Source organism: Calothrix sp. CCY 0018 (assembly GCF_963920925.1).
GTDB lineage: Bacteria > Cyanobacteriota > Cyanobacteriia > Cyanobacteriales > Nostocaceae > Rivularia.
In genome coordinates this window covers 57,672-115,342 of record NZ_CAWUDI010000025.1, presented here as the reverse complement: position 1 = coordinate 115,342, position 57,671 = coordinate 57,672, and the positions used below count along the sequence as shown (strand labels likewise).

51 protein-coding genes and 1 pseudogene (2 of these 52 cut by a window edge) are annotated in these 57,671 nt (G+C 37.5%); 28 read left to right on the top strand and 24 right to left on the bottom strand.

What is annotated here, in order from left to right; genetic code table 11:
- On the top strand, nucleotides 1-2,168 hold the 3' portion of the coding sequence (locus tag ACM03V_RS18995; RefSeq protein WP_414622354.1) for an AAA-like domain-containing protein. 856 nt of this gene lie to the left of the window's left edge; 2,168 of the gene's 3,024 nt are visible here — the last part of the coding sequence; the start codon falls outside the window, past its left edge; its stop codon occupies nucleotides 2,166-2,168.
- Between the two features lie 150 nt (nucleotides 2,169-2,318).
- On the opposite strand, the gene ACM03V_RS18990 is transcribed toward ACM03V_RS18995, so the two are convergent.
- On the bottom strand, nucleotides 2,319-2,693 hold the full coding sequence (locus ACM03V_RS18990; RefSeq protein ID WP_414622353.1) for a hypothetical protein: 375 nt from the start codon (nucleotides 2,691-2,693) through the stop codon (nucleotides 2,319-2,321).
- Between the two features lie 303 nt (nucleotides 2,694-2,996).
- Here ACM03V_RS18990 and ACM03V_RS18985 point away from each other — a divergent pair, with 303 nt between their 5' ends.
- Entirely contained in the window at nucleotides 2,997-3,143 is a 147-nt protein-coding gene (locus tag ACM03V_RS18985; RefSeq protein ID WP_414622352.1) for a hypothetical protein, read from the top strand.
- 261 nt (nucleotides 3,144-3,404) lie between these two features.
- Here the strand turns inward: ACM03V_RS18985 and ACM03V_RS18980 are convergent, their stop codons facing one another.
- Together ACM03V_RS18980 and ACM03V_RS18975 are read right to left on the bottom strand one after the other, a co-directional pair.
- Complete coding sequence (locus ACM03V_RS18980; RefSeq protein ID WP_414622365.1) at nucleotides 3,405-5,015, bottom strand: phospholipase D-like domain-containing protein; 1,611 nt, start codon at nucleotides 5,013-5,015, stop codon at nucleotides 3,405-3,407.
- A gap of 415 nt (nucleotides 5,016-5,430) precedes the next feature.
- Nucleotides 5,431-5,640: a hypothetical protein gene (locus ACM03V_RS18975; RefSeq protein WP_414622351.1), complete on the bottom strand. Its 210-nt coding sequence runs from the start codon at nucleotides 5,638-5,640 to the stop codon at nucleotides 5,431-5,433.
- Between the two features lie 1,168 nt (nucleotides 5,641-6,808).
- On the opposite strand from ACM03V_RS18975, the gene ACM03V_RS18970 reads away from it, so the two are divergent.
- Both ACM03V_RS18970 and ACM03V_RS18965 read left to right on the top strand, forming a co-directional pair.
- Entirely contained in the window at nucleotides 6,809-7,060 is a 252-nt protein-coding gene (locus ACM03V_RS18970; RefSeq protein ID WP_414622350.1) for a HetP family heterocyst commitment protein, read from the top strand.
- 403 nt (nucleotides 7,061-7,463) lie between these two features.
- Entirely contained in the window at nucleotides 7,464-8,060 is a 597-nt protein-coding gene (locus ACM03V_RS18965; protein WP_414622349.1) for a cytochrome b/b6 domain-containing protein, read from the top strand.
- Nucleotides 8,061-8,692: 632 nt separating this feature from the next.
- On the opposite strand, the gene ACM03V_RS18960 is transcribed toward ACM03V_RS18965, so the two are convergent.
- The 3 genes from ACM03V_RS18960 to ACM03V_RS18950 all read right to left on the bottom strand — a co-directional run bounded on the left by ACM03V_RS18960 (nucleotide 8,693) and on the right by ACM03V_RS18950 (nucleotide 12,668).
- Nucleotides 8,693-8,863 carry a hypothetical protein gene (locus ACM03V_RS18960; RefSeq protein ID WP_414622348.1) on the bottom strand — a complete coding sequence of 57 codons (171 nt, stop codon included), beginning with the start codon at nucleotides 8,861-8,863 and terminating at the stop codon, nucleotides 8,693-8,695.
- 141 nt (nucleotides 8,864-9,004) lie between these two features.
- Entirely contained in the window at nucleotides 9,005-11,551 is a 2,547-nt protein-coding gene (locus tag ACM03V_RS18955) for an HD family phosphohydrolase (RefSeq protein ID WP_414622347.1), read from the bottom strand.
- Nucleotides 11,552-11,765: 214 nt separating this feature from the next.
- Nucleotides 11,766-12,668, bottom strand: coding sequence for an ADP-ribosylglycohydrolase family protein (locus ACM03V_RS18950; protein WP_414622346.1), 903 nt, complete (start codon nucleotides 12,666-12,668; stop codon nucleotides 11,766-11,768).
- Between the two features lie 276 nt (nucleotides 12,669-12,944).
- Here ACM03V_RS18950 and ACM03V_RS18945 point away from each other — a divergent pair.
- A pseudogene (locus ACM03V_RS18945) lies at nucleotides 12,945-14,140 on the top strand (RNA-guided endonuclease InsQ/TnpB family protein).
- A 166-nt stretch (nucleotides 14,141-14,306) separates the two neighbouring features.
- On the opposite strand, the gene aroQ reads toward ACM03V_RS18945, so the two are convergent.
- The 3 genes from aroQ to topA all read right to left on the bottom strand — a co-directional run bounded on the left by aroQ (nucleotide 14,307) and on the right by topA (nucleotide 17,918).
- Nucleotides 14,307-14,801: a type II 3-dehydroquinate dehydratase gene (gene aroQ, locus ACM03V_RS18940; protein ID WP_414622345.1), complete on the bottom strand. Its 495-nt coding sequence runs from the start codon at nucleotides 14,799-14,801 to the stop codon at nucleotides 14,307-14,309.
- Nucleotides 14,776-14,916, bottom strand: a complete 141-nt coding sequence (locus tag ACM03V_RS18935) for a hypothetical protein (protein ID WP_015122728.1) — start codon at nucleotides 14,914-14,916, stop codon at nucleotides 14,776-14,778. Before ACM03V_RS18935 ends, aroQ begins: the two co-directional genes overlap by 26 nt.
- A 323-nt stretch (nucleotides 14,917-15,239) precedes the next feature.
- Nucleotides 15,240-17,918 (bottom strand): type I DNA topoisomerase, encoded by a 2,679-nt coding sequence (gene topA, locus ACM03V_RS18930; protein WP_414622344.1) that lies wholly within the window; start codon nucleotides 17,916-17,918, stop codon nucleotides 15,240-15,242.
- A 460-nt stretch (nucleotides 17,919-18,378) separates the two neighbouring features.
- On the opposite strand from topA, the gene ACM03V_RS18925 reads away from it, so the two are divergent.
- From ACM03V_RS18925 to ACM03V_RS18915, 3 genes are all read left to right on the top strand, one after another.
- Nucleotides 18,379-18,672, top strand: coding sequence for a hypothetical protein (locus tag ACM03V_RS18925; RefSeq protein WP_414622343.1), 294 nt, complete (start codon nucleotides 18,379-18,381; stop codon nucleotides 18,670-18,672).
- 519 nt (nucleotides 18,673-19,191) lie between these two features.
- Complete coding sequence (locus tag ACM03V_RS18920; protein ID WP_414622342.1) at nucleotides 19,192-19,476, top strand: RNA recognition motif domain-containing protein; 285 nt, start codon at nucleotides 19,192-19,194, stop codon at nucleotides 19,474-19,476.
- Between the two features lie 1,014 nt (nucleotides 19,477-20,490).
- On the top strand, nucleotides 20,491-21,423 hold the full coding sequence (locus ACM03V_RS18915; protein ID WP_414622341.1) for a glycosyltransferase family 2 protein: 933 nt from the start codon (nucleotides 20,491-20,493) through the stop codon (nucleotides 21,421-21,423).
- 62 nt (nucleotides 21,424-21,485) lie between these two features.
- Here the strand turns inward: ACM03V_RS18915 and ACM03V_RS18910 are convergent, their stop codons facing one another.
- Both ACM03V_RS18910 and sufR read right to left on the bottom strand, forming a co-directional pair.
- A complete protein-coding gene (locus ACM03V_RS18910) occupies nucleotides 21,486-21,743 on the bottom strand; it encodes a hypothetical protein (protein ID WP_414622340.1) in 258 nt (85 codons plus the stop codon).
- Nucleotides 21,744-21,868: 125 nt separating this feature from the next.
- Nucleotides 21,869-22,534: an iron-sulfur cluster biosynthesis transcriptional regulator SufR gene (gene sufR / locus ACM03V_RS18905; protein ID WP_414622339.1), complete on the bottom strand. Its 666-nt coding sequence runs from the start codon at nucleotides 22,532-22,534 to the stop codon at nucleotides 21,869-21,871.
- A gap of 228 nt (nucleotides 22,535-22,762) precedes the next feature.
- On the opposite strand from sufR, the gene sufB reads away from it, so the two are divergent.
- From sufB to ACM03V_RS18835, 14 genes are all read left to right on the top strand, one after another.
- Nucleotides 22,763-24,199, top strand: coding sequence for a Fe-S cluster assembly protein SufB (gene sufB / locus ACM03V_RS18900; RefSeq protein WP_414622338.1), 1,437 nt, complete (start codon nucleotides 22,763-22,765; stop codon nucleotides 24,197-24,199).
- Nucleotides 24,200-24,364: 165 nt separating this feature from the next.
- Nucleotides 24,365-25,153, top strand: coding sequence for a Fe-S cluster assembly ATPase SufC (gene sufC / locus ACM03V_RS18895; protein WP_414622337.1), 789 nt, complete (start codon nucleotides 24,365-24,367; stop codon nucleotides 25,151-25,153).
- Nucleotides 25,153-26,505: a Fe-S cluster assembly protein SufD gene (sufD, locus tag ACM03V_RS18890; protein WP_414622336.1), complete on the top strand. Its 1,353-nt coding sequence runs from the start codon at nucleotides 25,153-25,155 to the stop codon at nucleotides 26,503-26,505. The genes sufC and sufD overlap by 1 nt, the downstream gene beginning before the upstream one ends.
- A 196-nt stretch (nucleotides 26,506-26,701) precedes the next feature.
- A complete protein-coding gene (locus tag ACM03V_RS18885) occupies nucleotides 26,702-27,964 on the top strand; it encodes a cysteine desulfurase (protein ID WP_414622335.1) in 1,263 nt (420 codons plus the stop codon).
- 179 nt (nucleotides 27,965-28,143) lie between these two features.
- Nucleotides 28,144-28,536, top strand: a complete 393-nt coding sequence (locus ACM03V_RS18880; protein WP_414622364.1) for a deaminase — start codon at nucleotides 28,144-28,146, stop codon at nucleotides 28,534-28,536.
- A 2-nt stretch (nucleotides 28,537-28,538) separates the two neighbouring features.
- A complete protein-coding gene (locus ACM03V_RS18875) occupies nucleotides 28,539-28,958 on the top strand; it encodes a hypothetical protein (protein WP_414622334.1) in 420 nt (139 codons plus the stop codon).
- A gap of 32 nt (nucleotides 28,959-28,990) precedes the next feature.
- Nucleotides 28,991-29,602: a hypothetical protein gene (locus tag ACM03V_RS18870; protein ID WP_414622333.1), complete on the top strand. Its 612-nt coding sequence runs from the start codon at nucleotides 28,991-28,993 to the stop codon at nucleotides 29,600-29,602.
- 8 nt (nucleotides 29,603-29,610) lie between these two features.
- Entirely contained in the window at nucleotides 29,611-30,243 is a 633-nt protein-coding gene (locus tag ACM03V_RS18865; RefSeq protein WP_414622332.1) for a Uma2 family endonuclease, read from the top strand.
- A gap of 6 nt (nucleotides 30,244-30,249) precedes the next feature.
- On the top strand, nucleotides 30,250-30,903 hold the full coding sequence (locus tag ACM03V_RS18860) for a DUF1877 family protein (RefSeq protein ID WP_414622331.1): 654 nt from the start codon (nucleotides 30,250-30,252) through the stop codon (nucleotides 30,901-30,903).
- Nucleotides 30,904-31,129: 226 nt separating this feature from the next.
- On the top strand, nucleotides 31,130-32,707 hold the full coding sequence (locus ACM03V_RS18855; protein WP_414622330.1) for a type II CAAX prenyl endopeptidase Rce1 family protein: 1,578 nt from the start codon (nucleotides 31,130-31,132) through the stop codon (nucleotides 32,705-32,707).
- Between the two features lie 477 nt (nucleotides 32,708-33,184).
- Complete coding sequence (locus ACM03V_RS18850; RefSeq protein ID WP_414622329.1) at nucleotides 33,185-33,334, top strand: hypothetical protein; 150 nt, start codon at nucleotides 33,185-33,187, stop codon at nucleotides 33,332-33,334.
- Between the two features lie 79 nt (nucleotides 33,335-33,413).
- On the top strand, nucleotides 33,414-33,689 hold the full coding sequence (locus ACM03V_RS18845) for a TM2 domain-containing protein (RefSeq protein WP_414622328.1): 276 nt from the start codon (nucleotides 33,414-33,416) through the stop codon (nucleotides 33,687-33,689).
- A gap of 719 nt (nucleotides 33,690-34,408) precedes the next feature.
- Nucleotides 34,409-36,808, top strand: a complete 2,400-nt coding sequence (locus ACM03V_RS18840; RefSeq protein ID WP_414622327.1) for a heavy metal translocating P-type ATPase — start codon at nucleotides 34,409-34,411, stop codon at nucleotides 36,806-36,808.
- A gap of 218 nt (nucleotides 36,809-37,026) precedes the next feature.
- Entirely contained in the window at nucleotides 37,027-37,539 is a 513-nt protein-coding gene (locus ACM03V_RS18835) for an FHA domain-containing protein (RefSeq protein WP_414622326.1), read from the top strand.
- Between the two features lie 255 nt (nucleotides 37,540-37,794).
- Here the strand turns inward: ACM03V_RS18835 and ACM03V_RS18830 are convergent, their stop codons facing one another.
- Entirely contained in the window at nucleotides 37,795-38,142 is a 348-nt protein-coding gene (locus ACM03V_RS18830; RefSeq protein ID WP_414622325.1) for a hypothetical protein, read from the bottom strand.
- A gap of 230 nt (nucleotides 38,143-38,372) precedes the next feature.
- Between ACM03V_RS18830 and ACM03V_RS18825 the strand changes: the two genes are divergently transcribed.
- A complete protein-coding gene (locus ACM03V_RS18825; protein ID WP_414622324.1) occupies nucleotides 38,373-39,293 on the top strand; it encodes a TIGR01777 family oxidoreductase in 921 nt (306 codons plus the stop codon).
- A gap of 246 nt (nucleotides 39,294-39,539) precedes the next feature.
- Here the strand turns inward: ACM03V_RS18825 and ACM03V_RS18820 are convergent, their stop codons facing one another.
- From ACM03V_RS18820 to ACM03V_RS18810, 3 genes are all read right to left on the bottom strand, one after another.
- Nucleotides 39,540-39,785: a hypothetical protein gene (locus ACM03V_RS18820; RefSeq protein WP_414622323.1), complete on the bottom strand. Its 246-nt coding sequence runs from the start codon at nucleotides 39,783-39,785 to the stop codon at nucleotides 39,540-39,542.
- Nucleotides 39,786-40,043: 258 nt separating this feature from the next.
- Nucleotides 40,044-40,460, bottom strand: coding sequence for a tetratricopeptide repeat protein (locus ACM03V_RS18815; protein ID WP_414622322.1), 417 nt, complete (start codon nucleotides 40,458-40,460; stop codon nucleotides 40,044-40,046).
- An 89-nt stretch (nucleotides 40,461-40,549) separates the two neighbouring features.
- Nucleotides 40,550-40,906 (bottom strand): HesB/IscA family protein, encoded by a 357-nt coding sequence (locus tag ACM03V_RS18810; protein WP_414622321.1) that lies wholly within the window; start codon nucleotides 40,904-40,906, stop codon nucleotides 40,550-40,552.
- A gap of 453 nt (nucleotides 40,907-41,359) precedes the next feature.
- On the opposite strand from ACM03V_RS18810, the gene ACM03V_RS18805 reads away from it, so the two are divergent.
- The 5 genes from ACM03V_RS18805 to ACM03V_RS18785 all read left to right on the top strand — a co-directional run bounded on the left by ACM03V_RS18805 (nucleotide 41,360) and on the right by ACM03V_RS18785 (nucleotide 47,704).
- A complete protein-coding gene (locus ACM03V_RS18805) occupies nucleotides 41,360-42,991 on the top strand; it encodes a DUF6930 domain-containing protein (RefSeq protein WP_414622320.1) in 1,632 nt (543 codons plus the stop codon).
- An 880-nt stretch (nucleotides 42,992-43,871) separates the two neighbouring features.
- Nucleotides 43,872-45,047, top strand: coding sequence for a hypothetical protein (locus tag ACM03V_RS18800; protein WP_414622319.1), 1,176 nt, complete (start codon nucleotides 43,872-43,874; stop codon nucleotides 45,045-45,047).
- 298 nt (nucleotides 45,048-45,345) lie between these two features.
- A complete protein-coding gene (locus ACM03V_RS18795; RefSeq protein ID WP_414622318.1) occupies nucleotides 45,346-45,516 on the top strand; it encodes a CopG family transcriptional regulator in 171 nt (56 codons plus the stop codon).
- Between the two features lie 171 nt (nucleotides 45,517-45,687).
- Nucleotides 45,688-47,127, top strand: coding sequence for a 9,9'-di-cis-zeta-carotene desaturase (gene zds / locus ACM03V_RS18790; protein WP_414622317.1), 1,440 nt, complete (start codon nucleotides 45,688-45,690; stop codon nucleotides 47,125-47,127).
- Nucleotides 47,128-47,254: 127 nt separating this feature from the next.
- On the top strand, nucleotides 47,255-47,704 hold the full coding sequence (locus ACM03V_RS18785; protein ID WP_414622316.1) for an SRPBCC family protein: 450 nt from the start codon (nucleotides 47,255-47,257) through the stop codon (nucleotides 47,702-47,704).
- Between the two features lie 11 nt (nucleotides 47,705-47,715).
- Here ACM03V_RS18785 and ACM03V_RS18780 read toward each other — a convergent pair whose 3' ends face one another.
- From ACM03V_RS18780 to ACM03V_RS18740, 9 genes are all read right to left on the bottom strand, one after another.
- A complete protein-coding gene (locus ACM03V_RS18780) occupies nucleotides 47,716-47,955 on the bottom strand; it encodes a 2Fe-2S iron-sulfur cluster-binding protein (RefSeq protein WP_414622315.1) in 240 nt (79 codons plus the stop codon).
- Between the two features lie 350 nt (nucleotides 47,956-48,305).
- Complete coding sequence (cobQ, locus tag ACM03V_RS18775; RefSeq protein WP_414622314.1) at nucleotides 48,306-49,784, bottom strand: cobyric acid synthase CobQ; 1,479 nt, start codon at nucleotides 49,782-49,784, stop codon at nucleotides 48,306-48,308.
- A 254-nt stretch (nucleotides 49,785-50,038) separates the two neighbouring features.
- Nucleotides 50,039-50,443 (bottom strand): Npun_F0494 family protein, encoded by a 405-nt coding sequence (locus tag ACM03V_RS18770; protein ID WP_414622313.1) that lies wholly within the window; start codon nucleotides 50,441-50,443, stop codon nucleotides 50,039-50,041.
- Between the two features lie 186 nt (nucleotides 50,444-50,629).
- Nucleotides 50,630-52,243 carry a hypothetical protein gene (locus tag ACM03V_RS18765; protein WP_414622312.1) on the bottom strand — a complete coding sequence of 538 codons (1,614 nt, stop codon included), beginning with the start codon at nucleotides 52,241-52,243 and terminating at the stop codon, nucleotides 50,630-50,632.
- 56 nt (nucleotides 52,244-52,299) lie between these two features.
- Nucleotides 52,300-53,202 carry a glycosyltransferase gene (locus ACM03V_RS18760; RefSeq protein ID WP_414622311.1) on the bottom strand — a complete coding sequence of 301 codons (903 nt, stop codon included), beginning with the start codon at nucleotides 53,200-53,202 and terminating at the stop codon, nucleotides 52,300-52,302.
- Nucleotides 53,203-53,262: 60 nt separating this feature from the next.
- Complete coding sequence (locus ACM03V_RS18755; RefSeq protein ID WP_414622310.1) at nucleotides 53,263-54,771, bottom strand: lipopolysaccharide biosynthesis protein; 1,509 nt, start codon at nucleotides 54,769-54,771, stop codon at nucleotides 53,263-53,265.
- A 2-nt stretch (nucleotides 54,772-54,773) separates the two neighbouring features.
- Entirely contained in the window at nucleotides 54,774-55,778 is a 1,005-nt protein-coding gene (locus ACM03V_RS18750) for a sulfotransferase domain-containing protein (RefSeq protein ID WP_414622309.1), read from the bottom strand.
- Between the two features lie 101 nt (nucleotides 55,779-55,879).
- The gene (locus ACM03V_RS18745) at nucleotides 55,880-57,070 is read right to left on the bottom strand and encodes a glycosyltransferase family 4 protein (protein WP_414622308.1); all 1,191 of its coding nucleotides are present in this window, start codon (nucleotides 57,068-57,070) and stop codon (nucleotides 55,880-55,882) included.
- 118 nt (nucleotides 57,071-57,188) lie between these two features.
- Nucleotides 57,189-57,671, bottom strand: partial view of a glycosyltransferase family 2 protein gene (locus ACM03V_RS18740; RefSeq protein WP_414622307.1) — the end only. It continues 561 nt past the right edge of the window; 483 of the gene's 1,044 nt are visible here — the last part of the coding sequence; its start codon lies off the right edge, out of view; it ends in the stop codon at nucleotides 57,189-57,191.

Below are 57,671 nucleotides of genomic sequence, written 5' to 3'. Positions count from 1 at the left end.
TTGAAAATTGGGAATCCCAGGATGATCCGGAACATTTACGAACTATCAGGGATAGAATTCTTTCCTCGGAGCAACGAGCAGGATATTTGTTGGAATTGTACCAGCAGATTCAACAACAGGGAGAAGTCGCTGCTAATAAGAATCTTGAATCTAGTGAATTAAGATTATCTGGTTTAGTTGTCCAAAGAGAAGGTAAGTTAAGAGTTTATAATCGAGTTTATCAACAGGTTTTTAATCAAAATTGGGTTGAAAATCAATTAAATAATTTGCGTCCTTATTCGGAAGCTTTTCGTGCTTGGATTGCTTCTGGTTATAGCGATGAATCTCGACTTTTACAGGGAAAGGCTTTAGAAAGTGCAGATAAATGGGCAAAGGATAAGGATTTAAGTTATCAAGATAAACAGTTTTTAGCAGCTAGTAGAGAGAAGGAAATAGCTGTTAGGAATAAAGAAGCGGAATTAGAAAGGGAGAGGAAGGATAGGGAAGCAGTAGAGCAGAGAAATCTGGTATTGAGTGAAGCGAATAAAAAAGCTAAACGACGGATTCGGAATGGGACTGTTGTGTTAGTTTTAGCTGTATTGGGAGCAGTTAGTTTAGGGGTATTTGGAGCAAGGGAAGGAAGTAAAGCATTTCAAGCGCAAGAAATGTTTAAAGATGCTAATACAAAAGCCGAAGAAGCAAATAAAAAGTTTGAAGATGCTAATACCAAAGCTAAAGAAGAAGGGAAGAAAGTTTTAGCTTTTCAACAGCAAACTCAAAAATTACAAACAATTGCTAAGGCAGAACAAAAAAAAGCGAATGATGCTAATCAGAAAGCTATAGCAGCAACAGAAAAAGCTCAAAATGCACAAAAATCTGCTAATGATGCTAATAAAAAAGTCATAGAAGCTAAAGAACAAGCTGGAGTTGAACAACGTAAAGCTCAACAAGCACAAAAAAATGCTGATGATGCTGAGCAACAAGCAAAAGTAGCTCAAAAACAAGCTGAAGCTGAGCAACTTAACGCTAAACAAGCAAAAAAAATTGCTAATGATGCTGAGCAACAAGCAAAAGTAGCAAAGGAAGAAGCACAAAGGTTAGAAAAACAGCTTGCTTCGGCACAGAAAGATGTTGAAACTGTCCAAGAACTATCTAAACTAGCCGGAGAGTTACGCAATGAAAATCTTACAGCCGAGTCAGATGAAGCTTTAAGACAAGCTGGTTTATCCTTTAGAGTAGATGAACATCACCTCAAACAAGCAATGTTATTTGCTTCTATGTCCCAAGCTTATCAAAGCCTTGTAAAAGAACAAGGCGAAACAAAGGAACAAAAAGATAAAAATCTTGAATATCAAAAATTAGCCAAAGCAAAGATTAAGGAAAGTCTGGAATATTTAAACAAACAAGGAAATAATACTACTTCTCTGGGATTACAAATCAAAGTATTGGTGAAAGGTAATCAAGGAAAATTACTAGCAGAAAAATCAAAACAACGAGCAATAAACGCTTATACAGAAGCATATAAAACTCTCAAAAATCATCGTGAGGAAACAAACCCTTTTGAAAAGGATAAAATTCTGACAACAGAAGATATTGAATCAGTTCATCGAGGATTACTTGAGTTACAGCCAAATCGCGATCAAGAGGTTTGGAATTCTCTCAAAGAACACTTTTATACCAGACTAGAAAACTCTTTGAAATCAAAAGATTGGGGAGTCGCCGATTTAACAACTGATAGACTGATGCTCTTTATTGCTAATAGAGAAGAAGAAAGATATCTCGATATCCCACAAATTGAGAAATTCTCCTGCTCGGAACTGAAAAAAATGGATAACTTATGGGTAAATAATTCCAATAGAAATTTTGGTTTCAGCGTGCAAAAGGAAATTTGGGTTAAGACAGGAAATAGATTGGGTGTTAATCTAAAAGATTGGAATGACTCGGATACTAAAAATCCTTTGCGCTTCGCGAGCGCAGTAGGGTGGTATAATGACGAAAACAGATATGACGGTTTTGTGGAGTGGCGAGACTACATAAAGACAGTTCGAGATGACCCGTTAAGCCCAGAGGTGAGAGGTGGGCTACCTCGGGTTTTAGAGGCTCATAAAGGTTTAGTATCCTCTCTTGTAGGAGCGGATAAAGAGCGGAGGGTTACTCTCTTTTCTCGCGCTGCGATTTGTAAACTGTAACATATAAGCGTCTCAGTTCTTTATAAAGATTTATTTCTAAAGAAATTTCTACGAGTTCATAGGCTTTTCAAGAATCCGATATCTGGCACCGCCAGAAGGTCAAAGGTTAAAGGTCAAAAGTCAAAATTATTAAACTTGTGACTCAATTGCTCAAGCATCATCGAAAAACTGAGCCGCAATTTTGGGGTCATAACAATTAGCCATCACAAATTTTTCCGCTACCTGGCTCACTTCGCTATCTACAACTTCCCAATCGTCCCAAGGAAGCCGCATTTGTCCTGGTGATGTTTTATTCTTCCTCTTACCCTTCGCTACTTTTGGCAGCAACTTACTTCCCCAGTGATAGGATTTTTCTGGTTTGGGTTTTGGCTTGTACTTTTTGCAAAATCCCCGATACCTCGCTGCACATTCTTCCAGGGATTTACCCAATGATAAAAAAGCTGGATGCCATTGAGTAATACCATTATTCGTCAATCTATCGTGAGTGCCGTAATTTGAAAAATCGTAGAACAAACCTTGTTGCATTCCAGCAGCTTTGGGGTTGGCAACCGGAATGCACCATTCTAGCGTTTTGCCTACTTTTCCGCCTTGAAATAAATTTCCAGGCTCATAAACGAAGTACGTTAAAACGTACTGTTAGCGCAGCGTGTCCGTAGGACATAACCCTCTCCCAGTCTGATTTATCAGACTTTGTTTATTAGCCTTGGAATTGATTCCAAGGCGGTAGGTTGACGACATTCATGACGGGTTAATTTGAATTCACGATTATTACAGCGAGTGGTAATGTGGTAGCAGTATCCGGGTTTAATATCGCGGGGTTTTCTGGACATGAGTCAAGACCAAAAACTTAACACAGTGCAACGTTTGGAGACTTTATTACTAGATGGCTTAAATTCTGGAATTGCAACACCGTTAACCGAGCAAAATTGGAATTATATTCGTCAAGCGGTGCGGTTGAAAGTTCAAGGTATCTGAAATCTTGCATTATTGTCATTAAGCGCCACTTCCCACCTTGAAATGAATTTCAAGGCTGATAAACAAAGTACGTTAAAACGTACTAAAACCCTTTCCCAGTCTGATTTATCTGACTTTGCCTATTAGCCTGGGAATTTATTCCAAGGCGATTATGAGAGCTTTATTGATAAATTGAGAACGGCGCAAGATGTGAAAAACATTCAACATATAAATAAAAAACCTCCGCGAGCCTCCGCGTTAACCTCCGCACTCCTCTGCGTTTCAAAAACTCACCCTCTCCTCCAACTTCACCCGCATCTTACCCCCAATCCCCTTCACTCTCTCCAAATCCTGCAAAGAATCAAAACGCTTCTCTCCACGCGCTATAACAATCCGCTCCGCTAACTTCTTACCAACCCCAGGAAGCGTTACCAATTCTTCCACCGTAGCTGTATTTACATTAATAATTACTTTTTCTGCAAAAGTAGAAGGCGCTTTTATTTCCCCACATTCTTTTTCTTCCTGCTTAAATTTCTTCTCAATTCTTCCAGGTATATCAAATTCAGCATTTACATAAAGTCTTTCAAATTCCCTCGCATAATGAGCGGCTACTTTGGGATTTTCAATTACTAAAACAGTTTCATCGTTTCCTATATTTGCTGCTTCCGTCCAATTATGTGAACCTGCAATAACTGTCTTTTGATCGATGACGGCGTATTTATGATGCAATAAATCACCGCTAGTTAATAAAGGTATGCCTGTAGTGTTAATTGGATTTCGCCAAGGTTGATTATTGAGTTCGTATTTACAATTATTGCTCAAAGCCATACCCGTCATATCCAAACCTTCGCTGTAGAAACGGTAAGCAAAATCTGGTTCTAATAAAGTTCTAATTTTCACGTTTTCTTCGTGACGTGTTTCGAGAATATTGCTCAAACGCTGGGCTGAAAATACAAATAATGCCGAATCAATAGAATTAGCTGCCGATTTTAATGTTTTACCAATTAACCCATTACTGCTTTCAATCCAAAGTTTTGTCGGAGAAGTAGGAGAAAAAGCAACGGTAACTTTGTTATTTCCAAAAGAAACTTCCTGGAAATCTCGTTGGGGTTTTTGCAAGCCGAATTTACTATCAAATTTACCTCCAACTCCATCACCCCACATGATGTTAAATTCTGTTGTAAAAATATCGGCTAATTCAACACTATCGATTTTGATTAAATTATTAACGTTGCCTAAACTATCGTAATTACTATAATCGCCGTGAATTCCCGATAAGGTAAAATTAGCCGAAGTTACAATTACAAAGCGATTATCTATAACAAGAAATTTATGATGCATCAAACCGCTACCTTTTGAACCGTCTGCGGTATCATCAATTAAAGATATTTTGGAATTTTGAATTATTTTTAAAGCATCTCGTGAATTTATTTCTTCTTCGGAAAGTTTACCGTCTTCGTTAATATCAACAAATTTTGTAAATTCTTGATATCGCTTGATTTCTCTGTCATTTAACTTGTTTAATTCTTGTGGTGTTAAATCGCTCCAAGCACGACTATAGTTATTTTCAAGAATGATTCTAACTTTAATTCCCGCTCGATGTTTTTTAGCTAATGCTTCTGCAACTAAAGGTAAACGCAATTCTTGTACTGCAATATCTATCGTAAATTCGGCTTGAGAAATTGCGTTAATAATTATTTCTTCTAAATTATCTCCCTTACGGATTTTCTCACGATAAGGTTCTTGATATTCAGAACTTTGAGAATGATTGAAGTAAACCTGTACTGATGAATCTTGCTCAAGTGGCTTTAATAATTTGTTGTTAGACTTTGCTTGCTGACAAGCGGTTAGAGGAAAAATTAGTAAAAATAAATAATATAAATATCTGTGGATAAAAAAACTGGGAACATTACATTTTTGTAAACTAGTAGTGCGATCGACTTGCTCGCTGACTAATTCACTAAAAATATTTTTCCAAATTCGAGATGCTTTTGATAAAATTTGCACGGTAATCTAGTCAAAGTAGATACTAAACGAACAAATTTATTTTTCCCAAAATCCATCGAAATAATTAGGTTGAAATCCCGTAATTAGAAAAAAAGACGTTGCACTGTGTACGCCGTCTCTACATTAGACATCTCCGGAAATGAAAAATACCTATACCTCTCTCCAAACCTCTCTCCTACTAGGAGAGAGGCTTTAAAACCCCCCTTCCCTCGTAGGGAAGGGGGACAGGGGGTTAGGTCAAAGTGTAAATTTAAAACTATATAATGTTTTCCGGAGATGTCTATTTATAAGTAATCAAGCATCAATCAATTTTCACTCTAAACCGAATAAAACCAAAATTATTACCAAGGGTGTGGTTGATAGTACCGAGATTCCCAATCACTGCACCCGTCGAATTATCTTGGTTGGGACAGAAATTATTAGCGGGAAGCTGAGTTCCTGGAGTAAAAAAGCTACCGTTATCTGCATCATCGTTATTAATATTAGCAGTAACTGTATTTGATAAATTCACAGATATACCGCTACCAGAACCACAGCGCAATATTTCTTTTTACAAAGAATCTAAACTACTTTAAAAATAAGATTCTAATAGTTGCATCAATTCATCAATACTCATAGCATTATTAGACACATAGCTATACGTAGTTTAATAGACTGTAAATACCTATTTTCTACTAGGATGAAAATTTTCTATTTACATAGCAATATTATATTATTCAAAAAGTCAAAAATTATAGCTGTATTTTTAACTATGGCTGAATGCATCTTCTTATACATTTGAGTAAAAACGTGCAAGCTTTTTTAACACACAAGAATTAGGTAAAGAATATTTTTATAGTTATATATCTAAGACTTACGCATAAATAACGTAAAATATAGTGTTCCAGACATTTCCGATCCAACCCGCCGCTCATTTGGAGGGCTTACGTAAGTCCGAATATCTTCAGAGAATCATTGTTAAAAAGTAATGAGGTAAAGCAATAATTGCTATTTCATTTCCGTGAAATTACAGTTTAATTAGTAAAAATTTTACAAAATTATTATTTACAGTGATGTTGAACAATATGGCGATTTGCAGGTAACAATTATTTTGTAACCATCAAATAACAAAACATAACATCATGAGGGGTTTAGCCCCCCCAGATCGCTTTTAGTATTATGACCTATAAATAGTTAAGAGAATATATGGATAATATTGATTGCTTAACCGACAAACTTATTTACTATAATTGACGAAAAAGAGTATTTACAGCATCTTTATTCTAGGAAAAGTAGCTTAAAAACTATAAAGTAGCTAAAATTACTATGAATTTAGCCTAAATTCAATTAATAATCAAATTAGACATTGATATAAATTCTCGTACATAAAACAAAACAGCTATGTATAAAATTTAATGCATATTTTCTTTGCTGTATTAAATATTTTTTTAATATTCAGAAATAACTCTATGACTGCGATAAATCTAATTCTTTAGCTAGATGACAGCATTTAGAAAATTGATTGTTACTTTTTTAATCTAAAACAGCATAGTTATTATGAATTTTGTATAAAGATTATAAAAAAGAACGGATTAATATTGCAATAAAAATATAAACTTTGTAATAGTCAGATTTATTTTAAAAGTGTTCCCTTTGGCTCAAAAAGTATTTTATATCAGGTGTTAGCACAAATTAAGGCAATGAATAAGAAACAAGTTGAAGAAGTTGTTAAAGCAATTCTAGCCAGGAAATATTCGTGGGCTTGTGTTTTAATACTACGTTTTCATGGATACGATCCTATTGATTACATACCCTATCGCACTTACATACGATTACTTAAAGAAAATTATTTGACTCAAAACCGTGATGCAAAAGATACTGAGAACAAAACAGTAGATATTCGGAGATTTAAAGCAAAAGAAATGCATTTGGTCAACCAAGAAAAGGGTTAGTAACTGTTTGTTTTAAAATTAGTCTAATTCAAGTTTTTGTGAATACAAGTGTATTGTTAGTTGCTCTAGTATTTGCTTTAAGTAAGTCGGCACAAAGAAACTCAACTATGTTATGGAATAATTTTTGGCTCCACAGCCTTGCTCCTACTCCCTTCTCCTAATTACGATTTGGCTACACCGACTTACTTAGACGAGCGAAAAGAGTAAATTTGCTTGGTGAAAGAACAAGTTAAACTAATTCTAAAACAATCATTAGCTACAAACTTTGATGTTAAGTATAGGTTGTTGCAAAATGCCAATTTACTTTTTAGCGGATATCCAACTCGCTTTGTTTGTAAAATAAAAAACAGTCACGTAATCTGATATCTTAAACATATTAGATATAAGTAACTGCCTCGTGAATATGGTTTCCACGAATAATGCTTCAAAAAGGAATCCAACTCAAGCAATACCAGCTAAGATTTTTCATTGGATTAACATAGTAAGTCTGTTCGTTATGCTTACTAGCGGACTACAAATTTATAATGCTAATCCAGTTTTTGGTGGGCGTGGGGGTTTGCATATTCCCCCAATATTTACATTAGGAGGTTGGCTTGCTGGAGGTAGACACTGGCATTTTGCTGCAATGTGGCTATTTTCGCTGAACCTTTTATGGTATGGAATTTACGTACTGATTAGCCGCAGATGGCAACATCGGTTTGTCAGCAGCAAAGATTTAAAAGCCTTACAGAAAACCAAAAATTCCAAACGTTTGGTTTATGCTTGGCATCGCATAGCATATACAAGCATTATTCCGATTTTATTATTAGCTTTATTTACCGGAATAGGAATGTATAAACCCGCTCAATTTCCCTGGATTGTCAGCGCATTTGGTAGTTGGCAAGCGCTGCGAATTGTTCACTTTTCCTCAGTACCATTAGTAGTTTTATTTGCTGCAATTCACTCCTGGTTAGGAATGAAAGCAGGTGGAGAAAAGCTTACTGAATCGATGTTTTGGTAGTTAGTGGCAAAGTACTATTAATCAATATAACGGGTTTTCTCACAGACTCACTGTCTTGTTGCAAACTCCGAGCTAATAGCAAAAGTCCTATGAATCTAATTAGGACTTACGCAGTGAAACAGTAAATCAACGTTTTAGGCAATAGGGAACAGGGAACAGGGAACGGGGAACGGTAAATAAGGTATCACAGCCATTTTATATCTCTGAGTGCGTAAGTCCTGCTAATATCTTGCACCATTGTCACTAAGCCTAAATTATCGCCTTGAAATTGATTTCAAGGCGATAATACAAAGTACGTTAAAATGCACTAAAAGCCGATCAAAGTCGTCTTTAGACGACTTTGTTTGTGAGCCTGGGAATTTATTCCAAGGCGGTGTTGAGAATTGTGTAAGATGTAAGTAAGTTGGCGGAAATAAAACTAACTATGTAACGGAATGTAAAAGACCCGAAATCCTTGCGATTGCTTCGTCGTGCCTCCTCGCAATGACAAAGTACAGTTATGTTTATTTACACCCACCTACTTAAGATAAATAGGACTAAAATAATACCTTCAAAAATAATCGGGTAAAGCACTAGAAACCAAGATTCCTACGAAGCGAAACACTCCCACTATCTTTTTAACTTTTAACTAATCATTTCCTGTACCTACGTTTATCTAAACGTTCGTATTCTAAGTAATCATTGGGTAAACTTTCAAAAGTCACAAAATAATTTTGCTTCCACTCTTCAAGTAAATTATTAAACCAAATATCCGAAGGAATTAAATCGTGAGTAATAGTCTTCAGAAGGCATAATTTCAGCATAAACGGGAATTTTTAGAGTTTTTTCAAGCTGCGATAACGTGATTTCTAATTCTTTTTCGATGATGGGTTGCGCTGCGCGACAACACACCCTACATCGCACAAATCGTGTAGAGACGCGATATATCGCGTCTCTACAATTCCCTATTTCTTAGCTTGTAACTTAGGATAAGCAATTCGCTTGTGATGGAATTGCTGCCAGACTGTAACGAAGATTTCGGCGATTTTTGACATTTCTTGACGTGTTAAGCCCGAATCCAAGAGTTGATTATCTTTCCATCTTGCCCGTAAAATATTGTTAACCATATTCAAGGCTTTTTCTGGCGTGGCATCTCGAAGCGATCGCAATGCGGCTTCACAGGAATCAGCTAACATGACAATTCCTGTTTCCCGTGATTGGGGAGCTGGCCCATCATAACGAAAGTCCTCATCTTTGATCTGTAATGTTGGATCGTCCTTAGCTATTTGTTGAGCTTGATGGTAGAAGTAAGCAATTTGCATTGTTCCTTGATGCTCTGGAATAAACGCCTGTATTGCTGTGGGTAAACTATGCTTCCTTGCCATAGCTAACCCGGCGCTGACGTGCTTTTTAATAATATCGGCACTTATCCAAGGGTCATTTATTTCTGTATCATGTTTGTTAGGGCCACCCATCTGATTTTCGATAAATCCCATTGGGTCGTGCATTTTGCCAACATCATGGTACAATGTCCCTGCTCTAACTAATTCTACGTTGCATTTAAGTTCTTTGGCAGCAGCTTCAGCAAGGGTAGCGACAAACAAAGTATGCTGAAATGTTCCAGGAGCTTCTGTTGCAAGGCGTTTTAGTAGAGGACGATTAGGAGAAGCGAGTTCTGCCAATCGTATGGGAGTCACTAAGTCAAAGAGTTTTTCTAGATAAGGACTTAATCCTAAAGCAACGATACTCCAACCCAAACCCGATAAAGCTAATAATCCTGCTTCTTGAAACACAAGGTAAGAAGTCGAAGTGAATGCAGTGCCTAATAATACCTTTAATAATAAATAAACACCACCTTCAGTCAAAGAAATTCCAAATCCTAATACAGCCAATTCTTCACGAGAACGCAGTCGTTGTGCCATGCAACTACCGAGAATTCCTCCGGCGGCACCAGCTATAATCGCTGTTTTACCTACATCTAGGCTCATGGATAATAATAATGTAGTCAGCAAACCAGTAACTGTTACCCCTAAAGTAGGACCGTAGAAACTGCCTAAAAGCAAGCCTATTGCACTCCAAGTTGTAAATGGAATGCCAAACACTAGTAATGATGGACACGATAAAGCCAGCAATAATACTAACAATCTATCGCTTTGACGCAATCCCATTTTTAAACGCTTTTCTACCAAGGCATAAATGCCAATGGCTGCTGCAACAATGCTTCCCAGGATGCTTAAACCCAGCCAATTAATTTCTCGACGAATTAAATGATAATTTTCTAATACTGCTAAATTCCAAGGTGTAATATCTTGCCCTTTCCTGACAATTAATTCGCCTTTTTTAACCGTCACCATTACCGGCTGTACTTTGGCTGCTGCTTCTGAAGCTTGTAGTTCTGTTTGTTGTTCGTCTTTGCTTAGATTCGGTTGTAAAACGCTGACTAATAATTTGGTTGCCCAAGATTTACCGTATGAGGGTACTAATGATTCCGATTTCTGTAAATGCAGATTAATTACGTATTCTAAATTCTCAGAAGGTAGTCCTGGATGAATGCCTTGGGCTAAAATTAATTGGGCACTTTGTACTATACCCATTTGAATTTTTGACCATGCTTCATCGCCCAAATCTAGTATGGTAGTGTCGTCGTATATTATTCCTGCTGGCTTCTGCTTGTTAAATTCTGCGAGCTTTGCTTTAGCTTGAGCATATAGTTCTCGTTTCGATTCTATTTGCTTAATTAGCGATCGCAAATTTGTTAGGGAAGTTTCAGCACGATATAGCTGTAATTGATTTAACGCCTGTTTGAAGTTAGGATTTTGAGTAATTGTATCAATACCAGGAGTATCTCGAAGGCTGGTATCAGTTGTATTAGCGACAACTATAGGTTTTGGTTTTTGGTTTCTAGCAACATTTTGATTGCCGTCTTGTAAGGAAATCTTTAATTGATTCCATTCTTCTTCGGAAGCGGAACGTAAATAATTTTGTGTAGAAGGATCTAATACCTCAATATCAAAAAACGGAAAATTACCGGCAGTTTTGCGAACTTCGTTTCCTTGCTGTAACAATTGCTGTAAATTCTGTTCAACTGCTTCATTAACTCGCTTATCCACCATTAGCCATTGCCGAGAATTGTCTCTAGCGGCTTCGCGAAGTAATTCTGTTTTTTGTTTATCTTCTACTTGAGCAGTATATGGCGCAACAATCGTCTCGCGGGCTGTTGTTCCCTCTTGCAATTGCGGTTGGTTGTATAACTTATGTCCCATCACTCCTGTCATGGTAATCAAAGCAATCGCAAACACAACCAAAGAATGCTGAGGAATCAAGCCCCAAAAAGCTGCGTAAATACCACATTTTCCTTTAGCCGACTTTACCATTGAACTGGAGGTGAAGGGTTTTTTATACCGATTTGTCTCACCTGTTTTAGACAAATACCAGCGACGTAGCACTTTGTATCGTCTTCCCCAGTGAGCGACTTCTTGAGTTAAGGACTTAAAAAATGGCTGCGTTTTCATTACCTATGACCGCAGTTGCCTATAAGAATAGTTGAATACCAGATAATTCTGAACAGAAGTTCCAAGCTTCAAAGCTGCCATCATAGTTACCATTTAATCTAAATCCTGTGTTTACTCCGTATTAAGTATAGTTTTTTGGTCAAAAAAGTATAATTATCTTAACGACGCTAAAAGTACAGGGGGTGGACACTGAGTTGAACAACTGTAAATATAATTAACGCAAACGAATGATATACGGAGCTGCAATTGCCTCCAATGGGGATATTAAATCTCGATCTATCTCCTCTACTTCTATAGATTGTGGTATCACCCAATATGCTCCCGACCAAACAGCTACAACTGCATCAGCTAATTTTACCATTTGGGAAAAGCTAGTTAGTCCCCATTGTGCTAATTTTGCCTCATCTAACTCTAAGTGCCAAGTTATAGGTATACCAGCCATGCTGTTATAAGCTCCGGAAATTGCACCGGCGATCGCGCCGCAAACCCTTGAGTTATGTTGATTTTTGATAGCTTGCAAGCAAGTGAGGCGAAAATCTTCCTTTGTATTTACAAAGCAATAAAAAGCGGAGGCGATAATATTACTTATACTATTTTCTTTATCCAAGCAATTTTGTAATTCAGAATATCCAACATTATTAGCTATTAAGTTATTGACTTGTTGCAGTTTTTTTGGTATACCACTTGTAGTTTCGCCGATAAAGTAAGTAATTTCTGAAGCCAGTGTATTGGGATTAATTTTTTCATTTAACGATTGAGCGACGAGATAACATACAGTTAGTACTGCGTCTCGAAGCAAGGGATTATGACTTCTTATTGTTAAAAGTAAGTTTTCGCGTAGTTTTAAATGGTTTTCGTGAAAAAATAAGGCTACAGGCAAAGCTGTTGAAATAGAATTCAATAACATCAAGTCCGGTGGAAGTTCGGAATTCGCATCTGAGGATTGAAATTTATTCCATTCGTTTAAATCAAATCCACCTTGTGCAATCAGCATTTTGATACCTTGTACTGCTGCCGTGGAATATAATGGTTCTTCGTGTTCTGTAGTGGCTAAACTTTGTCCGAGCAAACCTCCGATTAAAGTACCCTGAATTCTACTTGTAAGTGAATAGCGCATACAGTGAATAAAGATCGAGTTAAATATTTAATATCTCTTATCTCTTATAACTACCAATTGCACAAACCCTAATTCTGGATAAGACTGACTTTTTTTGATAAATTCTGCTGTAGAAGGATAATATCCGCTAAAAACTAATATTATTAGTCTTATAAGGAAAATGCTGAAAACTCCGTGTGCAACAGAGCCGGAGATGAAAGCTGTTAGTAGGATTTATCCTACCTAAATATATCATATTCTCTAGCTACCTTAAGCTGAGTATGCTAGCATAAGATTATGATAATACTTGAGTTTAAAGTTAAAGCTAAACCAGTTCAGTGCAGCGCTATTGATGAAGCTATTCGTACTACGCAGTTCATTCGGAACAAGTGTTTAAGGTTCTGGATGGAGAACCAAAAAGTATCGAAATATGACCTCAATAAATATAGCGCTGTATTAGCGAACGAATTTAGCTTTGCCAACAAACTCAATTCAATGGCTCGGCAATCTGCGGCGGAACGAGCGTGGAGTGCAATTAGTCGTTTCTATGACAACTGCAAAAAGAAAGTATCAGGATTAAAAGGATATCCAGCTTTTCAAAAAAACAACCGTTCAGTAGAATACAAAACTACAGGATGGAAACTTGCGCCAACCCGTAAATCAATCACCATGACTGATAAAAATGGGATTGGTCGATTGAAGTTAATGGGAACAAGGGATTTAAATTTCTATCAACCTGACCAAATTAAACGAGTACGTTTAGTTAAAAGAGCAGATGGCTACTACTGCCAACTTGCTATTAATGTTGATCGACTTGTAGAAGTAACTCCCACACACCAAACAGTTGGGTTAGATGTTGGACTAGAAACTTTTTACACTGATTCTCTCGGAAATAAGGTAGAGAATCCAAGATTTTACCGTATAGGAGAGAAAAAGCTAAAGCGCAAGCAAAGACTTGTTTCTCGTAAAGTAAAAGGTTCTAGTAATAGAAGAAAATCTAGAGTCACATTGGGTAAAGTTCACCTCAAAATAAGTAGACAGCGTAAAGACCATGCCGTGAAATTGGCAAGGTGCGTAATCACGTCTAACGATGTTGTCGTCTACGAAGATTTGAGGATAAAGAACATGGTTAAAAATCACTGCTTGGCTAAGTCAATTAATGACGCTGGATGGTATCAATTCAGAGTTTGGTTAGAATATTTTGGTAAAGTATTTAAAAGAATAACTATTGCCGTTAATCCGCAATATACAAGTCAAAATTGTTCTAGTTGTGGTCTAATCGTCAAGAAATCTTTGTCTACTCGTACCCATGTTTGTCAATGTGGTTGTAGATTAGACCGCGATGAAAATGCTGCTATAAATATTTTAAATCAAGGAATAGGTACGGTAGGGCATATCGGAACCTTTGCAAAAGAAGATGCCTTTTCAACGCTTCTGGAGAATCGACCTCTACTTTAGTTGGAGAAATCCTGCTAGAGCAAGTTGGCTCATAGAAAGAAGAATCCCCTCGGCTTCAGCCAGGGGAGTGTCAAATCTGCCAGATACCGATGTTATATGAGAAATAATGCTTGTGGTTAATATTATTTATTAATATTCTTTCGACTCACTGTTGTCTATTGTCTATTCCCTATTCCCTTCTTAAAACCTATTTGTATAAATTTAAGATTTTCTGAGGTGATACACTAAAGCTTGCAATCCTAGAAGGTAGCTTTTCGCGCCAAAGCCGCTAATCTGACCGATCGCTACTGGTGCAATATATGAATGATGTCTAAATTCTTCCCTACGATATATATTGCTCAAATGTACTTCTATCGTAGGTAGATTCACTCCGGCGATCGCATCTCGCAGTGCTACACTCGTATGGGTGTAAGCTCCAGCATTAATAATAATACCCTGATGCTTAAATATTGCATCATGAATAGCATCCACTAAAACGCCTTCATGATTAGACTGCACGGCAGATATCCGAGCTGACAAAGAACGTCCTTCCTCTACTAACAGACGGTTAATGTCATCCAAACTGAGTGAACCATAAACTTCTGGCTCTCTTTGTCCCAACAAATTAAGATTCGGTCCGTGCAGCACTAAAATGCTTAAAGAAGGTTCAGAGCCTTCCCCAGCATTTGAGCTATCTACCACGACGAGAACGCCCATCTACAGGAATTGGAATTAATTCTGCTTCTGGCTCAGCTTCTGGCCCTAAAAGGGCATCAATCAGCTCGCGTGCTAATTCCTTAAGCTTTTCGAGTACCTTTTCGATATAATCCATTTAACTGAACGCTCCTGAGATACTAACTCAAAGTCAACTATCGACTACGGAGAAAATAAACCTGCTTTCCAGTACCGACGGTTGATAAATGGGTTAATCCTAACTTCCCTTTGCCGGGGAGCAAGTGATTACCAATAACCGCGATTTCTCCCTTTATTATTTTAGGTTATCACATTCGCCACGGGTAGGTCGGTACCGATTTTCTTAAGAAGTATTTTATGTTAGCGATAAGTAGGCGAATAGTTCACAATCAATTAAAAATCAATAGTCCAGAAGTATTAAAGTATCTGGACTATTGCATGGTAATGTCAGCAGTTCGCAGGTTAACTTGTTTCCGTTTTCTTTTTAGACTTAGTACTAGTGGTCTTACTATTCGTTTTAGCTTTAGTAGTAGTAGATTTTTTAGTACCTGAAGTTTTGGCCTTAGTTGTTTTACGAGTTGATTTACCTTTGGGTGCTTTACTGGCTAATAATTCCAATGCTTTCTCTAAAGTGATGCTTTCAACAGTTTCACCTTCTGGAATGCCAACATTGGTTTTACCATGCTTGATATAAACTCCATAAGGTCCTTCATAGACATTTATTGGTTCTTCAGTATCTGGATGAGAACCCAATTCCCGTAATGGCTTTTTCGATTTACTTCTACTACCCCGTCCTTTTTTAGGTTCGGACAATAATTCTAATGCTCTTGCAAAAGTGATGGTGAGTACATCATCACCTGCTTTTAAGGAACGGTAGTCTTTAGCGTCTTTAGCATTATGAACTACGTAAGGTCCGAAACGTCCCAGATTTGCTTGGATGCTAGCACCAGTTTCTGGATGTTCTCCTAATTTTCTGGGAAGCGCCAATAAACCAACGGCCATTTCTACCGTTACGTTTTCTGGATCTACTTTTTTGGGTAGTGACGCTTGTTTTGGTTTGGGATTTTCTTCGGATTTTTCGCCTAGCTGTACGTAGGGGCCATAAGGGCCAATCAACATGAAAATCGGCTGTGCGGTTTCTGGATGAATACCGACTTGATCGGGGCCTTCAGTTTTTTGTTTGAGTAGCTTTTCGACTTTTGCCGGGTCAAGATCGGCTGGAGTCAAGTCTCTGGGGATAGAAGCTGTAACTATATCATCGCCATTTTCGGCTTCTAAATAAGCGCCAAATTTACCAATCCGAATTTTGACATTTGGGATATTTAAATCTACCGTTCTGGATGTATTGATATCAATTTGGCTTTCTCGTTGCTTAACCAAGGTATCTAAACCTTGTTCCCCTAAATAGAATTTTTGCAGGTAAGGTAGCCATTCAGCTTCGCCTCTGGAAATATCATCAAGGGTTTGCTCCATTTTAGAAGTAAAGCTGGGGTCGATGATTTCGGAGAAGTGAGTTTCTAGTAAGTTGGTAACAGCGAAAGCTGTAAATGTAGGAATTAAGGCATTACCAGTTAACTGCGCGTAGCCTTTATCGATAATGGTACCGATAATACTGGCATAGGTACTGGGACGACCGATTCCTTCACTTTCTAAAGTTTTGACCAAAGTAGCTTCAGTGTACCTGGCTGGCGGTTGAGTTTCGTGACCTACAGTTTCAAGTTGTTGGCAATTTGGATTATCGCCAACTTTCAGGTTGGGTAAAATTACTTCCTTATCTTCAAGCGCTGCTTCTGGATCGTCGGAACCTTCTACATAAGCGCGTAAAAATCCAGGAAAATCAATTCGCTTACCAGAAGAACGAAAACCTGCATCTTCAACCTGCAAATGCATAGTGATTTGGGTTTGTCTGGCATCTGCCATCTGAGAAGCAACAGTACGTTTCCAAATCAAATCGTACAATTGCAGTTCCCTACCGCTCAACCCAGTTTCTTGAGGAGTGCGGAAACTGCTTCCAGCAGGACGAATTGCTTCGTGTGCTTCTTGAGCGCTCTTAGATTTTGTCGTGTATTTCCTCGGTTGTGGCGACAAAAATTCTTTGCCGTAAAGTTTTTCAACGCATTCTCTGGAAGCAGTTAGCGCTTGTTCCGACAAATACACCGAGTCGGTACGCATATAGGTAATATACCCCTGCTCGTAAAGATTTTGAGCAACCCGCATCGTATCGCGTGCAGAAAGCCGTAATTTACGGTTGGATTCCTGTTGCAAAGTCGAAGTGGTAAAAGGGGGTGCTGGTTTGCGCGTTACCGGACGTTCCTCAAGGTTGGCAACCTCCCAAGTTTTGTCAACTATGCGTGCTTTAAGAGCTTCGGCTTCTTCTTCGTTAAGCAGTACAACCTTACGACCTGCGGTAATTTGTCCGGTTGCGGCATCGAAATCGCTACCAGTTGCTAGCTTGGTTCCTCCCAAGGTTACTAATACGGAACTAAATGATTGCTCCTTATTAGATGCAGGATTCAAAATCGCTTTTAAATCCCAATAGGAACCTTGATTAAAAGCACGACGTTCCCGTTCTCGCTGCACTAACAATCGCACGGCTACAGACTGTACTCTTCCGGCAGACAAACCCCAAGCGATTTTCTTCCACAATAAAGGCGAAAGAGTATAACCTACCAATCGGTCTAAAATTCTTCGCGTTTCTTGGGCGCGAACCACTTGTTCATCTACATCGCGGGTATTTTTCAGCGCTTTTTTAATTGCTTCAGAGGTAATCTCGTGAAATACCATGCGCTTTGTAGGAACTTTCGGTTTTAACAGTTGGAATAAATGCCAGCTGATACTTTCGCCTTCGCGATCTTCGTCAGTCGCCAAAATCAATTCGGTTGCTTCCTTAAGCGCTTGTTTAAGCTGGGTAACAACCTGCTTTTTGGTTTTGGGAACTACATATAGCGGTTCAAAATTTGATTCTACATTTACTCCCAACTTCGCCCATTCTTCTCCTTTAACAGCGGCGGGAATTTCACTAGCGGACTGTGGTAAATCACGGACATGACCCATCGAAGCTTCTACTCGATAATCTGATGGTAAGTAGTTACGAATAGTTTTAGCTTTGGTCGGAGATTCGACAATAACGAGAGTTGACATGGAAATTTCAAGAAAAATATAGCTGCGAGGCTAAACAGTCAAAGTGAGACAATTGAGAGAAAAATGTCAATTAAACTACTGCTATCATGGGCAATAACTTTTATATAAAATGCCTAGCTTGATAAAAAAACCCTTTTTAATAGGGGTTTCAAACCCCGAGTTGTTTGTAAAAGGCAATTGTATTTACCTCCCAAAGGTAAGATAGTTTAAATCGGGTTCTCAACAAAGGCAGTCCTGTTCAATCTTTAACTTATATTGGACGTAATTGGCGACTACCATTTTTATTTATTTTTGTTTTAAGTTATAGAAACGCAGCACGATCGCACGAGGCAAATGCTTACCGGACAAGTGAAACAGAGATTTTTTAGAAGCATATTTTACAATTTTTCATAGTTAGCGATTTTTTGCCAATATCTAGCATTGTGCCAAAATACAATTTAACTACCAAGCGAGGAAAATCATGAAACCCTACCGTCAAGGCGATGTAATTTTACTTCCCGTCAAGCAAGTTGAAGGTAAAAAGAGTCTGCACCTGATTTTAGCCCAAGGAGAAGTGACCGGACATAAGCACCGTATTTCTGAAGGAGATGCACAGTTGTATGCAGAAGATACCAATCTATATTTAAGTGTTTTTTCCGAAAAAGCAAAGCTAGTTCATGAAGAACATGGTTCAATTTGTGTGCCTCAAGGAAACTGGAAGGTCTTAATTCAGCGCGAATATGAACCCGAAGGATGGCGATACGTTGCCGATTAAGTTGTTAATAAAACTGTCTTTGATCGCCGTTGTAGTGCAGAAGTTTGATTTGTTAGCTTTTGTCAATACAACTTTACTCATGTTTAATAAAAATTTTCATCTATTAACCGGAATATTGCCGCTTGTTAATCATCAATCGATTACTTTAAACCTAAGTTGTATTTACAGCTTGAGTAATTATGCCCCATAACCACCCTCTTAATTTAGAAGCCAGTACCGATTACTATCTAACCTATAACTCAAATAAGCCATTATTTAAACCATTTATTAAATTAAGCAAAGTTATTACCAGAAATTAAGTTAAATTAAATTAAATTAAATTATCAAAATTATAGTTAAAACTAATAGTTCTTTTAACCTTGGGTAATTAACGAAAAAGAATAGGTTTAGGAGCGCAAAAAAGTTGTGGTAGGATAATCCAGGAGAAGTACGTTCGGTGATTGCGTTCTTGTTATTAAGTAAAAGTCGCAATCAACTTTCCGGATGTCCCCTCTGCACGGTTGGATTCTGGAGAGTCTCATGTCAATATACGTTGGAAATTTATCATACGATGTTACTCAGGAAGACCTTAGTAAGGTATTTGCCGAGTACGGTAGTGTGAAGAGCGTTCAGTTACCTACCGATCGCGAGACTGGCAGGGCTAGAGGTTTTGGTTTTGTCGAAATGGAATCAGAAGACGCAGAAAGTTCAGCTATTCAAGCCTTAGATGGGGCTGAATGGATGGGTCGCGCAATGAAGGTTAATAAAGCAAGACCGCGAGAAGACCGAGGTAACAGACGCTCTGGTGGTGGAAATTGGGGTTAACGATTGCCCGCACGGCTACATAACGTAAGACTTCGGTAATGGTAATAAAATATTAACCGCGATCGCTTGCCTTTTCTAACAATACTTATCTGCTTTCACAAAACATAGTTGGTAACAGGTTGTAAACTGAAATCGTAAAATAAAGATTAACAGCATCATCGCAGTATTTTTTATTACGCCATTTCACCGAATTTTTATTAGCGGTAGCGTCATTACAAATCAAAATATACCTTACTACGTTGCAATGCAACGTCTTTATCAATAGACATCTCCGGAAAAGATTTATATGGTTTAATTTTAGACACCAAGCTAACCCCCCCTGCCCCCTTCCCTACGTTCGCGGAGCGTGTCCTCTTAGGACATAGGAAGGGGGGTTTTAAAGCCTCTCCCCCTGTGGGGGGAGAGGTTCGGAGAGGGGTCTTTTTCTTTTTCGGAGATGTTTAATACAAGTATTTTTTTATTAGGGGCAACCTATAGTCAAAATGCCCCTAATTATTTTTCTTATACCAAATCTGTATGAGGTTGCGCCCTTCTCATCCGCAGCCTAGAAAGCTGGGGCTATTAAAACTAAGCCCCTCCGGCTTCACACTCCCCTCAACGAGGCGAGCCCGCGCACGGGGGTGATTCACCGTCTGCACGGGCTAAATTAAGCGCATCTTTATAAATAAATGTATTATTACAAAATATTAATTAACAAAGCTATAACTGTAACAGGACTTAAGTATTTAGATATATAAAATGGCTGTAATACCCTATTTCCTATTCCTAGATCCGGCGTTCCCTATTGCCTCAAACGTTGATTTTTTTGTTTCACTGCCTAAGTCTTATATAATTTACGATCGCGCAATATCATAAAATTGATCCTTGTCAATATTCCTACTTAATTATTACAATAATTTCAAATTTAACTTACGTTCTTTTATCTAAGTAAGCATCTTAAATTTATACTTTTTTTGCAAATAAAGAATATTGTTGATTATATAAATAATTTGATATTAATCGAATAAAAAAACTATGCCATATCCGAAAGTAACGCTGATAGTTGTGCCAAATCAATGCTTTAACTATACGCAAAAGTCACTAGAAAGTATTTATCAATACACAGATATTCCTTTTAAATTAATTTATGTAGATGGTTACTCACCGTCTAAAGTCAAACAGTATCTTGAAGTACAATCTCAAGAAAAAGGATTTCGCTTAATACGTACAGAGAAATATGTATCTCCGAATCACGCCCGTAATATCGGTTTACAACACGTAGATACCGAATATGTTGTTTTTATCAATAATGATGTTTTAGTCACTACTGATTGGTTAAATAACCTAATGCAATGCGCTCAAGAAACTGGCTCTCCAGTTGTTAGTCCCGTTTGCTTGCAGGGAACATTGGAAAATATGAATATCCATTCTGCTGGCGGTTGTTTGGAGTTTCAGTACAAGGATGGAAACTTAGATTTATTTGAGAAAAGGACATTTGTCAAGAATTCTTTTGATCGAGTGCAACCTTTGCTGAGCCGCAAACCTACGCAAATAATAGATTTTAATTGTGTTTTAGTACGTACATCTTTTCTAAGTAAAATAGACAAATTAGATGAAGATATAGTTAACTTTGCTCAAGACATTGATTTTTCTTTATCAGTGTTTGCAGTGGGTGGAACTATTTATTTAGAGCCAGAAAGTATTGTTAATTATCTTCCGGTTGCAGAATTGAAGTTTTCAGATATGCCTTATTATTTATTAATTTGGAATTATGTTTGGAAGCGCAAAAGTATAAATTATTTCCAGGAGAAATGGGGTTTAGCTAAAGATGCAAAATTTATCAGTGATGCCCTTGGACAAATAAGCGAGGATACAACTTTACCAGTGCGATCGCTCTTAGAATTAACTAAACAGTTGTATGTGAATGAAGGCGATCGCATAAATCCGAAAAATTTTAAACGCTCTTAGTTGACTTGGCGGTTGAAACCGCTTCTACACAAGCAAAGTTTACCTGCGTGGACTGTTAAAAGCTACCACTTCAAAAACGCTGCATCAATTCCGTCTTGTCGTCTAATTTTGCCATCTTTTTCAAACCAAGCAATAATTTGCTGTGCAGTTAATCCTTCAATAGCAATATTGTTTTCTTTGGCTATCTGTTGCAATACTCTTAACGAAGAAATTGTCAATCGAGTTAGAAATTTCTCTGGAGAAGAAAGCAAAGCAGCATCAACTTTTGCTGATTCTTCTGAAGATAAAAATTGTGTTGTTGGTTGCTGTTGAAATTCCATAATCTATATCTATATTAATAATCGGCATTCGGAATTGGGCATCGGGCATCGGGCATCGGATATTTTAAGGCGATACCGGGGCGTGAGCTTAGTCTAACGACTCACTTCTAACTTTTAACTCCTAACTAGTTCTTCGCCTGTATTAAATAACCACACCTGTGTTCGCCATCAATTATCCAATGGGTACGTTCTACCGTACAGTCGGGTAAAACGGCAGCAAACATTTCTAATTCATGCCCGCAAACGCTGGGGAATGATTCTGCGACGTTGGAAATCGCACAATTATGTTCTAAAAAAATAAATTTATTTTGTATTTCTGGGTCTGAAGTTTCTACAGGATAATATTCTGCCATAAAACCTTCAACTTTTCTCAATTCCACTAGCGTAGCTACTCTTTGCTGAAGAGAACCCTTAGCCAAATGTTGCTGATATTCTTCGGCTTTACGCTGCCATTGTTTTTGTAAAATCGAACTTACCTGGTCTCGTCCTACTGTTTCTGTTAAAGTATCTAATAAGGAAACGGTAAATTTACCATAGCTATCCCCAATTTCTCGACGCAGGCGCTCTTTTCCCTTGTCGCTCAATCGATAAACGTGTTGAGGTCGTCCCATCCCTATTTGTTCGGAGGAATAACTTATTAACTCTTCACCCTCCAAATCTTTTAGATGACGACGAATCGCTTGGGGACTAACTTTTAAGGCTTCCGAAAGCTGTAAAGCATTAGCCTGAACTTCTTTTAGCAGATATTTCAAGATATCTTGTTTGGTTGAGGACTGGTGGGTAGTTTCCATCGTCGTCCTAAAAATATTAAAGAAAATTTCACTTTGACAACATTATTGTTGTTAATCTAGCGTAAAATGAAGATACATTAAAACAACTTGGCTGTTGTTTTAGTCTTCATCATTATTGTAACAGTCACGTGGCTCACAGTCACGTTTGGGTCGGAATTAGCTATTTTATAGCCCGTCTCCCAGCCTTAAAGAGAGAACAAGCGAAGCGAACGCAAGAGAATATTAGCGATGAGTGCTACAGCAAAAACCTTAGTCAACCAGCCTTACAAATATGGCTTTATTACAGACATTGAGACAGATAGTATACCTCGCGGTTTAAGTGAGGACGTGATTCGCGTAATTAGCGCGAAGAAAAACGAGCCGGAATTTATGCTGGAGTTTCGCCTTAAAGCTTACCGTCAGTGGCTTAAAATGACGGAACCTGATTGGGCTAGCGTTGGCTATCCTAAAATTGATTATCAAAATATTATTTATTATTCAGCACCAAAGCAAAGCGCTAAGAAGCAGAGTTTAGATGAAGTAGATCCAACTTTATTGGAAACCTTTGAGAAATTGGGTATTCCTTTATCGGAACAGAAACGTTTGGCGAATGTTGCTGTAGATGCAATTTTCGATAGCGTATCTGTAGCAACCACTTTTAAAGAAAAGCTGGCAGAAGAAGGTGTTATTTTCTGTTCTATTTCCGAAGCGTTGCAGAAACATCCAGAATTAATCAAGAAGTATCTTGGAAGCGTGGTTCCCGTTGCCGATAATTACTTTGCGGCTTTGAATGCTGCGGTTTTCAGCGATGGTTCTTTCGTCTTTATTCCTAAAGGTGTAAAATGCCCGATGGAATTATCTACTTATTTTCGGATTAATAACGGTGATACCGGACAGTTTGAACGAACTTTGATTGTTGCCGAAGAAGACAGCTATGTGTCTTATTTGGAAGGCTGTACCGCGCCAATGTACGACAGCAATCAGTTACACGCCGCTGTTGTGGAACTGGTAACGCTGGATAATGCCGAAATTAAATACTCTACCGTACAAAACTGGTACGCCGGAGATGAAAACGGCAAAGGTGGTATTTACAACTTTGTAACCAAACGTGGTTTGTGTAAAGGGAAAAATTCCAAAATATCTTGGACTCAGGTAGAAACTGGTTCAGCTATTACTTGGAAGTATCCGAGTTGCGTCTTAGTCGGCGATAATTCCGTGGGTGAATTTTATTCGGTTGCGCTGACTAATAATATGCAGCAAGCCGACACCGGAAGCAAAATGGTTCACGTGGGTAAAAATACTCGTTCTACAATTATTTCTAAAGGAATTTCTGCGGGTAAATCCAGTAACAGCTATCGGGGTTTGGTGAAGATTAATCCGAAAGCTGATGGGGCAAGAAATTATTCTCAATGCGACTCAATGTTGATTGGAGATAATGCCCATGCCAACACTTTCCCTTATATTCAAGTGCAGAATAATAAAGGAAAAGTAGAACATGAAGCTTCTACTTCCAAGATTGGGGAAGATCAATTATTTTACTTCTCTCAACGAGGCATTTCCACAGAAGATGCGATCGCGATGATGATTAGCGGTTTTTGTAAAGATGTGTTTAATCAGCTACCAATGGAATTTGCCGTAGAAGCCGATAAATTATTGAGCTTGAAGTTAGAAGGAAGTGTTGGTTAGTTTGTAGTAGCGCTTCAGCGCCTCCGGATTTGAAATTTTGGATTGAATCAGAATTTTTCTGAAATCTTCATTGCTTGAGATAAATCTAAAATCCAATACCAATATTGTTTAACGGATGCGAAGACAGCGCTACTACGTACCCAAATAAAAGAGAGTAAAAAAGAAATGATTAACGAAAATAGCAAAGTGATGCTGTCAGTCAAAGATTTGACGGCAAATGTTGATGGAAACCAAATCCTCAAAGGTGTAAATCTTGAGGTGCGTGCTGGTGAACTTCATGCGATTATGGGACCAAATGGTTCTGGTAAAAGCACGTTTTCCAAGGTTTTGGCGGGACACCCTAGTTATGAAGTGACTGGTGGTGAAGTGGTTTTCCAAGCAGAAAATCTTTTGGAACTCGAACCCGAAGAACGTGCTAGAAATGGTGTATTCTTAGCTTTTCAATATCCTTTAGAAATACCTGGTGTCAGTAATTTAGACTTTTTAAGAGTCGCTTATAATTCTCGACGCAAAGCACAAGGTTTAGAAGAAATTGATGCTTTTGATTTCGATGATTTGGTAGAGGAAAAGCTCGAAGTTGTAAAAATGGACTCTAGTTTTCTTAACCGCAGTTTAAATGAAGGCTTTTCTGGTGGTGAAAAAAAGCGCAATGAAATTTTGCAAATGGCGCTTTTGGAACCAGATTTAGCAATTTTGGATGAAACTGATTCTGGTTTAGATATTGACGCGCTGAAAATCGTGGCGAATGGAGTTAATCAGCTAGCGAATCAGGAAAACGCCACAATTATGATTACCCACTATCAGCGTTTACTTGATTATATTGTGCCGGATTACGTTCACGTAATGGCAAAAGGGAAGATTATCAAATCTGGTGGTAAAGAATTAGCCTTAGAGTTGGAATCTCGCGGTTACGATTGGATTTTAGAAGAAGCTGGTGTTGAGGTTGGTGTGTAATGAATATAGAAGTTTCCCCCAGCCCAATTCCTAACTCTACGGAACCAAGTTTATCCAATGCGCTCTTAAATAAAGATAAAGATGATTATTTAAGTGGATTGTTAGATAAAGTTAGTAGTGTAAAAAAAGAAGGCTGGCTGCAAGAGCTAAAAGATAATGCTGCTAATTGGGTGCGTCACTCAACATTACCTGGTAAAAAAGATGAAGAATGGCGATTCACCGATGTATCAGCTTTACGTAATTTTGATTTAAGTCTAGAAACTAAAACTGTATCTCCAGACTTCGCTGCTTTTACAGCAATTAGCGATACTCGTTTGGTATTTGTAAATGGCGTATTTGCAAAAGAATTATCGGCGACAGGAGATTTACCGGAAGGAGTTGTAGTTAATAATTTAGCTAGCTTACCCAATTTAGATGGGGAATTAGTTAAGGAATATTTGGCACAGGCTGAAGGAGCTAGAGAAGTATTTACGGCTCTAAATACAAGCGGAATTAACGATTTAGCTGTAATTTGGCTATCTCATAACGTAGTAGTAGAAACACCGATACACTTAGTATTTATTACTGCTGGAGATCAAGTAATTTCTCAACCGCGCTGTTTGGTAGTAGCAAAGAAAGGTTCTCAAGTTACTTTAGTAGAAGAATTTATCAATTCTGGTACGGGGAAAGAACAAGATAAAGAAGTTTACTTAAATAACGCCGTTACAGAAATCTGGGTTGATGAAAACGCCAGCGTAAATCATACCAGAGTTGAACGAGATAGTGTAGAAGCCTTTCATATCGGGAAAACAGCGGTAACTCAAGGGCGTAACAGTCGCTACACCTGTAACGCGATCGCCTTGGGTGGAAAATTATCGCGACACAATTTAGAAATTTTACAAGCCGGGGAGCAAACAGAAACAACGCTTAACGGTTTGACAATAATTTCTGGTAATCAATTATCTGATACTCATAGCGCCCTTGCTCTTAATTATCCCTACAGTAGCAGCAAGCAGTTGCAGAAAAACATCATAGCGGATAAAGCCCACGGGGTATTTAACGGGAAAATCTTCGTTCCCAAACCCGCGCAATTAACAGACGCATCCCAGTTAAATAGAAACTTGCTGCTATCTCCTCAAGCTAAAGTGGACACCAAACCGCAGTTAGAAATCACCGCAGACAACGTAAAATGCGCTCACGGTGCGACGGTTAGTCAGTTAGAAGATGATGAAATTTTCTACTTGCAAAGTCGAGGAATCGATGAAAATAGCGCCCGTCACTTATTAATTAACGCCTTTGCTGCTGAGATAATTAATAAAATACCCGTTCCTTCCCTGCGTAAAAATCTAACTCAAATAGTAAATCAATTTTAGATTTTAAATTTTAGATTTTAGATTTTAGATTGATTGATTAAGCAATCAAGTTGTGAGTAACTACTCTATAATATTACATCTCTGTGTCTTTCTATTCTCCGTTTACTCTGCGTTTAGTAAGGTTTTTTATCATCAATCTTTAATCCGAAATCCGAAATTAAAAATCCAAAATTAAAAATCCAAAATTAAAAATCCCATGACTTTCACCCAGGAAAAAACTATCGCAGACAAAGTTCGCCAAGACTTCCCGATATTGCACCAGGAAGTTAACGGTAAACCTTTAGTTTATCTAGATAACGCTGCCACATCTCAAAAACCTTTATTCGTACTTGATGCCATTCGTAACTATTACGAAGGGTATAATGCTAACGTACATCGTGGCGCACATCACCTCAGCGCTAAAGCTACCGATGCATACGAAGCAGCAAGAGATAAAGTTACTAAATTTGTTAATGCTGCATCTCGTCAAGAAATAGTTTTTACCCGCAACGCTACCGAAGCAATAAACTTGGTTGCTTACAGTTGGGGGATGAATAACCTACAGCCGGGAGATGAAATTATTCTTTCGGTAATGGAACACCACAGCAATATTATCCCGTGGCAGCTAATTGCTCAAAAAACTGGTGCGGTGTTGAAGTATGTAGAATTGACACCGGAAGAAACTTTTGATTTAGAACAATTTAAAAAGCTGCTTTCCGATAAAACAAAATTGGTGTCAGTAGTTCATGTTTCTAACACCTTGGGCTGTATAAATCCGGTAAAAGAAATTTGTAAATTAGCTCATGAAAAGCAAGCAAAGGTATTAATTGATGCTTGTCAAAGCGTGCCTCATATGCCAGTTGAAGTGCAGGAAATAGACTGCGATTGGTTGGTAGCATCCGGACACAAAATGTGCGCTCCAACTGGCATTGGTTTCCTATATGGCAAATTAGAAAATTTGGAAGCAATGCCACCATTTATGGGTGGTGGAGAAATGATTGCTGACGTATTTTTAGACCATTCAACCTACGCAGAATTACCAAGTAAATTTGAAGCAGGTACCCCGGCGATCGCAGAAGCAATAGCTTTAGGTGCAGCGGTGGATTATCTCAGCAGTATTGGCATGGATAAAATCTATGCTTACGAATCAGAATTAACTGGCTATTTATTTGAGCAGTTGGGAAAAATACCGGAAGTAAAAATTTACGGCCCCAAACCAGATGTTAAAGGTTGTGGTAGAGCAGCATTAGCTTCATTTACTACGGGAGAAGTTCATCCTAACGACTTATCTACTTTGTTGGATAACGAAGGTGTAGCAATTCGTTCTGGACATCATTGTACGCAACCATTACACCGTATTTTGGATGCTCCTGGTACGGCAAGAGCAAGTTTATCTTTTTATAATACCCGTGAAGAAATCGATATTTTTATCAAAGCGTTGAAAGAGAGTTTGGATTTCTTTAGCAGTATGATGGGTTAATTAATGATGAAACATTCTCTGCTTTAACAACAATCTGCTAATAAATTTTATAATAAATTTGGGCTTATCTAAAAATGTTTGTAATTACATTCTTTTAGGTAAGTCCTTTTGATAATAAAATTAGGGCTAAATTCTGTTTTAAATATATAAAAATGGCGAGGTAAGCAAAAACAAATAATATTTTTGATGAACTAGCTCAATATAGGCAGAAACTTGGATTACCAGCGGCTGGTAGTGAAACAGACAAATCAACTGTCGCAAAACTAGAAATAGTTAGTCAAAGCTTCTTTGGCATAAATTCTAGCAGTAATCCCAATCCTCGACAAATTACTTTAAGAGTTAATCCTATTAGTAAAACTCATGCAAAAGCTGATGCTTTTCAACAAGCAGCAGATGCGAACATCGCAGAAGAGAAGGCTGTTTTGATTGTTGATAGAGAACTTTGTGCGGCTTGCGGTTTAAGAGGAGGGGTAAATTCTATGGCGTGGCAATTAGGTATAGAAGAATTAACAATTATTACTCCTGCTGGAAGTAAAACAATTACGATTAAACCCCCAAAAAGAAGAAGGTAAAGATGTTTGTATTAGACTTATCGGTAGAAAACTGGATTGATAACTTTAACCAAGAAGAAGTGATAGAAACTTCAAGTTGGAATCAAATTGAAACAGCTATCAAAGAATTAAATGGCAAAAACAAAACTTTAGTAACAATAGGCGCTGAGAATCAAACTTATATGAGCATTGGGGGCGGTGCAGAAGGAAGATATGTCGTTACCGCAACTTTTGACAACTTAGACTTCCATGTCTTAGTTAATTTTTTAAAACCAGACAATAAAGTAGAAAAACTGGTTGTAGGCGGGCAAGAAGGAAATTATTTAGCAAAAATGTGTGTTGATTTGTTGCCTTGTCTACTAGCTGCTAGAACTTTTGCAGAATCTGTAAAACTGGATAGTTTGCTTTCTTGGGAAGAAGATAAGTCATTAGTCGGAGTTTAAAAATTAAAAAATATATTGCAGGAGCAATTAGCTTGTCATACAGCGACTTTACTTTATCTAAAGTCAGAAAAACCTTTAATTTAACGATTTCTGACACCATTGATATCTTTGCATCTATACCTGAAATTGAAATTCCAGCGTTACTCGCAGAAACTTTAGCAGAAAATCTTCCCTTAGCATTAGCAAGTAATACAGAAAAATCCCGTTCGGAAATGATTATTTCCCCGATTTTAATTGCTGTAAGAAAGTATTTAAAAAATCAGATCAGTCTATTTTCAGGTATTGATTTTACAGTAGATTCAAGTCAGGGTTTGAATGGAAATTGCGATTTTATTATTAGCAGTTCCCCAGAATTACTCATTTTAAATGCTCCTGTAATTACTATTGTAGAAGCTAAAAAAGAAAATATTAATGCAGGTTTAGGTCAATGTGTTGCAGAAATGCTTGCAGCCCAAATATTTAATCAAAAAGAAGGAAATAATATTCCGATTATTTATGGAACTGTTACTACTGGAACTAGCTGGAAGTTTTTAAAACTTATTGAAAATATAGTAGAAATTGACCTTAACGAATACTATATTAATAATGTCAGTAAAATATTTGGAATATTGTGTAATATCCTTTCTGAAAAACAAACTATCTAAAGTGAACAATGGTTGTAACTTATACTCTGCCAGAACAGCGAACCGTACTACATAATATCAGCTGGGAAACCTTTGAAACTTTGCTCAAAGAGACTGGTGAGGATAGAGGTTCTCAATTTGCCTATGACGGTAGTACTTTAGAAATTATGACTCCACTTTTTGAACACGAAAATCCTAAAATAAATTTTGACCGTTTTATATTTATCCTGGCAGAAGAACTTAATATCGAAATCAAAAGCGCTGGCTCGACAACTTTAAAAAGAAAGATTGTGAGAAAAGGAATAGAACCCGACAACTGTTACTATATTCAAAACGAATTAGCCGTTAGAGGAAGAGAAACTCTCGATTTAACAAATTCACCAGCACCCGATTTAGTAATTGAAATTGATATTACCAGCACTTCAGTAGATAAGTTCGATATTTACTCGGCTTTAGGTGTAAGTGAATTATGGAGATATGACGGGAATAATTTAAAATTTTATCAGTTGGTTGAAAAGAATTACGCTGAATGTGAATTTAGTATTGCTTTTTCTTTAGTATCGGTAAAAGATATTAGTGGATTTATCGAGCAAAGTAAAACTATGGGAGAAATTGCTTTGCTTAAATCATTTCGGAATTGGGTACAAGCAAAAATAGGATAATCGCTAATGTCAGTAGAAGCATATTTTAAACAAGTATCTCCTTCTTTATTAGAAAAATTCAAAAAATATCCAGATTTTTTTGAACTATTTGATGATGCTCAGTATTTACCTGACTCACATTTTTGGCAAGAAGCAAATCTCGATTTAAATAATCCTGAAGATGCTGAATGGTTTGACGAAGCTACTAACTACGTACCGCAAACCTTAGAAAAATTAAAATATGAGCAGCCAAAAGAGTTTGAAAAGCTCAAATCCGATATTCCGACAATGCTTGCAGAAGGCAAAAATTCTGAGTTCGATATTGGCAAAAAATGGAACACCCTTCACTTTATTTTGACTGGCACAACTTACTCAACTCCCATACCGTTTCTTATCGGTAAGAATAAACAAGATAAATTAGCTTCGATAAATGCCATCTTAGGGGGTAATACAATAGATTACGAAACAGACAATGGACTTCTGCGATACCTAAATGCCGATGAAGTTACACAAGTTGCTGAAGCTTTATCAAAATTTTCTCAGGCTCATTTTCAAGAGCGGTTTACTTTGAAAGGCTTAGAAAATGGCTTTGATAGTCTCTACGATACTTATAAAAAACTTTTAAATTACTACCAAAATGTGGCTTATCAGAAAGATGCGATGTTTTTATATTTTGGTTGATGGGGAATAGTTAAGAGTTAGGAGTTAGGAGTTAGGAGTTGGGAATGATGAAATTTTGGATTTTGGATTAAAGTCTCCCCCCCTCTTCCCCCTCTTCCCACTCTACCCCCTCTGCCAATCTCCCATCCAAAAATTAAAATATCGTATGCTTTTCTAACAAAAGATGTCTCCTGGGTAGTGTGAATGCGATAATTCCCAGAGGAAGACTGTTAATTGTGAGGGATAGATGACACTTAAGCGGATATTTTTATTTTTACTTACTGTAGTAACTATTTTATTTTCTGGCTCCACTTTGTTAGGAAGCTTGAATAAGCCTCAATTCCAAAGCGAGTTGGAGTTATACCAAACTAATATTGTATTGCTAGCAACTGAATGGCAACCTTCGGATAACGATGAAAATTTGCAAAGTACGAAAAAAGCCATACTTGGTGTAAAACCTCTTAATGGTGCATTAAAGCAATATGAAGAAGCCCGCACGTCAGCGAAAACTAATTTAGAAAACGCTCAAAAACAATTAGAATTATTACCCTCCGAATCAACTGATGTCATTCCTACGTCGAAATCTCAGTCGGATATTCCTCCTGTTAATAATGTCTCTTCACTAGTAAAGCAAAAACAATTACAGCAAACTTCCAATCGATTACAAGAATCGATCGCCGAATTAAATATACGTATAGGGATTATTCAAGCACGTCAAGGCAATAGCGATACAGCTATGGAAACTTGGCAGCAGGTACAAAAAAATTCCAGTATAAATCCTCAGCTTCGCGAAACTAGTCAAACTTTAATTGGGCTTTGGCAAAAATCTCCTCGTGTTTCAGAAGACGCAGAATTACTAATTAAAGATAATCTTAAAGGCTGGTTTCGCTATAGCGCTTTAGAAAAAACATATCAGATTCAACAAAATCCAGAATATTTAAATAATATTAAAGTCATTGAGCAAAGAGCAGCAGAAGAAGCCTTACTTAAATTAACTGCTATAGCTATTCTTCCTGTACTAGGAGGCTTTATTGGCATAACATTACTTATTTTCACTTTCGGACAATGGATAATCAAAAGAAAGGAAGCGCTACTAGCTAGAAATGCTGAAGTTCGCTGGATAACTCCCTGGGATGGTGAAACGATTTTGCAGGTTTTTGTTGTCGGCTTTTTCTTAATGGGACAATTGCTTATTCCCTTAGTCTGGCAGTTTCTTCCTCTACCATCTCCTGATGGAAACGTCAGACTTGAAGCACTATACATCTTACTTCGCTATATCCTTCTAGCCAGTGGTTCTTTATTAGTTTTGTATTTATCTATCAAGCAATTTCTACCACTTGGAGAAGATTGGTTTCGCTTTCGCTTGCGGGATGGCTGGTTGCTTTGGGGAATTGGCGGTTATTGCGCGGTAATACCGATTTTTATCGTCGTTTCTTTGATTAATCAACAACTTTGGCAGGGACAAGGTGGTAGTAATCCCCTATTACAGACAGTCTTGGAAAGTCAAGATAATCTGGCATTATTGATATTTTTCTCTACAGCTGCGATCGCCGCACCATTATTTGAAGAATTTTTATTTCGTGGATTTTTGCTTCCTTCTCTAACTCGGTACTTACCAGTATGGGGATCGATACTTGTTTCCAGCTTCTTATTTGCTGCGGTTCATCTAAGTTTATCAGAAGTTCTACCCCTTACAGTACTGGGGATCGTGCTTGGAGTGGTTTATACGCGATCGCGCAATCTTCTTGCTCCCATGCTTGTCCACAGCCTTTGGAATAGTGGCACGTTGCTAAGTCTATTTCTATTGGGCAGCAGTACTAATTGACACTTAATGGCTACTGTTGCCATAATTAAAAATATCTGCATTAATTATGTGTAACAATTTTTCAATTAGTATCCGCTATAGTGAGTGTAGATTATTTTTAATTGAAAGCATAAATGCTTAACACGATATCGAACTTAAAGGTTATGTTAAATATATAACTGATTGTTTAAGTAAGCATATAGTAATTATTGATTAATTTCAGCCCTTGTAGGGATGCTGATTATTTTTGATTATTTTAAGATTGAAAATATCATGGGGCATTTCTACATAAATCAATAGTATTTCAGAGCGAGAATACATAATATGCTCAGTTAACTTTCTTCGCATCCACTTGTACGAGTGATTTCACTTGTAAAAGCTGCGAGGATAAAGTATCTGAGTAGTTGTAGCGCTCTGAATTAGTCCGGAATTTCTCAAGAAGGACTTGTACAACTGAATACTGCAATTAATTATCAATGAGATATTTTCTGTCATTTGATGACAGAATACAGCGATTTAAAATTCGCGCTCAATAAATACATACAGAAAAATATTAGTCTTTTAAACCCAGGTAAAGCTAAAACATCGTTGGGGCTTTCTGACGGCTTCGGTTTATCGACTTTAGACAACAGTAATTTTACTAGTTAGCAGTAGAACATTATTGACTTATACTGCTAACAAAATAATGGTTATTAATTTTATATTTTTATTATTAAGGAGCAGCAATATGGCAAAACTCAGCCCTTCTCACGCTACTAAGCAATTACTCGCTGGTTACTGCGGAATTATTTTTGGAGGATTCGGTATTCATAAGTTTATTCTTGGGTATGCCCCTGAAGGCTTAATTACTTTAATTATTTCTGTAGTTGGTGGTTACTTCACCTACGGCTTAAGTTTTTTAATTATGCAGCTTGTAGGTTTAATTGAAGGAATGATTTATCTAAATAAAGATCATAATGATTTTGTCGGTACTTACTTTATGAACAAACAAGGTTGGTTCTAAAATCATATACAAAGAACAGAAAAGCTTTTATTTTTGAGATATATTAAGGGTACGTAATTGTCGCAGTTGTAATATTAGCTTTACTTGTATTTTTATTGGAATCTTAACTTGAGTTATAAATTCGTTCCTAGCTGTAATTTTATATATTGAATATAGAAGCCAAAGTATACAGCTAGGATTTATGAATTATTCCCTAACTCAGCTAAGTTATTGTTACAAATAAATCACTGGTCAAAACATAATTGTATAACTAAATTCTCTGGTTAGAATCTAGATATACTTATCGATAATTTAATAGATAAATCAAATTATTCTTTTAAATTATCTATCGAATACATCTGAATAAACAACACAATATTTATATCTGGTGCGGGCTGATGTTCAAACGTAAAAATATCACATTTATAGTACTTACCTGCTTTGGTATGGGTTATTTCTTGGCAATGTCGAGCTTGTCAATAAATCCGTTCCTGAAAAGTCAAGCTGCGTTGCTTCCAATACAGTTAAGTTTAGTTATTTATTTTACTTATCTGCGTTGGAATCGACACAAAGAATTCAGTTAAATATTTAGTTATAAAAACTTAGTTATAAAAAAGTTCATTCCTGAGATATTCGGTCATAAGTCAAGATTTCGCTTACCCTCGAAGTAGGGACAAAAATAATTCAATTCTATGTCCCAGATGGCATTTTTATTTTTATAGCGAATCCGAACATTTTTCATGCAACTGGTACCGAACAAAAATAAAACCGCAACTCCAGCAGCAATCAACAAAATTACCCTTGATGTTGAGGGAATGAAATGTGCTGGCTGCGTCAGAGCGGTAGAAAAACAATTGACGCAATTCCCAGGAGTTGATAATGCCTGTGTGAACCTAGCAACTGGGGTAGCAGTGGTAGACTCTGAGGAATTGACTATAGATGTTGATGCTTTAGTTAAGGAATTGACTACGGCAGGATTTCCCAGCAAACCCCGCAAGGCATTTGGAGAAAAACATAGCGCTGAAGCTTTAAAGGAAGCTGAAGAGAAGAAGCAGCAAGAAATGCTATCTGCCCGAAGGCAGTTGACAATTGCTGTATTGCTGCTGGTATTTTCAGGAATCGGACATTTGGGTCATATTAGCGGCTTAACGATTCCAGTTTTGCAAAATATCTGGTTTCACTTTGGATTGGCGACAATTGCAATATTAATACCTGGTCGTCCCATTCTCATAGATGGTTGGTTAGGGTTGCGTCGAAATGCTCCCAACATGAACACTTTAGTTTCTTTAGGAACGGTTAGTGCATATGTTGCTAGTGTAGTTGCCTTACTATTTCCTCAATTGGGTTGGGAATGTTTCTTTGACGAACCCGTGATGATATTAGGGTTTATTCTGTTGGGGCGTACTTTAGAGAAACGAGCTAGAAATCGCGCTTCTGCTTCATTTCAAGAATTATTATCTCTGAGACCGTCGATCGCCCGATTAATAGCCAAGCCCGATCAAAATAACAACAACGCTCAAGCAGCAGAAATTGTTGAAATACCAGCCGAACAAGTTCATACTGGCGAATGGTTGCAAGTACTTCCGGGGGACAAAGTTCCTGTTGATGGTGAACTAGTAGAAGGGAAAACAACCGTTGATGAGTCGATGCTTACCGGAGAATCAGCACCAGTTCTCAAACAAGTGGGAGATACCGTAAGTGCGGGAACCATCAATCAGTCGGGAGCAATTGTCATGGAAGCAACCCGTACTGGAGGCAATACAACAGTAGCAAAAATTGTCGGTTTAGTAGAATCAGCACAAATTCGTAAAGCTCCAGTTCAAAGATTAGCCGATACTGTAGCCGGTTACTTTACCTACGGCGTATTAACTACCGCTTTACTAACATTTGTATTTTGGTATTTTATCGGCACTCATATTTGGCACGATATCGCTGCATCAACAGTACTCAACTCCTCCCCACATTCGCAGCACTTGCAAACTTCAACTCATTACTCGCCAATTTTAATTAGTTTAAAGTTAGCGATCGCCGTAATGGTTGTTGCTTGTCCATGTGCTTTAGGACTTGCGACTCCTACAGCAATTTTGGTGGGAACTGCTATTGGTGCGGAACGGGGTTTGTTAATTAAAGGAGGCGATGTTTTAGAAAAGGTACATCAATTAAAAACAATAGTATTTGATAAAACTGGAACCTTAACTACAGGTAATCCTACCGTAACTGACTGTATACCCATATCCGATAAAAGTACAGCTAATTCCTTAATTGAGTTAGCTTCCTCTGTGGAAAGCGGCAGCCAACATCCTTTAGCAAAAGCAATTCTAGCCTCGGCAGCAGAACAAAAATTATCTATACCAGCAGCTAGTGATTTTCATACAGAACCAGGATTTGGCGTATCTGCTCTAGTGAAAGAAACTACAGTACTATTGGGCAGTTGGGAATGGCTAAATTTGAATGGCGTTGATATTAGTGAAACCATTCAAAAACAAATTCAAAATTTACGATTAGCTGGAAAAACAGTAGTTGGTGTCGCAACTAACGGTACTTTGCTCGGATTGATAGCTGTTAGAGATACTATACGAGAAGATGCCCGTTCAACTGTAGAAAAACTTCGTTCTTTAGGGTTACGAATAATTTTACTTAGTGGCGATACCCAAGAAGCCGCTTTAGCTACAGCAGAACAATTAGGATTAAATCCCGATGATGCCATAGCAGGTATTCCTCCAGCAAAAAAAGCAGCAGTAATCGAATCATTGCAAAATACTCATCCCAAATCTTTAGTAGCAATGGTAGGAGACGGGATCAACGATGCACCAGCTTTATCTCAAGCAGATGTAGGTATTTCCCTGCATTCCGGAACCGATGTAGCGATGGAAGCTGCGGAAATTGTGCTAATGCGAGATCAATTAAAAGATGTTGTAGAAGCCATTGCTCTGAGTCGAGCTACCTTCAATAAAATCCGTCAAAATTTATTTTGGGCATTCGCATATAATATATTCGGAATTCCTTTAGCTGCTGGTGTATTATTACCGAGCCTCGGTTTTATTCTGAATCCCGGAGGCGCTGCTGCTTTAATGGCCTTTAGTTCCGTGAGCGTAGTTACTAACTCCCTTCTGTTAAGAAGATTTGACTTTAATTCCTAAAATCCTCCTTTAGAGGTATTATTTGCAAGCAAAAATATTCGTTTAGCTCATCTCAGGTTAAACTAAGTCAGTAGTTTTGTGTTACGTTTCTCACATATTTTGTAGAAATGCTATCTCAAGCTGCTTACATATCTGAGAGTAAAGCATTCCGATTTTACTCAAGGATTGAAATCTATTTAGCAAATAGCAGCTTCTGACCACTGAGGAATGATTCGATAATGGCAAAAAACTATACCAAACAACGAATCTTGATTGCTGACAGTTCAACCGATTGTAGCAACGATAAGTCTATGGCAGTACAATCGAGTGAAACTCATATCTTGATTATAGAAGACGACCAGGGACGTAAAGAATTTACTTTAGATAACTCCCTTTATTCTATTGGTAGAGACCGTGATTGCGATATTCATTTGGTATCGCAATTTGTCTCGCGTCGTCATGCAACGTTGGTTAAACTACCAAGAAATGGTGACAATGACAAGCGATTTTATTACCGTATTGTAGATGGCGATGTCAAAGGCAAACCTAGTTCTAATGGTTTGATGATTAACGGACGTAGTAAAATACCAGCCCACGATCTAAAAAATGAAGATGAGGTTGTATTTGGACCGCAAGTACGGGCTATTTATTACCTGCTTCAAAGGGATGTGACTCAAACAGGGCAAACAGATGCTAGCGAATATGACATTACATTGATTAATCCCAGTATGACTGAAGATACTGAGGATTAGAAAGTTGCTACTAACTCCTTGGAGGGGAATCTTTTGGGCACTTCTGCTTTTATATTCTCCTCCTACATAAATAAACGCGACTTGAAATTACTAAAATTTCTTTTTAGTAGAAGGGAACGGGTGAAGAAACATCCAAACAACTTGGGTTGATTCACCCGAATGCACTATTACCGTTAAGTTTAAGTAAAAATAAGCCCTTTTTCTTGCTAGCTGCACAACGAAAAAATCATACTTTTAACTTGAACAGCAGAAGTCTCATCCGGCAAGAGACTTAGTTAAATGCCAGTGACGAGAATCCTCAATTACTTGCTTAATAATTTCAAAAACTTGTCGGCAGTGATTATCAAGTTGGAGTGGTAATTCCTCATTTTTAAACACTAAATTCATTTTGGTTTCTGTTTCAGTCGCCGTGCTTTTATCAATTAGTACCTCTATGGTGACAAATTTTGAAAAAGGAACGCTACCAGGAACCTCTCGTGCCAGAATATAATCGGATGTATAATATTGCACATCTAAATTACATTCTTGTAAAAGCTCTATAAGCAGCGGTTGCAGATGAGCTATGGGAAGAGAAACAATATATGAACAGGTATAGCGAGCCATCGTAGCCCCACGCCTTATAATAATTTGTCCATCCTATGATACCTAAATACGGAAAATCCAAGTAAATACAATTTATTCACAAGATAAGATGGCAATTTTTTGGGCAGTATTACTGATAATTGCTTGTTAATAAAAATTTTTATTGTTTTGCGTTGTTTGATTTTTCTTCCAGACATTTAGTTAATAGTTCTCAAACCTTGTAAAATAGGGGTTTGGTGCAAAAAAAAAAGATGAAAGTCGCAATTACTGGAGCAACGGGATTTGTTGGTACTCGTTTGGTAGAAAGACTGCAAAAACAAGGTACGAAAATACTGGTATTAACCCGCGATACCGAACGCGCTCGAAAGCTTTTCCCAGCCTTAGCTTATCCTGATGTGGAAATTATCGCTTATACGCCTACAGATTCAGGTTCTTGGCAAAATGAGATAGCCAATTGTGAAGGTATAGTTAATCTTGCAGGGGCACCTATTAGCGAAGGGCGTTGGACAACCGAACGCAAACAAGAAATTTTGAATAGTCGTAAGCTAACCACGCAAAAAATTGTTGAAGCTATTACTAAAAGTCCAACAAAACCAAAGGTATTAATAAATGCTTCTGCGGTTGGTTATTACGGTACCAGCGAAACCGCCACTTTTGATGAAAGCAGTCCTTCTGGTAGCGATTTTCTGGCTCAAGTTTGTCAGGATTGGGAAGCAGAAGCCCAGAAAGTTACGGATAGCGACGTGCGATTGGTAATTTTGCGATTTGGAATTGTGCTGGGAATGGGTGGTGCGCTTGGTAAAATGATTACCCCATTCAAGCTGTTTGCAGGTGGTCCTATAGGTAGTGGCGAACAGTGGTTTTCGTGGATTCACGTAGACGATATAGTCAGTTTAATGTTGCAGGCTCTAACTACACCAGAAATGTTAGGAGTATATAATGCTACTGCGCCTCATCCCGTTCGCATGGCAGAATTATCATCAACAATGGGTGAAGTGATGAATCGTCCTTCCTGGCTACCCGTTCCAGCTTTCGCAATTGAAGCAATGTTAGGTGACGGTGCCGTAGTTGTTTTAGAAGGTCAAAAAGTTTCACCCCAACGTACTTTGGAAAGCGGTTTTACATACAATTACTCAGATTTGAAGCCAGCTTTAGAAGAAATCCTCAAGTGATTTTAGATTTTTGAAGGGAACGGGGAACAGTTTGGGTGTATTGTGAGGGGCAAACGCACCACTTAACATAGCTAGGACTTATTACGTAAAGCCCTATTTTTTTGGGGGGTTTGGGGGGAGGGGTTTTAATGTCTTGAACACTATGCTTTATGTTTCTTACAGAACACGCAATACCTACGGTACGCTGAGCCGCACGCTCCGCGTGAACGCTAGGAGCTAACGTCATCGCTGCATAAGTCCTAATAGTTACTGACGAACTTCTAACTTACGAGAAATCCAGCTAATAATACCACTCAGAAGCGCACCAGCCATTAAAACCCCTATTGCGGGAGTAAATAGAGGCTCCCATAGCTTGTACCATAAATCCAAACCAAGGGGTATTCCAGTACTACGACCAATTACTGCTACAGCAAACCAGCCAAAGCTGATTAACACAAGAAAAACATCGGCGACTAAAACTGTATTAAGTAAATTTAATAATCTATCTTTCATATATGGAATCCGTTTTAATTTGTAAATAATTCGTAGGAGCTAGGGAACAAGGAACGCCAGGTCTGGGATTAAAAGCTAAATAAAGAATACTGGTTCTCAACCTCCCTTCATTCTATGAAGTAATCGTATATATCGAATTTGGATAGGTAATTAAGAAAAAAATATGAAAAATCCTGGGGCTTCCTAAATTAAACTGGAAGCCCCGGATTTATAATCGAGGGTAACTAACAGATAAAAGCAAATCTTGTTTTACCTAAATTAGAATAGCCAGTTCTTAACTTTTTCCAAACTTTTCCAGTCTGGCTTTCTAGTTAAACCGTCTTCAATACTATTCTTAATTTCTTCTTGCCATTCCTCATTAACCATCATTAACTGTGAAGCAACCTCTACGTGATCCCGCAAGCCTTTTTGACCTGTTTCCAACATAGCAGTAGCCAGATTAACTCTTGCTTGGGGATCTTGGGGATTTAGCTTTACAGCCTTTAGTGCAGCTTTAGAAGCAAGCTTGGGTTGGCTATCGAGCATATACAGCCAAGATAAACAAGTCCACGCAGCACTATTTTGAGGTGCGCGATCGCAAATGTCTTTAAAAACTGGAATTAATTCGGCTGCATCGGTTCCAGATTTATAACGTTCTAGAGCTTCGTCAAATATAGATTCAACTGTTTGAGTCATAGTAAAACAAAAATCATTCCTCTTCTCAAAAGTCCTTTGTATTAAATAACTATTTACGAAAAAACACAAAGGACTTTGACCAATTTTCCTTAGACACCAAAGGATTTGCCACAACCACAAGTGGTGTTAGCGTTGGGGTTGGTAAACTGGAAACCTCCACCAATCAACGAATTGCTATAATCAAGCATCAAACCATAAAGATATAATAAACTTTTACGGTCGCAAACTATTTTAAAGCCATCGTAATCAAAGGTGTCATCGTTGTCGCTAATTTTACTGGAGTCTTCAAAGTCCATCATGTAAGACATTCCAGAACAGCCACCTTGACGTACTCCTACCCGCAAGCAAAGTTCTTTTCCTTGCTGCTCTTGCAATAATTTAACTTGTTGCAATGCGGCTTCGCTTAGTAGAATTCCTTGCTTTTGAGTATCAGTTGCTTGTGTCATTCGGTTTTATACTCCAATAATATGGTTTAACTATCGCGAATACGGCTCTAGCCGGTGAATTGTGAGCGGGAACTATAACAGCTGTATAGTTCCATCGACGGTTCGCGATCGCCATTTTTTGTTCTTGTATTCATTCTAGCGACATTAACGAAGCTAATAAATGTTTAAATTCCGATTAAAAAGTGTTGTAAATCGAGAGTTTATATAATCGTTTGATTTTTTCTCGAATTTATAAAGGGGGCAGATAGAATAATTATTGCAGTATCTCTATGTGTTTTTATTCTAAAATTGAACAACGATAGGCATATATATATAACTATTTTCGCAGTCCAGCTTTTCGGGAAGACAACGTCTTCAAGTTTTTTGATAGAGGAGAATCATAAATGTTTACAATTACTTGCTTCTCCTAAAAATAAAATTTGCACAGAATGCTAAAAGTTAAAAATCTACTCTATGACAAGTTTAAGTCGCTCTACCATTCGTCGTCTGAAGAAATTACCCCAAATTCCTTCTGTATGGGAAGGCGATCGCCGTCCATTTTCATCACCCACGAGCGGGGAAAATTCACAAGAGCAAAACGAATGCATTCTTTGGGTTGACGCATCGGAAGGAATTGTCCGCTCTATGGATGTTGTGAATTCCCAAGCAGGTCCAGAAGCGGTTGTTCGTACTTTAATGCGAGGAATAGAAAGTCCCCACAATCCAGCTAAGCCAGCACGTCCTCAGAAAATTGTAGTCCAAGATAGGGAAATTCAATTTTATTTACGCGGGGTATTGCAAGATGTGGATATTGTTATTGATCGCATACCTGAATTACCGTTAATTGATGAGTTGTTTCGCGGTTTTTCAGAAGTTATTGACAATCAAATTCCCGATTTACCTCCGCAATACGCCAGTATATTAAGAAATAAAGCTTTTGCTATTTGGAAATTAGCACCTTGGGAATTTTTAGAAGAACAGCAGATTTTATCGATAGAAATTAATAAATGGGATATTGGTACCCTGTACGCTTCAGTAATGGGGATGCTAGGTATGGAGTATGGAGTTTTACTTTACCGTTCAGAAGAATCCCTTAAGTTTTTTCGTGCCACCGTTTTAAAAGAAGATTCTTCACAAGAATATTTAGAAGAAGCTTTTCTCAAACAAGATTGTTTATTTTTGACTTTTGAACGTGCGACGAGTGGTGATGAAGAAGAAGATATATTTACCGATTTAGCAGATTACCCGTTATCGGAAATCAACCCTACTTTTGGCAACATTCATCCTCTTGAAGGTGTCCGATCTATTTTATATGAAGAAGAAGCCCTGATTTCTTTAGTGGCTTATTCCGCTTTGTATCGCTTTATTCGCGATCGACGTGTCGAATTAAATAATGGCTTGTTTCCATCCTTAAGTCATCGTTATCGTATACCTTTACTCTCCTCGGAATCTACGACTAAATCAATATCAGTTACTGTCGCCACTCAACCCCAGTTAGCCTCGGAATTAGAGGAAATGTCAAGCTTCGAGGACGATGATGAGGAAATGATGCTCAATGCTTCAAATGCAAGTCTTTCGCTACGGGATGATTTAATCCCGGAAGACTCTTTCCTTAGTTTGGGCATGATTTCTTGGGAAATGTCGGAATATTTACAGGAAACATCTAAGTATCATAAAGTCGGTGAAGTCGCGCAAGCTGGTGAAGGTTTACCAGTAATATTAGTTCAAACTTCCCGTCCAAAGGCAAAAACTATAATTGAATGTATTGAAAAAGACGGTGGACTTAGTGCAATTTGTTTTAATCCTGGTGCAGATCCTTTTAATAATACTCATTACGATCTTGGTTTATTACAAACTCAAAATCAAGAGCTATTTCTCTTTGGTGAATTTGAAGATGACGATCCAGATCATGTCGAAGCGAGACAAAAGTGGAATCAGCGCTGTAAACATACTAAGGGATATTGCGGTCTAATCATCGCCAAAGGATTAACGGGAGCTTCTCGTGGTAATCCACAGTTACGAGACATGATGGCTTTATTTGAGGCACGCTATTTATCACCTAAAGAATTGGGTGTTGGTACGCTTCAACTGATGCCTCAGTTCTAATTTTTATTTTTCTTTTAATTCTTTTGAATATTAGAAAAAATATAGATCAAAACTCCTTGAACTATTCTGGTGATGTTCACGGAGTGAGTCGTTAAATTAAAGCGACTGGACAGGTTTTAACTTTAAGGGAGTAGGGAGTGGGAATTAAGGAGTAGAAAAAATAAATTATATCGTAATCTTTTTTTCGTATTGGTCGTAACCTCAATTAGAAAACCTTTATGCCAAAAATGCTAAAATTATGGCACTCAATATAAGCCCTAACAGTCTAATTTTTTTTGAATACGTCAATTAATTGAATATTTATTGATCCTCAATTTTAACTTTTTACCTCAAGAAACATTCAGAATAAATGAGAATAAATTTGTCTAGGTAATAATTGGACAATATTAATTATCAAAACATAAATTCCGATCAATATGAAAGTATTCTGTTGATAGCTAATTTTTAGCAGAAGAATAAATTTTACTTGGTTTGAACAGCTTTTATATATTTACAATTGCAAACAATACATTTAAGATTACTACTTAGCTTGCAGTGACTATAATCTCGTTATCCATGCGTGAATATTGTTAAGTATGATTATATGCTTGAGGTATTTAGTAATATCTTAAAGAAGATCCTATTTGTCTTTACTATAAATATTTTTTATCCATATATAATAATGTCAGCCATATAATTGATTTCTTTTTTATGCTTTATTTTAATTTAAAGATTTTACATAAGTAGTGTAATTACTTCATAAAGAAAAGTAATATCAATCTTTTTTGATTTGATTAAAGATTAAGTAAAGAGAAATTTTATTTAAAAAAAATAGATATACAATCGAGAAATCAGTAAATTGATAGTTTTATAGAAAATATGTTTATAAATATTTATTTATATGTACAAATACTTAGAGAGTAATTCAAATTCATATAAAAAGCCAATAAATAATGGCACTGTTGAATCATTGGGACTGCAATGGGCGAAAAAATATTTGCAGAACCTTGATGTTGATTTCCACGATGGTGAATCTTCTGATACCCAAGATTTAGATCGAGTAATGTCTCAAGCCGGACGAGAAATAACAGCGCAAAAACTTAGAGGATCAATGCGAAATGTTAGCCTACAAGCTTGGAACAAAACGGAACAATTACTATCTAAGGAGGTAAAAAGACATCGTATTAAACCTGAATTGATCGATCCTTGGGAAATTGCAGGAGATTCTTTCAAAATCTATGAAAAAGCAATAGATGTTTACATGAATTTTGCGCCACCACGCAAGCCATCTATGGTAATTAAATTAACCGCTAAACAGAAATCGCTATCGTCCGGTGTTCCTTTAAGATATACCGAACAGCTTGCTTCCAATCAGTTAACAAAAGCGATTAGTTCTTCTCTGGGAGCCTTAAGACGGAAATATACGGAACAAGATCCTAAAGTGATCGGATTTACAAGTATGCAGTTTCACTTCACCAGCCAAATCCTGTTGCAGTTACTTTCTCATACTGAGCAAAAATTACTTAGCAATTACTTTAAAGTAATTGATGACCACTTATATATGCCGTTGCAGCGTGCCTACACCGCAGCAGCTAAACATGATTGCGATTCTTTAGCTTTGAGTGCCGTACAGCATCTATTACCCATTAGCACCGACATTGCTAAAAGTATTACTCAAAGAGTAGTTAAGCTGTATCCAACTTACCGCTCATATTCTGGCAACTTGAGTCGCAAGAAAGTGATTACTTCCAGTATCCGTGATGTGGAAATGTTTCAAGTCTACTTGTGGGTATGTGCTTTAGAAAGAAATATTTCTGCCATTCAACAAGAACTATTTCCTTTGTGTATGATGCTTTATCCAACCTTAAAAGTGAGTTGGGAAATAATTCGCCAAATGCTGCATCTATTAGGGCAAGAAATTAGCAAGCGCCTCAATACCGAACAAGCTAATACTTTAATGCCATATTTTCAAGTTTTTTGGCATATGTTTTCCCCTGAAGTATTTGGCGAAAATAATTATGGTATGGAATTAAATGCTTACGATCAAAGAAAAAGTGCTAAACCGTTATTTGCTTAACAGTAAATCTCTCAAATAAATTTATAAAATTTACTTCTACCAACCGATTGATAAAAGCTTTGTTGAGTTTATCTTAAGTCGGCAAGCAATCTACCCGGCTCGACCGTTACAAAACTAATTCATAAATGATGATATCGATATTTCGTTGCTTGCACGAACAATACAAGGACATTAAACTTTACTTTTTGTACTAGTAAGAATCCTTGTTTACTTTTAGCAACTTTGATAGGATTATCGCTCTCATTATTTATTTGGATTCTCTTTCATGATGTCAATATACAGCAGATAACACCACAAAATGACCAATAAGAAATGGGCTGTAAAACGTATAACAGTAAATCTTGCCGCACAAGAAGCAGATAAACTGGAAAAATATTGCCAGCAAACTGGCAGGCCTGCTACGGATGTAATTAGAGAATTAATACGAGGCTTATCCGTCTCGGCTGAAAATCAAGATATGGCAGGGTAAGGAATTTATGTAGAAGATATATTTTAGAAAACCATCAAATTTAAAGCAGCAAATTTGTTAAAACACAAAGCAAAAAAAACAGCACTTTTTAGCCCGAAAGTTTTGTGAATGGGAAATTCGGGCACTAATTCAGTTACAATCTGTAAAAGATACTGAATCAAAAAAAACGGAATGCGAGTTGCAATCGTAGGTGCGGGACTAGCCGGTTTATCATGTGCTGTAGATTTAGCCGATGCCGGTTGTGAAATCCAAATTTTCGAGTCTCGCCCATTTATTGGTGGGAAAGTCGGTAGTTGGGTTGATAAGGATGGCAATCACATGGAAATGGGATTGCACGTATTTTTCGGGTGCTACTATCAACTGTTTGATTTGATGAAAAAGGTGGGTGCATTTGAAAATTTACGTCCGAAAGAGCATATCCATAACTTTATAAATCGGGGTGGAAGAACTGGTGCTTTAGATTTTCGCTTCCTCACTGGTGCCCCCTTCAATGGATTAAAAGCTTTCTTTACTACCTCTCAACTGTCATTGCAGGATAAATTACAAAATTCTCTGGCACTGGCAACAAGTCCGGTTGTACGAGGTTTGGTTGACTTTGACGGTGCAATGAAAACTATCCGCGACTTAGATAAAGTTAGCTTCGCGGATTGGTTTCGCAGTCACGGTGGTAATAACGGAAGTATCGAACGGATGTGGAACCCCATTGCTTATGCTTTGGGTTTTATTGATTGCGAAAATATGTCAGCCCGCTGCATGTTGACAATATTCCAGCTATTTGCCGCGAGAACTGAAGCTTCACAACTGCGGATGCTTGAAGGTTCTCCCCAAGAGTATTTGCATCAACCAATTTTGAATTATTTGCAAGCTAGGGGAACCCAAATTCATACTCGTCGGCAAGTTCGACAAGTTAAGTTTACAGAACTTGAAGGTGTAACCCAGGTAGATGGATTAGTAATTGCAAATGGCGATCGCCAAGAACATATAACCGCCGATGCTTACATTGCAGCTTGTGATGTGCCTGGAATTACTCGCTTGCTACCCTTAGAATGGCGTAAGTGGTCTGAGTTTGACAACATTTACAAATTAGATACCGTACCAGTTGCTACGGTGCAGTTACGCTTTGATGGTTGGGTAACGGAAATGCAGGATGCTCAAAAACGCTCTTCATTGCAGCAAGCTGCGGGTATAGACAATTTACTATATACTCCCGATGCGGACTTTTCTTGCTTTGCCGATTTGGCATTAACTAGCCCTTCCGATTATTACCGAGAAGGAAGTGGTTCTTTAATGCAACTGGTATTAACACCAGGAGATCCTTTTATTAAGAAAAGTAACGAAGAAATAGCCAAACACGTATTAGCTCAGGTACATGAGTTGTTTCCTTCGTCGCGGGAGCTAAATATGACCTGGTATAGTGTCGTTAAACTTGCTCAATCCTTATATCGGGAAGCGCCGGGAATGGATATTTATCGTCCTTCGCAAAAAACCCCGGTAGAAAATTTCTTTCTTGCGGGTAGTTACACTCAGCAAGATTATATCGATAGTATGGAAGGTGCAACAATCTCCGGAAGGCGTGCTGCAAAAGTTGTTTTGGAAAATGTGAAAAAGTAGTGAATTAGGCAACGGGGAAGAGGGAACAGGAAATAGAGAATAGGTGAAACTAATCAAAAAATCAAAAAACTATTTAGATATAAACGCTTAAAGATTGTGAAGAAAAAAATTAGGATAACAATTAATAATGGCTAACTGGCTGGAGCATACCGTACAAGTAGAGGTAGACGCTCCTATAGACGTAGTATGGGGTATGTGGGCTGACTTAGAACAAATGCCTCGCTGGATGAAATGGATTGATTCGGTTAAAGTTCTCGAAGACAATCCAGAATTATCCCTATGGAAATTAGATACTGGTGGATTTAACTTTAGTTGGCGATCGCGAATTCTTAAGGTAGTTGAGCATCAAATAATTCAATGGGAATCAGTTGATGGCTTACCGAATAGAGGAGCGATTAGATTTTACGACCGTCAAAATAGTAGCATTGTCAAACTAACTGTTGGTTATGCCATACCTGGTATTATTGGCAGATTAATGGATAATTTATTTTTAGGGCGAGTGGTAGAGTCAACCCTACAAGAAAACTTGCAAAGGTTTAAGGAATACGCTCAAACTGGGGTTAGCCCTCTCGAATAGCTAAAAGTTACTTACCAAGTAGGATCGCTGAATATATTAATTGTCAATTCTTCTTTTCCTGCTGGTACGGAACTAATGCAAGCGCGGATAATGTCTCCACCTTTTACTTCTACCGTGCAAGCGTGACAGGAACCCATTAAACAACCTGTAGGAATCAACACTCCTGCTCTGTCAGCGACATCGAGTAAAGCTTCTCCCACTTCGGCATCAATTTTAACGTCATCTGGTAAAAAGTGAACTTTAACACTCATGTTTTTATTGGTTGGTTGATAGTTGTTAGTTGTTAGTTGTTAGTTGTTAGTTGTTGGTTGAACTAGTTATTTTAAATTTATACTTGTAGTTCATTTAACCTAATATCTTGCATCACTTGCAATTAGCCCTCACAACCGCCTTGGAATTAATTCCAAGGCTGACAAACCTTCGTCTGATAAATCAGACTGGGTAAGAATTTTAGTGCGCTTTAACATACTTTATATATTAGCCGCATCAATTAATTTCAAGGCGAGAATTTGGTCTTAACCACAATGGTGCAAGATGTAAGTTTAACTGCAAAATGATGTATTACTTCACTTCTACTAACTACTAACCACTAACCACGTTCCTAAGATAACAAAACGCTTAAGTCCAAATAGCGTTCTACATTCACAGCTAAAGAATCCAATAATTTTTCCCTTTGCTCGCGGTAGTTAGGAACACCTGTAGGTAGAGATTTCAAACCACGCTGCTGACGTAACCTATTTAACCAAGCGCGTCGCCAGGGGCCGTTATCAAACATACCGTGAAGATAGGTACCCCATACGGATTGACACTTATCTACTAAACCTAAATTAACATCGTCGAACAAAGCCTCGAAACCTTGAGCGTCAGGACCTTGTGTTTCAATTCGCGAACGTCCTTGATGAATTTCAAAGCCGTGAACGGGTAAGCCTGCTTGAGGAAAATTAGAGGTTACTTGTCGCTGTCGAGCGATTTTTTGTCCTGTAATTACGCTTTTGACGGGTAATAATCCCAAACCTCCAAATCTGCCAGCTTGCCCTTCTATCCCTTCTGGATCGGCTATCATCTGACCTAAAATTTGAAAACCACCACAGATTCCTAATACCGTACCGCCAGCAGCAGCATAATTTTGAATTTGTTCGGCCATTCCCGTTCTTTGCAGTAGCAATAAGTCAGGTATTGTAGTTTTTGTACCTGGAAGAATTACTGCATCTGGATGTCCTAACTCATGCTTGGGACTTACGTATTTTACTCCGACAGTAGGTTCTGACTCGAGAGGATCAAAATCGGTAAAGTTGGCTATTCGCGGTAATTTAACCACTGAAATATTTAGTTCGCCATTAAATTTACGGGGTTTTCTTTCCAGCAAATCGAGGGAATCTTCAGCAGGAAATACCTGTTCTAAGTAAGGAATGACTCCTACAACCGGAATACCAGTCCTTTCTTCTAACCATTTAATTCCTGGTTCTAATATCGAACGCTGTCCCCGGAACTTATTAATAACGATACCTTTGATTAATGCTCTTTCGTCTGGCTCTAATAGTTCTAAAGTACCTACCACGTGAGCAAACGCTCCACCACGTTCGATATCAACTACTAATAGAGTCATAGCATTTAAGTGCTTGGCAACTCTCATATTAGTTAAGTCGCGGTGTTTGAGATTAATTTCCGCAGGGCTGCCAGCACCTTCGCAAACTATTAAATCAAATTCCGTTCCTAAATTATGTAAGGATTCTTCAATAGCTCGCCATCCCAAGTCAAAATATTGCTCGTAATAATCTGTAGCGCTGACTTTTCCTACAGCTTTACCCTTGATAATTACTTGGGAAGTCATATCTCCTTGGGGTTTGAGCAGAACTGGGTTCATTTCTACCCAAGGAACTACTCCCGCAGCCCAAGCTTGTACTGCTTGTGCATAGCCAATTTCTCCTCCATTGGCCGTAACATAAGCATTATTCGCCATATTTTGACCTTTAAAGGGAGCCACTCGCCAACCACGTCGTGATAATATACGACATATCGCGGCGCATAATAGTGATTTTCCCGCGTGGGATGTTGTTCCCACTACCATAATTGATTTCATAGTTAGCTATTATCTTTTCTTTATCGGACTTATTGAGTTAAAGGATGAAGCCAGGGAAAATGCCATTGGCGACTTCGTGGTTAATAACACCACTACTCCGCCGTGAAATTCCCGTACAAATGAGCAGTAAGTTTATATTCCCGTTTATAAACACTTCATAAAGAAAGCATCGGCTTCAGTATTTATTGTTCCCTTATTAACCTCACTCCTAACTTTCGGGCACTTAATTAATTCAAAATCAATTCAAACTCAATTCAAAAAGGTAATCTAAATATACGGGTTAATGAATTCAAGAGGCGATCGCCCAATGTTGGAGCAGCCCAATCCTGATTTTGAAAGCTTTCTGCAAGCTGACGACCTAAAGGAGTCAGTCGAAAACTATCTGTAATCCCTTGCCCGTCTACTTCTCGTCGCAGCAAGCCGACTTCAATCAACCATACTAAAGCGTTATCTGCTGCCAATTCAGATAAAGAACGTTTTGTATAGTTGTTTTTTAGACCATTTGATCCAGAAATTTCACCCATAGCTACACGTTGTGAAAGCATCTGTTCAAACAAGCTTAACTTAAAAGGAGAGCATCGCAGCGCTCGGGAAGCTCGTTTTTGCGTAGAATTAGTATAGGTAAAACTTTTCTGAGCTTGTGAATCAATAGCAGGCATTTTGGATATATCAATTTTGCTTTAAATTACTATATTAATAGTAATTTAATTTTAATTTACACAAAATTTTCTAATTAAGACTATATTGGGCAATTTGATCGGATATTTCTCGTAGATACAATTAACGATAGCTTTCTATAAATCTCTAAATTTAAAGCCTTCTAAAAAAATATCTTTACGTAAGTTCTATTTTTGTTCTACAAGATATATATAGTATTGTTCTTCAGCAACTATACTGCCTTTAAATTCATTTAGCTTAGTAAACTTTAGCTGACTATTTTCAATATTGAGCGGGAAACTTAATATGAGAACGTTTTTGGTTGAATTATTTTTGATAGCCGCATCAATTTTATCAACTAGTTCCGATTGACGATTTATATATTTTCTTTGATGATTATTAAAAAAACTACCCGTTCTCTCATATTCTATATAATATATTTTTTTATCTAAAAAAGCAGAAATGGGCGAAACTATAGTATCTTTACTACCAAGAATAAACTCTTCTGTTAGTTTTCGTTCTCTAATAAACTGTGATGCTACCTCACTTTTAGAAAATGGAAAAATTAAATCCATACTATAAGCATACAAACCGGATAATGCTTGAATTAATAAAATAGTTGTGATAATTTGCTTATGATATTTTTTGAACTGATAGTTAATTTTTGAAAATATTTGAGGAACATCGTATGATTTCCTAACAAATCGACTAATCCAGATGCAGGCTAAGAAAAAGATAAATAAATTGCCATGATGCCTTAAAGTTCCCTGATATTTTAACCACGTAAATAATATTATTCCTCCAGTACCGGATAAATATAACAATAAAATAATTGGTTTATCAATGAAGATAACTACTGAGTAAAATAGCAAAAATAATGACATAAAAAAGGCAAATAATGTCAATATCAATGAATTCTCAGTAATATTTTTAGTCCAGAAGTGGTATTCCCAAAATTGTGGTATAGGAATGTAGCTATACCAAATTGCCCTCAAAGAATATGTCAACCGCTTTAATAAAGTTGATAATAAATCAAATTTTGATGTAGTTGATGTAGCTGTTTCTTGTCCAATATTTTGCTGTATATCTTTGGCGGTATCTTGTATGGCAACAGGAAGTAGCTGAAAAACGCATATACCTAGACCTAATAATAATATAATCAAGCCTATACTTAGATTATTTATCTGTTTGCGACTTAATTTATATTGATTGTTTTTATGTAGTCTAATTGTATCGACGATTAAAGCAGCACTTAAACACAAACATATGATTAAACAATAAAGATTTGTATTCGCTAAAAGAGCTAAAACTGAAAATAAACTAATAAAATTCCTATTTTTTTGAGTGAAAAGATAACAAAACATAAAAATTAATAATAATCCTATACTATAATTTCTGCTAATAATATTATATTCAAATAGAGGAAAATAACTAAAAGTAAAAAGTGTTTTTTGTAAAATATTGAAAGGCGATAGCTTCACAAAAACCCAAACAACAGCAGTCGAAATCAGTATATGAAAAAACTGCATTGCAAAAGGATTATGAGTAAACTTCGTAATTAAAAACAAACATAAGTGCCATAATCCTGGATGTCCCTCGTATTTTAAGTTTTCATATAAGTCAGTTAAAGTAGAAGCATCTCTTGCTATTAACCATGCCTGAGTTTCATCGCGCCACATTTCATGATTAAGGATGCCGATAAAACTGAGAACAAAGAAAACTAAGATCAGACAGTTTGAGTAAGTAAGATATTTTGATAAAAAGCTATTTGGTTGAGTCAGTCGTTTTTGGGTAGTAGCCATCAGTTGTTTAAACTAAATTTTTTTTAAGTATTGCCAAATATCTACCAAATATCTAATTAATTACTAGTTTGATGAGTTCTTTCCCAGAAAAAGCCTGCTGTACTAGCAACTTGCGAGACAAATAGTAATCCAGAGAGTAACAATTTCGGTTGAGGTATTTGTTGCGATAAAGGATATTTTAATAAATTTAAATAAAATGATATTGGCTCAACTTTAATTTCTGTATGAGCGCGTTTGGCACGAACTTGATGAAAGCAGAAAGCGCCGCGCCCGTAAAAAAAGTGCTGCCGCCAGTAACTAGATAATGTTAATTTATGAGCATGATACACCTGAACTTCTGGCGCGTAAACCATTTTGTTGCCGTATTGCAGCCAGCGATCGCAAAATTCTCTATCTTCTCCTGCTGCTAACGGAAAAGTTGTGTCGAAACCTCCGAGAGCTTGAAATCTATCTGATGGTAGGGCAAAATTATTAGATGCGAAGAAGTTTGACCGTTTAGAATCTAAGTTGTAATAGTTATATAAATAGTCAATCAATACTTGAGAGGTAGTTGAATAAAGATTATTGGAAAGAGCGTTGAGAGTTTTACCACCTATCATGCATTCTGGTGCTGTAGCGAAACGTGCGGCTAATTTATCTAACCAATCCGGTGCGGGTTTACAGTCATCGTCGGTAAAAGCTAGAAAATCTCCCTTTGCAAGTTTTGCACCAGTATTTCGAGCGGTTGCAGGACCTTGATTTTCTTGTTTAAGGAGCGTAATTTCTAACCGTTCTTTGAAGCGTTCTACTACTGGTTCGAGTGACATTTTACTACCGTCATCAACTACTACCAATTCAAAGCGATCGGCAGGATATTCTAAGTTACTCAAAGATTCAAGACAGTCTGCTAATCTTTCGGGACGGTTATAAGTGGGGATAACGATAGAAATAAATGGTGTTGATTTGTTGGAGTTGTTCATTTTATTAGATTTGTTATATTGGTGAGATTTTTAAGATTTACAATTACAATCTTTTCAAAACTAATTAGATTTTTTACGTAGTTGTTTTATATTTTGCCAGACTTCTGCTATAGCTTTTCTGCCTCCGGGAAGCACGAACCAAAATAAAATATAGGTAATACAAAAAATCAGAAAACTGACAGATAAAGTAATAATTGTATTGTCAAAACTTGGCAATATTTGCTTGCATAAATATAGAATAATTGCTGTACTAATAGAAGAAAAAGCCGGACAAAAGACTGCGGCGAGAAAATCTTTTGCGGTTAAAGGAGATGTTTTCAAACAAAAGGCTACTGATGGAAAAGTCAATAAACAAGTTGCTGTGGTATAACCTGTGGCAACACCAATAGCACCCCATTGCGAACCAATAGCTACGGCGACAATTACAATCGGTGTATGAATCAGCCCCCAACGAAACTGCTGCTGAGTTTGACCTGCGGATACATAAAGCCATTTAGTTACTCGGTACATACTACCGAAAAATATCGCTATACTTAAAACTTGAAACAGCGGAACCGCTTCTAACCACTGATTCCCCAGTAGCAATACCAGCAGGTTCTGGGCTTCAACAAATGAAAATGTTAGGGCTGGCATACATAGAGTAAACAGTAACATTAGTCCTTTGCGGCAGTAGCTGCGATATAAATTTGTATCGTGTAGCGTGCGACTAAAGCTAGATACTGCTACGTCAAAAAGTGGAAAGTAAACTTGTTCAAAAGAGAAATAAGACCATTTATAGGCAACTTGGTAAAGTCCTAATGCTGTAGCTCCACTTAAGTAACCAACAAGTATACGGTCTAATTGCATACCGATACGCATGAGAAACCTAAAACCCGTCAAATGCGCCCCGTAAGATAACATAGCCTGCAAGTTTACGTTGGTTTTCTCACTTTTAATCTGTTTTTCGGGTAGCCAAGGACAAATTATCAAATAACCGATACTTTGTATCAACTGCATTACAACTAACTGTAATACTAATGCCCAATAGCTCCAACCTTTATAAGCGGCAAAAATGGCGATCGCCGCAGCAACAACTTGTGAAATAACTTCAATTATCGTGAGTACGCCAAAACGCATCTGTCGTTTTAACAGTGACTTATGCACAAATGTCAAACAAACTACAAGAAAACTAAAAGTCATCAAAAGGGTAATTCCAATTAACTCTTGTTTCCCATAAAAATGGGCAAGAATCGGAGCCATAATTACCATCAAACCAACAATGAGGGCGTTAACTTTCAACGATAGCCAGAAGCTGAGGCTAAGTTGTTCGTTATCGAGTTCTTCCTTTTGTACGGCAGCAGTTTCTAAACCAAAATTACTCAAACTGTCGGCTAAAGCAAGTAGAGGTGCAACCATTGCGACTAAACCAAAGTCTCCAGGGGTTAATATCCTAGCCAAGATAGCAGTTGAGCCAATTCCTAAAACAAGTTTTATTGGTTGAGATGCAAAGTTAATTAAACCAGATAAAAGCGATCGACGTTTAAGATCGGAACGAAGACTATCGGTATTTAAGTGACGATTAATTTTCACAATTAACGTCCCTTCGCTACTTGCTTTATTTTGTTAGTTGACCAATCTTTAAATAAGTTAGCTTTAGCATTCAATGTTCTTTCGCTATTGATAAAGTCATATATATGCTTTACATTGTGGATCAAATTCCGAGAAGAAGGAGCGATCGCCGTTTCAAGTTGACTGTGACTAATATTTAAAGGTATGCAAGGTAGGGTTTTTTCATCTGAAAATATTGGGTAATTTAGTAATTTCATCATCTCCCCGGCAATTCGTTCGGCTTTCGCTTTTTGCTTTGATGTAAATACTTCTCGCCATTGAGCGGATTTTCCTTTACGTAAATGTTTGGGGCTTTGTTTTTTCATGCTGTCAAAGCTAACATCTGATTTTATTTGATTAATTGCATTTTCATCTAATTCAATATCTAAATAATTAAGTAAGCGGGGTAATTCTGAATCTAAATCATTTAGAAATCGCTCGTAAAAAACTGGATAAATATTTAGTTTATCTTGATATTTTAGATAGCTACCTACGTGTTCAACCCAATTTCGCAACATGATATCGAGACGATTTTCTAGATAAGATTCGGGATTTTCTTCGTAGTGAGGCGGATGATTTTTTAATTTATGTTCGGTAAAACAATATTTAGAATAAGAAATTGCTACATCACGGGGATCGCGAATTATATAAACAATTTTATTAAATTTAGGTAGAACTTTACTACCGTAAGAATTGATTGAAGAATGAGTCCAAACAAGACTGCACTTATTAATATAATCATCAATATCTGCAATTTCTTCTTGAAACACAGCACTAATACGGAATTCGCAACAATTTTTCTTGATATTGATAAAATCCATATCATTTTGTCCGGCAAAACTCAAATCCCAAGTTTGAGCAACTTTATGGATGGGATGAGTTCTCAAAAAGCTCTTATACTCTAAACCTGCTTTTTGATTGATACTTTTAAGGATAGTGTATAGCCAATAATTGCCGCTTTTTGGCACACCTGCTTGTAAAATTGTCATTCTATTTTGGATTTTAGATTTTGGATTTTGGATTTTTAAATAAGGGAATAGGGAATGGGCAACCGGGAATAGGAAATTAATGATTAATTATCAATTTCCTATTACCTATTACCTATTTCTATAATTTCTTGATAAATATCTAAAAAATTTTGGGTACGTCGTTCTTCGCTAAATTCTTCAATTGCTCGTTTGCGACCAGCTTGTCCCATTTCTTCTGCTAATTCCCGGCTACTAAGTAACTTTAATAAAGCATCGGAAAGGGCTGAAATATCTCCCGGAGACACTAAAAAGCCTGTTTCGTTATTGTTAACAATTTCTGGCTGTGCCCCCGTAGCACTGGCAATTACAGATGTACCTCGCATCATTGCCTCTGTGGTAACGTTACCAAAAGGTTCCGCCCAAAGTGAAGGTACTACCTGTACCCAAGCTGGATCGAAGTGATGCTCTAATTCTTCACGGGTTATGTGTCCCAACCATTTTACACTCTTGTTAATTCCTAATTCTTCAGCTAAGGATTTGAGATTTTTTGCTTCTACTCCTTGCCCTGCAATAATTAATTCAGCTTTGGGTACCCGTTCCTTTACCCGTGCAAACGCCTTTAATAAAACGTCAATTCCCTTTTCTAGAACTAATCTTCCTGCAAAAGCAACCGTTGGTGGTTCGCTAAGAGGTGGACGTAATTCTCGCTTGGGCACTCCATTGTGAACTACTTTTACAGGTGTAATTCCTTCTGCTTCTAAATTTGCTTTCATTGCATGACTCAACGCCACTACTGTATTAAAAGAGTGTCGCCACTGCAACCACATTTGTCGCTGTACCATAAACACCGCCCAAGACTGGGGTGTCAAGCAACCATGACGCAAGCAAGCTTTACCTGCCTTATATTTGCAAGCACTGCCATCGGGTAGTAACTTTGTTCCCCTTGGACAAATTGCTTTATATACTGCTGTTTGATATAAACACGGCACATCTTCAAGCAATGGCAAGATTAGCGGTGAGAGCTGCCACATAAACATCCGCACGTGAACTACATCTGGTTTGAATTCGTTCAGGGCACGGCGTAAATTGAGATAAGCCGATACATTGGCGGTTTGCGAAATCACTTGAAACAGCGTATTTGTACCAAAACAACTGTATTCAGAAAGCAAAGGGCTATCAGCTACTGGTTGAGCAACACTTGCAAACAAACGCACATCATGAGATAACGAGCGTAGGTTATCCCGGAGGGAAAGCATTTGTGTCTCGGCACCTCCGGTAGCAGTACCAACATCATTAAGCAGAAGAATTTTCATTCAAAGCAGCCCCAAGAGGGGGAATTCATTTTTTTTCTGTTCCCTATTCCCTATCTTGAAAAGTTGCTCTTAGGGTTTTCCCCCAAGAGCAACTTTTCGCAGTTCCCCGTTCCTTATTTCAAACTTCAGATAATGTTTGTGGTGAAGTTATATTCAGAGTTGTTTTAGGCTGAAGATGTTTTTTAGCATAAGTATCTGTAAGATAACGATTTAGTAACTTTTCTACGGGTGCCAACAAACCGTACATCAATACTTTTTGCAGAAACTGATTCTGGATACCAAAACTTAAAGAGCGAACTATCGGCTTTAAAATTGTATCTCTACGTCTCCAACCCAATGCTTTATATTTGTGTTGAAAATATCCATCTTCAGCTAGATTCCATTTCTGCCGCAAGCGTGAAAGACTTCCAAGTTCCCAAGCGTCGCTCCAACGCAACATATAATAATGTATGTCGCTGAATTTTAAAGGTGATGTGGGAACGTAGGTGACGAGACTCGCAGGCTCAAAGTAAACGCTACCGCCATTTTTGGCAACATTCAGACAAAAGTCGAGATGTTCTTTAGAATTGAGCATCTGTTCGTCGAACATTCCTAAGTGCTG

Bases quoted from the DNA above. Each gene is read 5' to 3' on its own strand.
- ACM03V_RS18990 (WP_414622353.1), bottom strand. From the start codon at position 2,693: ATGCAACAAGGTTTGTTCTACGATTTTTCAAATTACGGCACTCACGAT.
- ACM03V_RS18985 (WP_414622352.1), top strand. From the start codon at position 2,997: ATGAGTCAAGACCAAAAACTTAACACAGTGCAACGTTTGGAGACTTTA.
- ACM03V_RS18970 (WP_414622350.1), top strand. From the start codon at position 6,809: ATGAATAAGAAACAAGTTGAAGAAGTTGTTAAAGCAATTCTAGCCAGG.
- ACM03V_RS18965 (WP_414622349.1), top strand. From the start codon at position 7,464: ATGGTTTCCACGAATAATGCTTCAAAAAGGAATCCAACTCAAGCAATA.
- ACM03V_RS18960 (WP_414622348.1), bottom strand. From the start codon at position 8,863: ATGCTGAAATTATGCCTTCTGAAGACTATTACTCACGATTTAATTCCT.
- ACM03V_RS18955 (WP_414622347.1), bottom strand. From the start codon at position 11,551: ATGAAAACGCAGCCATTTTTTAAGTCCTTAACTCAAGAAGTCGCTCAC.
- ACM03V_RS18950 (WP_414622346.1), bottom strand. From the start codon at position 12,668: ATGCGCTATTCACTTACAAGTAGAATTCAGGGTACTTTAATCGGAGGT.
- aroQ (WP_414622345.1), bottom strand. From the start codon at position 14,801: ATGGGCGTTCTCGTCGTGGTAGATAGCTCAAATGCTGGGGAAGGCTCT.
- ACM03V_RS18935 (WP_015122728.1), bottom strand. From the start codon at position 14,916: ATGGATTATATCGAAAAGGTACTCGAAAAGCTTAAGGAATTAGCACGC.
- topA (WP_414622344.1), bottom strand. From the start codon at position 17,918: ATGTCAACTCTCGTTATTGTCGAATCTCCGACCAAAGCTAAAACTATT.
- ACM03V_RS18925 (WP_414622343.1), top strand. From the start codon at position 18,379: ATGAAACCCTACCGTCAAGGCGATGTAATTTTACTTCCCGTCAAGCAA.
- ACM03V_RS18920 (WP_414622342.1), top strand. From the start codon at position 19,192: ATGTCAATATACGTTGGAAATTTATCATACGATGTTACTCAGGAAGAC.
- ACM03V_RS18915 (WP_414622341.1), top strand. From the start codon at position 20,491: ATGCCATATCCGAAAGTAACGCTGATAGTTGTGCCAAATCAATGCTTT.
- ACM03V_RS18910 (WP_414622340.1), bottom strand. From the start codon at position 21,743: ATGGAATTTCAACAGCAACCAACAACACAATTTTTATCTTCAGAAGAA.
- sufR (WP_414622339.1), bottom strand. From the start codon at position 22,534: ATGGAAACTACCCACCAGTCCTCAACCAAACAAGATATCTTGAAATAT.
- sufB (WP_414622338.1), top strand. From the start codon at position 22,763: ATGAGTGCTACAGCAAAAACCTTAGTCAACCAGCCTTACAAATATGGC.
- sufC (WP_414622337.1), top strand. From the start codon at position 24,365: ATGATTAACGAAAATAGCAAAGTGATGCTGTCAGTCAAAGATTTGACG.
- sufD (WP_414622336.1), top strand. From the start codon at position 25,153: ATGAATATAGAAGTTTCCCCCAGCCCAATTCCTAACTCTACGGAACCA.
- ACM03V_RS18885 (WP_414622335.1), top strand. From the start codon at position 26,702: ATGACTTTCACCCAGGAAAAAACTATCGCAGACAAAGTTCGCCAAGAC.
- ACM03V_RS18875 (WP_414622334.1), top strand. From the start codon at position 28,539: ATGTTTGTATTAGACTTATCGGTAGAAAACTGGATTGATAACTTTAAC.
- ACM03V_RS18865 (WP_414622332.1), top strand. From the start codon at position 29,611: ATGGTTGTAACTTATACTCTGCCAGAACAGCGAACCGTACTACATAAT.
- ACM03V_RS18860 (WP_414622331.1), top strand. From the start codon at position 30,250: ATGTCAGTAGAAGCATATTTTAAACAAGTATCTCCTTCTTTATTAGAA.
- ACM03V_RS18855 (WP_414622330.1), top strand. From the start codon at position 31,130: ATGACACTTAAGCGGATATTTTTATTTTTACTTACTGTAGTAACTATT.
- ACM03V_RS18850 (WP_414622329.1), top strand. From the start codon at position 33,185: ATGACAGAATACAGCGATTTAAAATTCGCGCTCAATAAATACATACAG.
- ACM03V_RS18845 (WP_414622328.1), top strand. From the start codon at position 33,414: ATGGCAAAACTCAGCCCTTCTCACGCTACTAAGCAATTACTCGCTGGT.
- ACM03V_RS18840 (WP_414622327.1), top strand. From the start codon at position 34,409: ATGCAACTGGTACCGAACAAAAATAAAACCGCAACTCCAGCAGCAATC.
- ACM03V_RS18835 (WP_414622326.1), top strand. From the start codon at position 37,027: ATGGCAAAAAACTATACCAAACAACGAATCTTGATTGCTGACAGTTCA.
- ACM03V_RS18830 (WP_414622325.1), bottom strand. From the start codon at position 38,142: ATGGCTCGCTATACCTGTTCATATATTGTTTCTCTTCCCATAGCTCAT.
- ACM03V_RS18825 (WP_414622324.1), top strand. From the start codon at position 38,373: ATGAAAGTCGCAATTACTGGAGCAACGGGATTTGTTGGTACTCGTTTG.
- ACM03V_RS18820 (WP_414622323.1), bottom strand. From the start codon at position 39,785: ATGAAAGATAGATTATTAAATTTACTTAATACAGTTTTAGTCGCCGAT.
- ACM03V_RS18815 (WP_414622322.1), bottom strand. From the start codon at position 40,460: ATGACTCAAACAGTTGAATCTATATTTGACGAAGCTCTAGAACGTTAT.
- ACM03V_RS18810 (WP_414622321.1), bottom strand. From the start codon at position 40,906: ATGACACAAGCAACTGATACTCAAAAGCAAGGAATTCTACTAAGCGAA.
- ACM03V_RS18805 (WP_414622320.1), top strand. From the start codon at position 41,360: ATGACAAGTTTAAGTCGCTCTACCATTCGTCGTCTGAAGAAATTACCC.
- ACM03V_RS18800 (WP_414622319.1), top strand. From the start codon at position 43,872: ATGTACAAATACTTAGAGAGTAATTCAAATTCATATAAAAAGCCAATA.
- ACM03V_RS18795 (WP_414622318.1), top strand. From the start codon at position 45,346: ATGACCAATAAGAAATGGGCTGTAAAACGTATAACAGTAAATCTTGCC.
- zds (WP_414622317.1), top strand. From the start codon at position 45,688: ATGCGAGTTGCAATCGTAGGTGCGGGACTAGCCGGTTTATCATGTGCT.
- ACM03V_RS18785 (WP_414622316.1), top strand. From the start codon at position 47,255: ATGGCTAACTGGCTGGAGCATACCGTACAAGTAGAGGTAGACGCTCCT.
- ACM03V_RS18780 (WP_414622315.1), bottom strand. From the start codon at position 47,955: ATGAGTGTTAAAGTTCACTTTTTACCAGATGACGTTAAAATTGATGCC.
- cobQ (WP_414622314.1), bottom strand. From the start codon at position 49,784: ATGAAATCAATTATGGTAGTGGGAACAACATCCCACGCGGGAAAATCA.
- ACM03V_RS18770 (WP_414622313.1), bottom strand. From the start codon at position 50,443: ATGCCTGCTATTGATTCACAAGCTCAGAAAAGTTTTACCTATACTAAT.
- ACM03V_RS18765 (WP_414622312.1), bottom strand. From the start codon at position 52,243: ATGGCTACTACCCAAAAACGACTGACTCAACCAAATAGCTTTTTATCA.
- ACM03V_RS18760 (WP_414622311.1), bottom strand. From the start codon at position 53,202: ATGAACAACTCCAACAAATCAACACCATTTATTTCTATCGTTATCCCC.
- ACM03V_RS18750 (WP_414622309.1), bottom strand. From the start codon at position 55,778: ATGACAATTTTACAAGCAGGTGTGCCAAAAAGCGGCAATTATTGGCTA.
- ACM03V_RS18745 (WP_414622308.1), bottom strand. From the start codon at position 57,070: ATGAAAATTCTTCTGCTTAATGATGTTGGTACTGCTACCGGAGGTGCC.